Genomic DNA, 57369 nt, shown 5'->3' on the forward strand with positions numbered 1-57369 from the left:
CTGCCATGCCTGGAACCAGCTCGTCGATCAACCATGGCGCATCATGTCAATCGGACTGCGCAATTGGGCTCATAGGTTATAGCAATCAACGGTTGGTATGACATACCCATAAAGAATTATGATGAAATATTAAAAAAATACAGCGGCGACATACTGTCCTGATTTGCGATAATTTTTTTCATCATAATCGACAGGAACCGGTATGCAGCATACAGACTTGCGGAATTCCTCCCTTTTCAGGCAGGCGGGGTGGCGTATTATTCCACTCCTTATCGTCTGTTACATGTTTTCATATCTTGACCGTATCAATATCAGTTTTGCACGGTTGCAGATGGAAACGGATCTCGGGTTTTCGGATGCCACATTCGGCCTTGGGGCCGGTCTGTTCTTTGTTGGTTATATTGTATTTCAGGTTCCTGCATCCATTGTGCTGAAACGGCTGGGCGCGCGGCGCACCATTGCTGGCATCATGATCGCATGGGGCGTTATTTCGTTCATGTTTGCCTTCGTCAACCGGGCGGGAGTGTTCTGCGCGCTGCGTGTATTGCTCGGTATAGCGGAAGCAGGTTTTTTCCCTTCCGTTCTTTTTTATCTGGGCATCTGGTTTCCACAGCGGATGCTGGGGCGGGTGACCTCGTGGTTTCTGGTCGCCATCCCGTTTTCCGGGGCGATTGGCGGCCCCATATCCGCCCTGATACTGGAGCGGATGAGCCATTCCACCTATATGGCTGGCTGGAAGTGGATGTTTCTTATCGAAGCGCTTCCCCCCATTTTATTCGGCGTGATCGTGCTTGCGCGGCTTGATGATGGCCCGCAAACGGCCAGGTGGCTGACCCCCGCGCAGCGCGATGAGATCGTCTCGGCGCTGCGTCCGTCAAATACGGGCTCAATGCCTGCCGATAACGGGATTTTCTCGGTATTACGGCAACGTGTGGTCAGGATCATGATCGTGATCTGTTTCTGCCAGGCAGTCTGTAATTATGGGATTGTTTTCTGGATTCCGACACTTGTCGCCCAGGTTGTGCACACAACACCGGCAACAATCGGCTTTTACACGGCAATACCCTTTCTTGCATCCATTGCGGTCATGACCCTCAATGCGTGGAGTTCGGACCGGCATGCGGAGCGCAGGTGGCATCTGGCCATTCCCCTCGCTACGGTGGCGGCAAGCCTTGTGGCGGGTTTTTTCCTGCAGTCCTATGGCCTGGTGGCCCTGTGTCTGCTTTCGGTCGCGCTTGCGGCAACCCTATGCGTAACATCCATGATCTTTACGCTTCCCGGCCTGTTCCTGCGTGAAAGCGAACTGGGGAGTGGCCTTGCATGGATCAATTCACTGGGCGCGCTGGGCGGGCTGCTGGGGCCATACGGGATCGGATGGATGCGTGACCATCTGGCCAATCCCATGGCCGGGCTGCTGCTGGTCGCCGCCTGCGCGCTGATGGGGGCGGCGGTGACGCTGCTTCTGCCGGTTCATCGTAACTGAGGATGTATCCTTACATAACATCGTGCATCCGCGTTCCTGAAAGCTGGTGAACTGTCATGTCTTCATTGCCCCCAGCACCTCCCGTCGCTGCTCACTCCATGTCCCGTATCGCCCTGGCCAGCATGGTTGGCACGACGCTGGAGTGGTACGATTTCATGATCTACAATACCATGTCGGCGCTGGTGTTCAGCCAGCTGTTCTTTCCTGGTGCGCTGCCAATGGTCGGAACGCTGCTGGCATTTTCCACCTATGCGGTGGGCTATATATCGCGCCCGCTGGGTGGGGTGGTGTTCGGGCGGCTGGGCGACAGGCTGGGGCGGGGCAGGGTGCTTACGCTCACGGTAGTCTGCATGGGGGTCTGTACCGGGCTGATCGCCATTCTGCCCACCTATCATGCCGTGGGCATTGTCAGTCCGCTTATCCTTGTCATGCTGCGGCTGGTGCAGGGCATAGCCCTCGGCGGCGAATGGGCGGGGGCGGTGCTGCTCGGGGTGGAGCATGGCCATGCCAGTCGGCGCGGACTGCACGCGGCATGGGCCCAGATGGGGCCGGGGGCAGGCACGTTGATGTCTACCGCTGTCATTGCATGCATTGCGGGCATGGTCAGCAATGCGCAGTTCATGGCGTGGGGATGGCGCATTCCCTTTGCATTGAGCGGCCTGCTTGCCCTGGTCGGACTGTGGTTGCGACATGGCATAACCGAGCCCGGCAGTTTTGAAAAACTGCGCAGGACAGGGGGCATTGCCAGATCGCCTGTCATTCATCTGCTGCGTCATCATATGCGGGCGGTATGCATTGCCGCCAGCTCGCGTATCGGGCCGGATGTGCTGTATGCGCTGCTTGTCGTGTTCAGCCTGACCTACATAACCCAGGTCAGGGGGCTGCCGCGTTCGGTCATCCTGTGTGGCATGCTGTCCGGTTCTGCCCTGAGCCTGCCTGCAACCGTCGGTTTTGGTATGCTGGCGGACCGCGTGGGCGTAAAAAAGCTTTTCCTCGCGGCCATCTGCTGCGCCCTGCCGTTTGTATGCGTGTTCTTTCCCCTGATGAATACGGGCACGAGCACGATCATCATTGTAACCGTTACTGTTGGCCTGATCGTCCATGCGGCGATGTACGCGGTTCAGGGGGCTTTCATTACGGCATGCTTTCCGGCCGTGATCCGGTATAGCGGCTCGTCCGTTTCCTATACGTTTGGAAGCCTTGCGGGCGGAGGCGCCTTTGCGCCCCTTATCATGACCGCCCTGTTCCGGACATCGCACCCCATAGGCGCCATTGTTCTTTACGTTGTGGCAGCTTTTGCCGCTACGGCATGCGGGCTGCTGTTTTGCAATAATATTGATGGAATGGAGCATGAATGATGCAAATGGATATTGGTGAAGTCAGGGATGTGATCGTTGCAGGATGGGCCGGGCGCAACCCGGCCGATGTCCAGCATCATATCGCGGAGCTGGAAATGCTGGGCGTAGCCCCGCCTAGCACCGTGCCCCTGTTCTATCGCGTTTCAGCCGATATCCTGACACAGGCTGAGAATATTGTGGTTGTGGGTGAACAGACATCGGGTGAAGCCGAACCCGTGCTGCTGCGAACCGCTACGGGGCTGTATGTGGGCATTGGTTCCGATCATACCGACCGGTTCTGTGAGAATTTCAGCGTCGCGCTGTCCAAGCAGGTCTGTCCGAAGGTCGTTGGCACATGTTTCTGGCGTTATGAGGATGTGATCGGACACTGGGACGAACTGCGCCTGCGCTCCTACAGGCACGAAGGGGCGCAGCGGATCCTGGTTGGGGCCGGACTGGTAGTAATTGAAGTTGGCATCCACGTGTCGGCGCTTGCCGTTGACAAGCATCAGCGTCTGGTCGGCGCCAAGGTTGCGCAACTGCATGGTCTTGTTAAACCCGTTACTGCCCATGCCACCAAAGGGCGATGAGGTGACAGCGGCGGAAAGCTGTGACAGGGCAGCGAGAATATTGGTCTGCCCCGTTTCCTTCAGTTGCGAGGAATCATAACGGAAGACCTGCACAGTGCTGTGTTCGCGCGTGGAGGGGGAAAAGACGCTGTTTCCCGGCCGGGTCGCGCCTGTAACGTGAATGGCTTCAGGCGCTGCCGTAGCCGCAACCGTAGCGGCCTGCGGGTTATTTGCATTGTGTTTGGTGGGGAGCTTCTTTTTGGGGGTTGTGTCTGCCACGCCCGTGCGTGCAAACGAAATATCGGAAAGCGCGGTTGTAAACAGGGCAACAGCGCTGAGGGCAATGCAACATTGAATGTATTTCTGCCTGAACATAGCTTCTCCTTGTGGAACTAGAACCGACACTGAACCGGGGCGCCCGGAAGTTGTTCCGGGATAAAAAAACGGTTTGGGAAGAGAGGCGTAATAGTGTGGAGCGCCGTGTCTTCTTCCTCATTTGCGGGCTGACCGTAGCCTGCTTTGCCTTTATATGGAGGCTAGCTGAATCAATAACGAAATCGCAATGATAATTCAGTTATGACTTATGATAAAAAATATTTATATAAAATAGAAACTTGATATGATTGAAGATATTCAAGGAACATGCCGTCATGAGCAGGGTTCTGGCGGCAGGGGCGTCCCATGTCCCAAAAACGGTTTCTTTTTAGTAATGTGTTGAAACTGTTTGCTTTTGACCATTTTTTTCATGTAATTATGCAGCAGCCTGATGGCCGTGTGCCCTTGCCGTCAGGCTTATTAAAAATATTTATTCAAAAAAATAAAAACATAATATTTGACAGTTTAGAAAAATATTTTGAATGATGATTTTAGTTTATTTTTGAAAGGTCGCCTCGTGACTGAAGGAACATTACAGAATATCCTGAAAATATCAGATATATTCTTGTCGCAGACGCGGATAAATAAATATATAAATAGAACGCCTCTGCTTGAAAGCCCCGTTCTCAATAAAAAAGTGGGCGGCAGGGTCCTTATCAAGCCGGAAATGTTGCAGGTTACGGGGTCTTTCAAGTTCCGCGGGGCATGTAATCGCATATTGCAGCTTACGGAACAACAACGCCATGGCGGTGTTGTCGCCTGGTCATCGGGCAATCATGCGCTGGCCATTTCGGCCGTGTGCGCCATGCTCAAGGTGCCTGCCTATATCATCATGCCTGAAACCGCACCCAGAATGAAAATCGAGGGCGCGCGGGGTTATGGTGCAAAGGTAAGGCTGTATGACCGCGCGACCGAGAACCGCGAACAGATCGGCAAGACCATTGCCGAGGAAATCGGCGGCGTGATCGTGCCGCCCTATGATGACTGGCAGGTCATGGCCGGGCAGGGCACGGTCGGGCTGGAGATCATGGAACAGTGCCGTGAGCTCGGCATCGTGCCTGACAGCGTGCTGGCCAGCGCGAGCGGAGGTGGGCTGGTTGCGGGGATTGCAACGGCAGTGCGCACGCTTGCGCCGGATACGGATGTCTACTGCGTCGAGCCTGCCGGGTTTGATGATCTCTCGCGCTCGATGGTCGAGAAATCCCGTGTCACCAACCAGGGGAATGTTGCCACCCTGTGTGATTCCCTGATGGTGCCTACTCCCGGTGCCCTTACGTTCGAGGTAAACCGCAGGCTCCTCAAGGATGGTCTGGTCGTGGATGATGCAGAAGTGGGCTACGCCATGGCCCGCTGTTTCGAGTATTTCAAGCTTGTGGCTGAACCGGGCGGCGCGGCACCGCTTGCCGCCATCATGGCCGGCAGGATCGATGTCTGCGGCAAAACGGTGGTTGCCGTGCTCAGTGGCGGGAATGTTGACCCCGCCGTGTTTGCCCAGCAGATCGTACGATAGGAGGAATGGCCATGATTTCTTCTGGATCGAATCTGTATAATAAACTTTCAAACGTAATTGATGACTTCATGGTCCTTGATTACACCGGGGTGGGTAATATTGGCCCCATCTACGATGCCCTGCAGAAAAAACAGCAGGGGCCGATGTGCATGAAAGCAGCCGAAGCCGTGATTGCGCAGGTGGGCGAACGCGCCGGGCCTGTTGTGATCGTAACGGGCTTTCCCGAAGGTGGCGGCGTGCCCGAGACCGACGGCCCGGTCGGGGCGGCATTTATCGCGCGCGCGATTTTCCTCGGGCTGCAACGCGAGAGCGTTATCGTTGTGGATGAAGACTGGCGCGACATGATGTACGCCACGTGTCGCGGCGCGGGCCTGACGCCATTGCCCCTGCCTGAATCTGGCATCATTACGCCCATTCCTTACCTGCGCCCGGTCTATGTCGCGACCGTGCCCAAGGATGACGCAGGCTGCGCGAAAGTGTGCGATTTCCTGCTTGATACGGTGGACCCGTCGCTCCTGATCGCAATCGAGCGGCCCGGTTGCAATGATCGCGGGCTGTATCACGGGCTGGGTGGTCGCCCGCTTGATGGGCTGGTGGCCGATATGGACAGTTTCTTCCACAAGGGGCGGCGCAAGGGGCTGGTTTCCATTGGCATAGGCGATGGAGGCAATGAACTGGGCATGGGGATGATTGCCGATGAACTCAGGCAGCTTTTTCCCAAGGCGCGGGATACTGGCGTGCCGGCGCGGGGCGGGGTCGCGGCCCAGACGGCAACGGATATCCTGATTGTCGCCAATGTTTCCAACTGGGGCGCAACCGGGCTGGTGGCCGCCCTGTCCTGCCTGCTCGAAAACCAGGCCGTCTTCCACGAAGCCGAGCTTGAAGTACGGTGCATTGAGGCCTGTGTTGCCAATGGGGGCGTGGATGGCATGTTCATGGGGCCGGAACCCGCAACCGATGGGATCGCCGCGGAGGAATGGCGTGGCCTGCTCCATACCTTCCGCATGACCATCCAGCGCTGCCTTGGCTTTACGGTCGGCTGGCAGGGAACGATGGGTGACTGGAGGCAGAGCCGTGCATGATGTGATGCAGGCCATCAAGGCAGTCTCCCTGCCGCCGGTCAGTACCCCGCGTGGCAGTTACACACCCATTTTACGCAGTGGGGAATTCGTATTCGTTTCAGGGCAGGGGCCGCGATGGGGAGACGAACTGCGCTACAAGGGAAAGGTCGATTGTGACCTGACGGTGGAGCAGGGACAGGAGGCGGCACGGCTGTGTGCCCTGAACATCATCGCACAGCTCAACGGGTTTCTGAATCATGACCTGCGGCGCGTGCAGCAGGTGGTCCGGGTGGCGGGCGTCGTACGCTGCGCCGATATTTTTGAAAAACAGGCCCTGGTAATGAACGGTGCGTCTGATCTCTTTTTGGAGATATTTGGTGAGCGCGGGCGGCATGTAAGGATTGCAACGGGCACGTCGGCTCTCCCTTCGGGAATGGCCGTGGAGGTGGAAGCCATGTTTCGCGTTATCTGAATCCTGCGCGCTTTTCCGCTACGGCTCTGCATTGTTCATGCCGCCTGAGCGGGATTACGTCATGGCGCGGGCAATTTTCACGCGGTTTTTGATGTTACGGTCTGTATTGTAAGAGATGTTCCATGCGGCAGTAGAGCATGGTTACGCAGGCAGTAAAGTGCAGCAGGGAACCAGAACTTGAAAATAAGCATGGCAGGTACAGGCGGCTGGCTGCTCGATATGGCTGAAGGCGCCTTTGATGAATCCGTGCAGGCGCGGATATGGGCCATGGCCCGCGCGCTTGATGCAACCGGGTGGTGCATGCAGGCCGTGCCAGGCGTGAACAACCTGCTTGTCACCTTTGATCCACTTGTTACAGATGGGGAATGGGCCAGCCAGGCGCTGCGCGAGCAGTGGGCCGGCACGGTGGCCAACGAGGTTCCGCCTTCCGTTATTGATGTGCGTGTGGATTACGGGGGCACGTTTGGCGAGGATCTGTCCGAGATCGCCTCCTGGGCCGGACTGACGGAAGAAGACGTCATTGCCATCCATGCCGGTGGCACCTATCGCGTCGCCGCCATCGGGGCCATGCCCGGTTTTGTCTACTTGACCGGGCTGGACAGCCGCCTTGCCATCTCGCGCCGGAGTTCACCCCGGCTCCGGGTTGAAAAGGGGGCGGTCATCATTGGCGGGGGCCATGCGGGGGTCATGCCCTGTTCCGCGCCATCGGGGTGGCATATTCTGGGGCGTACGGAACTGGATATGTTTTCTCCGTGCAGGCAGGACCCGCTTCTGTTTCATCTGGGCGATATCGTTCGTTTTCATGACAGCCGCAAGGATTGCTCTGAATGATCGAGGTACTGACCAGTGCGCAGCTCAATACCATTCAGGATGCGGGCCGTACGCATGCCCTTACACTAGGGGTATCGATTGGCGGGGCCATGGATGGCCTGGCTCTGGCCGCAGGCAACATACTGGTGGGCAATGCACGCAATGCCGCGGGGATCGAGGTGGTGTTCTACCCCTTTCGAATCCGTTTTGAGGCAGATACGATCTGTGCCGTAACCGGCGCCGACTGTAGCGCGATGCTTGATGGCAGGGCCATTCCACCATGGTGGGCGGTGCGTGTCAGGGCCGGGCAGGTGCTGGCGCTGAGCGCGCCACGCAGCGGGTGCCGGGCCTATGTAAGCGTGGCAGGCGGACTGGATGTGCCGGACGTTCTGGGCGCGCGGGCAACCGATATGAAAGGTGGTTTTGGCGGCCTTGGCGGGCACGGGCTGCAGCGCGGTAACAGGATTGCGGTCTGTCCTGCGGCGCGGGCGGGCTGCGCGTTGCCCGATGATGGCATCGGGGTCAACCCGGAATGCGCGCTGCTGCCGCGGGAGGGCAATGTGACGGTCCGCTTCCTGCCCGCTGCGGAGTATGAGGAATTCCTGCCCCGGTCCCGTGAACGGTTCATGACCGAAAACTGGACCCTCTCCAGCAGCGCCAACCGCATGGGCTACCGGCTGGAGGGCGCTGAACTGGGCATGCGGCGGCCCCTGAGCCTGTTTTCACACGGTATCGTGCCGGGCACCATACAGGTGCCCCCCAGCGGCCAGCCGATCGTGCAGATGCTCGATGCCAATACCTGTGGCGGCTACCCCAAGATTGGCACGGTAATCGAGGCGGACCTGCACCTGCTGGCACAGCTCCCCATTCAGGGGCATGTCCGGTTTGAAGAGGTGCGGCGTGACACGGCAATTGCCGCCCTGCGGCGGCAGCATGCGATGCTGGACCGGCTGGAGCAAGAGGTCGCGGCTTTTTACGCATAAGGAAACCGGAATGAACAGGTTCATAGATATTAATGCGGACCTTGGCGAAAGCTGGGGCCATTACCGGATCGGGGATGACGATGCGATGCTTTCCATCGTATCCTCGGCCAATGTCGCCTGCGGCTTTCATGGCGGTGACTTCAATATCATGGCCTACACATTTGCCGAGGCCCGGCGCAAGGGCGTCACCATTGGCGCGCATCCCGGCTTTCCGGATCTATGGGGCTTCGGGCGGCGGGTCATACCGTTTTCCATGCATGAGATCGAACGGATCGTGGCCTATCAGGTCGGGGCCGCACGCAGCATGGCGGCCTATGCCGGGCACGAGCTGGCCTATGTCAAGGTGCATGGCGCCCTTGGCAACCTGACGGAAAAGGATCCCGCGGTTGCCCATGCCATTCTGAACGCGCTGAAGGCGGTCGCACCTGACCTGCCGGTCATGGCCATCGCGCTGAGCCATCTGGAAACCATAGGACGTGATCGGGGCATGACGGTTCTGTCCGAAATTTTTGCCGATCGTGCCTATACGGAGGACGGACACCTCGTTGCGCGCAAGGAAGAAGGCGCGGTCCTGCATGATGCCGACTTTGCGGCCATGCGTGCGGTCAGGATGATACAGGCTGGCGCGATCGAAACGGTTTCCGGCCATATGCTGCCGACCCGTATCGATAGCATCTGTGTGCATGGTGACAATGCGCAGTCAGTCGAAATCGCGCACAAGGTCCGCGTGCAACTGGAACAGGCCGGTTTTACGATCCGTCACGGCACGGGTGCGTAGGGATAGCCCTGGCACCATATGCAAGGATAGACATGTGAATACCGCATTGATTGAATCCCTGATGGCGCGCATGTGCGCTGAACGCGTGATTGAACTGGATTATAGCTGCAACGGCGCGCGTATCCGCCTGGTGCGCGAAAGCGGGCAGGATGATGCGCGGCACCGGGAAGCGGTGCCCGCCGTGGCCGCTCCCGTGGTGGTTCAGGACAGACCACCCGCTGATGATGACGCGGGCGCGCAGTCGCTGCCACAAATTATTGAGATTACGGCGCAGATGGCAGGGCAGTTCTATATCACGCCCGCCCCCGGAGAACCGCCTTTTGTAACCGCAGGCGATGAAGTCGCGGAGGGAGCGCCGCTGTACATCATGGAAGTGATGAAGATGCTGAACCGGATGGAGGCAGAATTCGCATGCCGGATTATTGCGGTCCTGTGCGAAAACGGGGCAGGTGTCGAGATCGGCACCCCCCTGTTCCGGGTGGAGCGGACGGACCATGCGTAAGGTTGAAACGGTCCTGATCGCCAATCGGGGCGAGATCGCCCTGCGCGTGCTGCGTGCCTGCCGCGAACTCGGGCTGCGGACGGTGGGCATATATTCTGAAGCCGATGCCAGTTTACGCCATCTGTCCTTATGTGATCGCACGATCTGTATTGGTCCGGCACCAGCGGCAAAAAGCTATCTGGATACGGAACTGGTGCTGCGGGCTGCCCGGCTTACACAGGCCGATGCCATCCATCCCGGTTATGGTTTCCTGTCGGAAAATCCGACCTTCGCCCGCGCGGTGGAAGAGGCGGGCCTGGTTCTGATCGGGCCATCCTCCACCATCATGCGGCGCATGGGCGACAAGATCGAGGCCAAGCGCATGATGCTGGCCGCGGGCATGCCCTGCCTGCCGGGCTCTGATGGCCCGCTGCCCGAGGATATGGATCAGGCCAGCGCACTGGGCGCGCGTATCGGCTATCCGCTTATTGTCAAGGCCGCGGGCGGCGGGGGCGGACGGGGCATGCGGATCGTGCACACGCCCGCTGACCTGCGGCAGGCGGTCCAGACCGCGCGGGAAGAAGCCATTCGCGCTTTTGGCAACGGCACGCTGTATGGTGAACGTTTTCTGACCCACCCACGCCATGTGGAAATACAGGTCATGGCCGACCAGCATGGTCATGCCGTCTGGCTGGGAGATCGTGACTGTTCCGTGCAGCGCCGCCACCAGAAGGTCATTGAGGAAGCGCCCGCCTATGGCATCGGGCGCGATGAAATTGCGCGTCTTGGCGCGCTCTGCGCGGCAACCTGCCTGAAGATCGGGTATGTCGGGGCAGGGACGTTCGAGTTCCTGTATGAAGACGGCGCGTTTTATTTCATTGAGATGAACACGCGTATTCAGGTCGAGCATCCAGTGACCGAAATGGTGACCGGCATCGACATCGTGCGTGAACAGATCCGCGTTGCGATGGGGGAGCCCCTGTCCCTTACGCAGGCTGACGTGCGGTGCGATGGTCATGCCATTGAATGTCGCATCAACGCGGAAAATCCTGATACGTTCATGCCTGGCCCCGGCAAGGTCACGCGCTGGCTCGCGCCGGGCGGTGAGGGCGTGCGCACCGATACCCATCTGTATGATGGCTATGTCGTGCCAACGCACTATGATTCCCTCGTTGCCAAGCTGATCGTGCGCGGGCGTTCGCGCAATGAGGCGATCAGCAAGATGCGTGCGGCCCTGGAGGAGACGGAAGTGGACGGTATTCCCACGACCATTCCCCTCCATCTCCACCTGATGGAAGACGAGCGTTTCCGGGCGGGGGATATATCGGTTCACTATCTGGAAGAACGCGACTTCAGCCGCAATAAAAAGGACAGCACTCATGGCGCGGGGTGAGGATATGCCCACGGATATCGTATGGGATATGGTCGCGTGCATGCGTCGCTATGGCATGCGCGAACTCGATGTGCATGACGGTGCAATGACATTGCGCCTGCTTCTTGAGGGCGCAGTGGCGCAGACCGGGGCGGAGGAGAGATTATCGGGCGATAACGGCGCGGCGACAGTCTCCACGCCATCTGCCGGCACGGTGGTTTACAGCCCCGTTATGGGGGGCGTGCTGCTGACCCACCCGTTGCGCCATGCCCCGGAGGTCGAGCCCGGGCAGGAGGTGGCGGAAGGGGATATCATCGCCTTCATCGCCGTCGATCATATCCTGCAGCCCGTTGTGGCCCCGTGTGCCGGGCATATAGACACGATTGAGGTCAAGCATGATGAGGTGGTGGGGTATCACCAGCCGCTTATGGTCATCCTGTGACCGATCCGGCCTGAACGGTCAGGCGCGGGGCACGGGAAATGCCGCCTCATCGTCAGTCGCAACAGGGGGGTGGTTGATGGCAGGGCCTGATTTCATCAGGGCTAGGTAACATAACCCTCCCGTCAGGCATCCGATGAACCATGCAAATTCCGACAGGGCCGATAACGCAGGTACGAACACGCTAGCGCTCCCTGCCACCACCGCAATCAGCAGGGCAAGGACGGCCGCCGGGTTGACCCCGTTGCGGTACCAGTAACGGCCCTGCGCACTGGTGGTATAAAGAGCAGCGACATCAACCTGCCTGCGGCGTACGATATAGTAGTCACATACAAGAATACCGAATAACGGGCCGATGAACGTCGCCAGCACATCGAGCGTCAGGTGCATGACCTGCGGGTTGCCATACAGTTTCCATGGCATGATGACGATGGAGCCGGCAGCCGCAATCATGCCGCCACCGCGCAGGCTGATATGCCGGGGCGAGAGGTTGGAAAAATCGAACGAGGCCGAGACAAAATTGGCCACGATATTGATGCCTGCCGTCGCAATGATGAATGTCAGCATGCCAAATATGACCGCTGTCAGGCTGTCAATATGCGCCACGGTTTCCACCGGATCGATCATGACATGGCCAAAAGCGGGCGCGGTCAGGGCAATGGTGCAGATTGTCAGTGCTGAAAACCCGATGAAATTGAACGGCAACCCCCAGAAATTGCCGCGTCTTATATCCGCTGCACTGCGCCCGTAGCGGGCAAAATCACCAAAATTGAGCATGGGGCCGGAAAAATAGGACACCACAAGCGCTACGGCATTCACGCTGGCCCACACAAGTGCGCCGCCATGCAACGGGGTGCTGGCACCGGTAATCTGCAAGGAAAAATGACGCCAACCCACATGCTGGAGCAGATACAGGTCCAGCGCGATCATGATGGCGTATACGGCAGGCCCCGCCAGTTCTATAAACCGGCGGACTGTCTCGATGCCCCGCCAGAAAATGGCGGCCTGCACCAGCCATAACAGGCCAAATGCGGCCCACCCCACGGCTGAAAGCCCCAGCATGCCATGCAGCCTGACCTCTGCCCATGGTGTCAGGCCAGGGGCAAGCCGCAGGGTCAGCACCACCAGCGCGTTCGATGCCAGCCATGTCTGTATGCCGTACCAGCATACGGCGATCACGCCGCGTATCAGCGCGGGAATATTGGCCCCCAGCACGCCAAAGGACATGCGGCATATAACCGGGAACGGCGTGCCCGTGCGCTGGCTGGGCACCGCCACAAGGTTGCACAGGGCGTTTACGATCAGTACGCCTGCCAGCAGGGCGGCAAAAACCAGTCCCGAAGGCAGGCCGAGTGTAAAGAGGTTGCCTGCCGTGACATAGCCGCCAACGCTATGCACATCCGACATCCAGAAAGACAGGTAGTCGTACCAGTTCCAGTCCTGCTTTTCCGCAGGGAGCAGATCGCGGTTGCGCAGCCTGTCATCCTGCGCGCCGTGCTGCGTGGCTGAAGAAGATGGAACCGTTTCCGGTCGTACCTGCATGTTCATACACAGCTCCCCCACGGGCCATTATGCCCGGCTGTGGCGGCGGTGTGAAGGTCATGCCCGCTCATGTATCCCATTGCATGATGCCCGTTCAGAAACCGGCCCGGAAAGTCACGACCGCCGAGAAACGCCCCAGCGTATTATAGGTGGGTGCGGTGCCCTGTATCTTGCCGATGGTGGTATTGGTCAGGCTGACGCTGTTGATGGCGGAGTAGGCATGGGTATCGATCATGTTGTTGACCCACAGCATGACTTCCGGGCTTTTGAGAAAGCTCAGCCCGCGCCCGACCAGGCTGTTGCGCGGCAGGCGCGCGCCTACTGTCGCATTCATGGTGTAAAGCGACGGAAGCGCTTCCTGGTTCATGAAGGTTGAATACTGTTTTGAGAAGTAATTCAGCCCATAATTCCAGAAGAAGATGCCGTTATCCCAATCCACCCCCAGCGAGGCCGCCCATGTGGGCGTATCGACGGCCATCTTGCCCTTGGTGGGCAGGCCCTGGATATTGTTGTCGATGGTTGAATGCAGATACTGCATGGACGCATAGGGGCGGAAATGGTGGATGGGGCGCGTGCCGATTTCCGCGTCAAACCCGTTGGTTGTCTGGTTGCCCGCATCGATGACCTGCCCGATGGCCTCGTTGCCGAGGAACATGGAGGTGGAAACCTGATGATGCGACAGGTTGTAATGGAAATATGTAAATGACCCGATGATGTATTTACCGGTGTAGCGCATGCCCACTTCTTCGGTAATATTATATTCATCATGGATATGGGTCTGGCCCTGATTGGCGATCTGCCCGGTATTGGGGTTGATGGTGGTGATCATGGCGCTGTCAGGCGGCGCCTTGGCGCCGGTCGAAACCCCGCCGAATATCTGCACATACTTGTTTAGCTGAAAGTGGCCGCCAAGCGTGGGCAGCGGCATGAACTCGTTGGCGCTGACCTTGCGCTGCAGGCCGGGAATGTTGTCGGTGCCGTCACGATGGATCATGGTCACGCGCATGCCGCCATCAAGCACCAGCCGCCCGTTGAGCAGCGTGACCGTATCGCCAGCATAAATGCCATTGACGGTAGAAATATCGCTGTAGTTCTGGGAATAGAAAACCTGCCCGTTGCCCAGCCGCAGTGAATCGCGCGCCCGCCCCCATGACGTGGCCGGGTTGCCCCCGCTGCTGACCCCGGTATAGCCGACAAGGTTGGTGGAATTGTCGTAATCGAACCAGTAACCCAGGTAGATATGGTGGTGGCCCACCTTGTAGCTCAGCTTGGCGTTCACGCCGCCGCGCATTTCGTTCAGGCTGCTGTACTGCTCGGCCACGCCATAGGACTGACCGGCCTGCTGGCCGGGAATGACAATGGATTGCGGGCTGCTGCCATAGCCATTGTACACCTGGTCGTTAAGCTCGAAGCCGGAGCCGTAAACCTTCTGGTTGGCGGCCACGTAGGGGGTGACATCCAGCCCGATCCGCCCGAAATTGAAGTGCGAGGGGGCGGCGATGTTGAAGGTCTTGGAATGAAGCCAGTTCAGCTTCCAGTAATCGGTGCCGCCAGCGGCATTATTGGGGTCGTAGGAACCGGCCAGTTCGTTCTTCAGCCCCTTCTGCTTCCAGCTGGCCATGGTCATGTCCCAGTAAGGCTCGTTACCGATCACGCCGCGCGTGAAGCCACCGACCAGCGACACGCGGTTGCCGTCTCCCCATTCCTTGAGGATCTTGAAGTCGATATGCTTGAAGTCTTCCTGGCCGGGACCATGATAGAACGTGTCATGCTGGTTGGAGAACGAGATGTAGGAACGGATGCCCGTCTTGCCCCATTCGCCCGTGTCCACGCGCAGGAACTGGCGGGTATAGTCGCGGTTGCCCACGCCGACATCCCCCAGGCCGCCGAATTTCTTTGAGGGGTCACGGGTCTTGAACTCGAACATGCCGCCCGAGCCGTTGATGGCGGGCGTATCGAGATTGGATGAGCCGGGCTGCACGGAAACGCTGCCGATATTCTCGCTATCCGTAACCCATGCCACGTCAAGGTTATAGCCGCCGATACTGCTCAGCGGCATGCCTTCCCATACATTGGCAATCTGGTCCTGTGTCAGGCCACGCATGCTCAGGGCGGATTTTTCGTGACCGGCAGGATCGGTATTGGCGACCACGATGCCCGGCAGCAGCTTGACGGCGTTATAGGCGTTCTGCGCGGGCGACTGCTTCATGATGTAATCGGGCGTGACGGTGCTGCGTGCCTTGGGCGCGGTCTGTTTCTGGATCAGGCCGCCACCGGGCGCGCGCCCGGTCACGCCATCGGCTGAATGGACAACGCTGGCCCCCACCCGGATCTGCTCGGCCCCGCCTGTCGCCTTTACACCCTGTGGCTGTACGGTTGCCGGATGGGCGTCATGAGCGTGCGTGTTATGGGCCGATACCGTGCGGGCCAGGGCCATGCCGCGTGGCGCACCGAGCACCAGCGCTGTTGTCAGCGCCAGAAAAAACCGATGACCAGGAGCCTGAACGGAAAAGCGGAGCAGCGGCACGGTCTGCCTGGAGGAATACGATCCGGTCGGGCTTTTTCCGTCAAGGTACATTGCCGGTGTCCTTATTCTTTATCCCGCTTGGCAGGCCGGGATCGCGACATGGAATGATACTTGAGAGAAATGTTCTCTCATTACGGATATAGGATAATATCGGTTTAAAATATGTGTCAACGCATATTGTTTACAAAAATGGATTTCAATCCTGGCAGGCGCGGACAGGCGCGCCAGATGCCAGATAACGGTGCAGTTCGGGGGAAAGGCCTATCGTTTCCATGCAGGCCCGAGGGCGCATGGGCGGTATGGGGCGCGCCAGCAGGTCAAGGACTTCGTGCAGGCTTTCGTGCAGGGAGCACATGACCGGGGCGGTTACATCCGGCGCAATCCGTGCGGCCAGACCCGCAAGGCCTGCGCCCCCCAGCACCACGCGGGCGGCGCCATCCTTATGCACCGCTTCATTGCAGGCGCGCGCAATCTCGCGGCAGGCGGCGGCCCCGCCCTGCGCCAGAACGTTACCCGCGGCGGGCAGGATGCGGATGGACGCCAGTCGCGCGCTCAATCCCATGGCCTGCACCAGATCCACAAGCATGGGTTTCCATTCCGGGCCGCCGGTCACGATGGAAAAGCGTCCCGGCAACCGTGCCGCCCGTATGAGGGAAGCCTGCGCCATGCCTGCAACCGGCACCGGGCAGAGACTGGCCAGCGCCTCGCGCCCCGGGTCGCCAAAGCAGGCCACCAGTACTGCGTCAAACGGTCCGTGCGCACAGGCCAGCGCATCGAGCACCGCATGGCCCGCAATCGTGACGGAAACGCGGTCGGTCAGGTAGCGTGCCCCGAACCGGGCGGTGACTGCCTCAATCGCCACGGCCCCGGCAAACCGGTCCTGCGCATAGGCCACCATGCGTTGCGTCATATCCGTATCGGTATTGGGATTGATAAGCAGCAGGCGCGACACGGGCAGGCATCCAATCATGATTAAGGTGGGCCATATCAGTGACCTCTGTCAGTCAGTATGATTTGGAAACGTATTTCGTCAACCATTATTGTTTACAATATCAAGGCCCTTGACGGAAGCGCCAGACTGTCCCAACAGAATGCGTTTCAGCAAAAGGGGAGGGGAGGCAAGAGCCATGGGATCATCTGCCAAGGAAGAAGCGCGCATTGCTGATGCCTTGTGCAAGGCGGTCCTGGAGCGCAAGCTGGCGCCGGGCAGCAAGCTGCCCGAGGAAGAGCTTGCCCAGATCTTTCGCTCCAACCGCGCCAAGATCCGCCGGGTGCTGCTGCTGCTGTCGCGCTCCCACATCGTCACGCTGGAGCCGGGGCGCGGGGCCTTTGTCAGCCGCCCCTCCCCGCAAGAAGCGCGTGACGTGCTGGCCAGCCGCCGTCTGATCGAAGTCAGCCTGCTCGCGCACCCCTACCGCAAGCTATCCGCGCAGGGTGCGGCGCGACTGCGCCAGATCATGTCGCACGAAGCCCAGGCGCATGCGGCGCATGACGCAATTGCCATGATCTACCTCTCGGGCCAGTTTCACCTGACGTTGATCGAGGAACTCGGCAATAAGGTGCTGAAAAGCATTACTGGAGAACTGATCCTGCGCATGTCGCTCATCATTACCATGTATGAGCGGCAGAACACGACCTGTTGTCTGTCTTCCGACCATCATGATCTGCTGGAGCTGCTGCTGGCGCATGATTATGCTGAAGCCTCCGCCCTTATGGCGCGGCATCTGGAAGGGATTGAAAGCTGCCTTGATTTCCAGCGTGAGCCGGCCACCACGACCATACTGAGCCAGATCCTCCAGCCCCTGAAGGACTGAGGGCTACAATCGCACAGCAATCAGGGACGCTGGCAGCCACGCCTTCCTGATCTCCTGACCCATGTCAGCCCTTATGTTGCAGATGGCATGAAACATCATGCAGTGGCGCGTTCAGGGGCGGGCAGAGGTGATGAAGTATATGCCCGGGCCGTTCCCTGCCGATGGTCCCGTCATGTCTGTTTTCAGGTCATGGATGTGTAAAGGGGGCGCGGCGCATGCGTGTTCACGACATGCCGTGTCGCGGCCATGGCCGTATGCAACTGCGCATGAATGTTTTCCGCCCCGATAACCGGTGTGATGCGATGGCGGTCCATGTCGGCGCGGAGATAGGGCGTGACCCGCCCGAATATGATCCTCACCCCCTGTTGTCTGAGGTCGGTAAACAGGTCGCGCAGATCACTTGCAGCGGAAAAGTCGATATCGGTGATCGCGCTGGCATCGATCACGATATAGTCAGGCTGCGCGCGTGCGGGGGCTACGAGGGAGCGGATGTCGCTGACAAAGCGCATCGAGTTGGCATAGAACAGATCCGCGCAGAACCGGTAGAGCACGACGCCGGGGGCCGTCTGCACCCCTGTCGAGACGGGCTGGGGCTCGAGCAGCCCGGACTGCATGTCGTAACACAGCAGCATGGTGTGCGGCTCGTAACTGTGCCGCACATGGCGGAACAGCGAGAGCGCAATGGCGAGGAATATGCCCTGTTCCACGCCGATGCTGACAACAGCGGCAGCCGTGGCGAGGGCCAGCCCGCACTCGCCCGGACTTTCACGGTAGATGGCCAGCATCGCGCGGATATTGATCATGCCAATGGCGACCGTAAAGACAATCGAGGCCAGAACGCAGCGCGGCAGGTACTGCAGCGGGCCGGTCAGGAACAGCAGCACGATCATGGTAACGCCAGCAAAGGTCAGTTGCGCCAGTTGCGTGCGCGCTCCGGCCTGCACGGCCATGGCGGTCTGGGTCGGGCTGCCATTGACGCTGAAGGTGCCACTCAGCCCGGCGGCGGCATTGGCTGCGGCAAGGCCAAGGATATCGGCATTGTCATTGACCGGGTCATGAAAGCGCTGGGCAAAGGCGCGGGACGTGGCGGCACTCTGCGCAATGATGACAAAGACGCACGATGTGGTGACCGGCAGCAGGGCCAGCATTTCATTCCATGAAACATCGGGCAGGCGCAGGCGTGGCAGGCCGCTTTCAATCGGGCCGATAATGGCAATGCCACGGCCCGCCAGATCGCACAGCATGCTGGCGATTATCGACCCCACCACCGTGACCAGTGGCAGCGGCAGGCGCGGCGCCAGCCGCTCGCCCACCATGATGACCGCCACGATGGCCGCCGACAGGAGCAGCGTCAGCCCGTTGAGTTGCGGCAGGCGTGTCACGGTCTGGAACAGTTGCAACAGGGTGTTATGGGCGGTGACGTCTATGCCCAGCATGTCGCGTGTCATGGCGAGTGCGACCTGCACGCCTACACCAGCCATGAACCCCACCAGCACGGTGCGGGAGAGAAAATCGGCCAGAAAGCCAAGGCGGAACAGCCGCGCGACCAGCAGGAACCCCGCGCTGAGCAGGGCAACCGTGCTGACCAGCGCCATGTAATGCGCGCTGCCCGGCACGGCCATGCGCCCGAGCGCGCTGGAGAAAATCGCCGCCGTGGCGGAATCCGCCGCCACCACCAGATGGCGTGAGGCCCCGAACCCCGCAAAGGCTATGAGGGGCAGCAGCACCGTGTACAGGCCGGTCACTGCGGGCATCTGGGCAATGCGGGTATAGCCCAGCACCTGCGGAATGTTCATTGATGCCAGCGACAGCCCGGCAATCACATCGCGCAGCCGCCCCCGCATGGTCCTGTCCGCTCCCGTCACTTCAGCGCCTCGTGGTGGAAGGGGCGTTTTTCATGTTCATTGGTTATGGTGCCTCCCTGCATTCCGGCCTGTGTTTATAATGAATGCTGTGGCGTATCCAGCCATGCGGCATGTGCGTGCCGCGGGTGTAGGTCGGCCCCTGAAGCCTGTGGAGACTGTAAGGTTTCAGGTTAAGGCATATGGCCCGAAGATGGCGCCTGCCTGACATTCTGGCAGATGAATGAATGACGTATCTGCCCCGGCAGGTTTCTGGACACGACAGTTTCGCCGTGTCGTGTCCATCGCGTGTGGACCCACCGGCATGCTGGCCGTGTATGCCGGCGGGATGGCAGTTACAGTTCGGCCCACTGGCGCAGCAGGTTATGGTAGGTGGCCGTCAGGCCCAGCACGGCGGGGTGGCTGTCGGGCAGGGAGCGGCGCGTTTCGATGATCGACTGGTCAAACTGGTAGAGCAGGGTGCGCTGCACATCATTGCGCACCATGGATTGTGACCAGAAAAACGACGCCCAGCGGCTCCCGCGCGTAACGGGGCTGACGCTGTGCAGGCTGGTGGCGGGGTAAAGCACCATGTCGCCGGCGGGGAAGCGTACCTTCTGCGTGCCATAGGTGTCCTGTATCACCAGTTCGCCGCCGTCATATTCATCAAGCTCGCTCAGGAACAGCGTGGAGGACACATCGGTGCGCAGCCGGTGGCCGGTGCCGGGCAGGGGGCGGATGGCGTTGTCGATATGGGTGTGAAAGCACATGCCCGCATCATACCGGTTGAACAGGGGCGGAAACACGCGCAGCGGCAGGGCCGCGCTATTGAAGGTGGCGTTGCACCCCAGGCGTTGCAGCACCAGATCGGCCAGGTCGCGGCCTTCGGTGCTGTCATGCGGGATCTGGAGGTTGAACTTGGCCTTGGCTGACTGCTCGCCCGCCGTAACGCGCCCGTCGACCCATTGCGAGCGGCCCAGCACCGTGCGGCAATGGACCACATCATTGCGGCTGAGCACGCCGGGAATATGGATCAGCATAAGGACTGCCCGGTGGGCTGGCTCATCGCGCTCAATGTCTGTGCTCCTCATGATCTCCATGACGGGGCAGGAGGCGCAGCAGGAGGTCGTTTGATTTCTGGCCGCAATCAGTTGCGATCTGTTCCAGCGTCTCGTCGGTGGCGTGGACCGTGCAGCCCTCATGGCTCAGGCGTTCGGCCAGCGCATCAGGCGCCGTGTGCAGCACGGGGGCCAGCGTGCTGAGTGGGGCATGTGTCAGGAGCGGAAAAAGCTGGCGCGCCGGGTTGCCGCCTGCATGCCCGGTGGTGATTACGAAGGCAATGGCCGCCACCAGCGACAGGCCGCAGGCCACCAGCATGGAAGGCGTGCGGAAATACAGCATGAACTGCGACCAGTTGCGCCACATATGCAGCACGAAAGGCAGCAGCAGAACCATGCTCAGCCAGACATGCATGGAATGGAACATGCCCGGCATCCAGTGAAAGAACAGGGCCGTGCCGGAAATGGCCGAGACCAGGAACAGGCCGGTAATAAGCGGCGTGGCGTATTTCTTTATCATCAGTTTCATCTGTCATGCGATCTTGTTATGGCTGAAAGCCGGTCGAGAAAATATTTGGCAGTTACGGGTTAAGGCCCGGAGCAGGGAGCGCCAGTTTTTCAAAAAAGGGTATGCTCCGGATCTTTTATTTCTTTAAAGTAATTAAATGTTTCGGGTCTTCTCTAAAGGGCGTTGCATGGGGGCATCATCCGTCTTGTGGCCTCACGCGCCAGAGGGCGCAGCCGGGGATCGGGCCGTGTGGCCAGAAGAGAGGCTATGGCCGCAAAGACATCCCCAAAGCCGTGATCCAGCGCCTTGCGCAGCCAGGGGATGGCCTGCGCCGTCTGGTTTGCTGCCAGATGCAGGCGTGCAAGATTGACGCAGCCCCAGCAGTCGCCTCCCGTGGCGGCTGCATGAAAGAACACGGGCGCACTGGCAGGCCTGGCAGCCGGCACCATGCGCTGTTCCGCCATGACGCCCAGCATGTTCAGGGCCTTGGCCACCCCCGCCCGGGCGGCGGCGACATACAGCACATGGGCACGGTAAGGATCGGCCGGCACGCCCTGGCCTGCCAGATACAGGTCAGCAAGGTTGAACAGCGCCCAGCCATACCCGTCATCCGCCGCGTGGGTGTAGTACAGCGCGGCGGTGGCCGGGTTACGCGCGGTGCCCCAGCCGCGCTCATGGGCGCGGCCGAGCATGTTCACCGCACGCGGGTCGCCACTGCGCGCGGCTGCCTCGAACATGAGGAAGGCTTCATCCATATGGCCCTGATCAAGATGGATCTGCCCCAGCATCAACTGCGTCTCCACCACACCTGGCCGGGGTGTGGAGAGGGGGCTGCTGTTGGGAGTGCCCTGTCCGCATTCATTCATTTCAGCACGGTATTCTCTTGTTCGGAGCAGTGTATGTCATCCATTCTGGAATACAGAAGTATCAAAATGATACGCCAATGCTGCCAAGGAAGTAACGACCCGGAGAAGGCACCGCCCGCGAACCGGAGAACGAGGAGGCGTAGTTGAGCCGGTTGGTGATGTTGTTGGCGTTAAACGAGACATGGTAGTGCCTGTAATCCCACGAAACCATGCCGTTGAGGTTGAAGGTATAGGGCATGCGTGCGGTATTGGTCGTGTCCGGTCCAGCCCAATAGCCCGATGAATACTGTGCGCCACCGCCAATCTTGAGGTCACCCCACTGCGGGCGCAGCAGCAGGCGCGAGAGGTCATACGAACTCCAGACCGACATGTTGTTGTGCGGCACCTGCGGCGCGGTCTTGCCGTTATCGCCGGTGTTGCTGTGGGTCACGCGCCCGTCCATGTAGGAATAGGAGGCGAAGACCTGCCAGTCGCGCGTGATCTTGCCATTGGCGCTCAGTTCCACGCCGCGGATGCGGCGGCCACTGCCGGAATCGGCAAAGCCGGTTTCCATATCGCCATTCACGTCATAATAGCGCGAATTGTTCTCGCTGATCTGGAAGAACGCGACCGTGGTGCCCAGCCGCTTGTGAAAAAAGTCGGACTTGTTGCCAAACTCGAACAGGTCGCTGCGCTGGGGGGCGAGGTTGACGCCTTTCTGCGCCACGTCGCCCGCCTGTGGCTTGACCGTGACCAGTGATGAGACATCCGTGCCCACAGGCTTGTACGAGCGCGCGAAGGTGAAGTAGAACGATGTATCCTTGAGCGGCGAATACATGATGCTGCCCGAGGGGCTCCAGCGGTCGGATTTCTGCTCGGCGCGGCCCTGGCTTGCGGTTGATGATTTGTAATACGTGCTGCTGAACGAATCCCACCGCGCCGTGCCGAACAGCGAAAGCTGTTTCGTCAGCTGTATGCGGTCGGCCAGGAACAGCCCGAGGTCACGCGCATTGGCATTGCCGTAGCCCGATGAAGGAAAACTGAGCGACGTGCCCGGATACGAATATTGCGGGTTGCGGATGGTCTGGTTGTTGGTGCGGTTGGTGAAGCTGCCCGGCCATCGTGAATCGCTGGCGTAATTGATGTCCACCCCCGCCTTGAGGTCATGATGGACAAAGCCGGTGTCAAAGCGCGCGCGCCCCATGATGACATTCTGCACCCCCCAGCCCTGCTGCCGGTAGGCCGCACCACCACCCGCGCCATAGGGCAGGGCATAATTGCCACCCGAGAGGATGGCGGCGGCACACGCCCCCGAGCACGCGGCAGGGGTGGTGGCGGTGTAATCACGCTCGTACAGGCTCAGCCGCGTATCATTGGTGAGCGTGAACCAGCGCGTAATGTCTGATTTGAGGGCTGAGGTGAGGGTATGGATGTTGGAGCGGTCAAAGTCGAAATTGCGGGTGTAGCTGGTGTTGCGGGCCACGCCATAATCGGTAATGGGGCGATAGATGCCACCCACGTTGATCATGCTCACGCCGTAATCGGGCTTGCTGTTACTGTTCAGCCACTGCCATGTCAGGTGCCACGAGGTTCTGCTGCGCAGGCCCACGCCAAAATCGACCGCAGCGCCGTAGCGGTTTGATGTCACGTTGTCGCGGTCAACCACATCCTGTTTGTTGAACATGCCATTGATGCGAATGGCCATGTCTTCATTGATCTGGTAGTTGATGTCGCCCACGCCACGAAAGAGCGGCCCGCTGCCAAAAGTCTGGTCATAGCTGTAGCTGTTGCCCGCATGGGCATGCTTCTGGCTCTGGTTGATGACACCGCCCACATTGCCCGCGCCGAAATATTCGCCCGACGGGCCTTTTATGACCTCGACACTCTCGGTGTTGAATGTATCACGCGTATAGGTGCCAAAATCACGCAGGCCGTCAGTATAGATATCCTGACGCGCCTGCAGCCCGCGAATGCGGAACTGGTCGCCATTCAGCCCGCCCGCGCCCTCGCCGGTGGAAAGGGTAATGCCCGGCACGTTGGCTAACGCCTGGTCGAGCGTGAAGGCGCGCTGCTGCTTTATCAGCTCCTGCGGCACGACGGTAATGGTCTGCGGCGTGTCGCGCACGCTGGCGGGCATGCGGGCGATATGCAGGGTCTCGCTATTGGTATTGCCCGATTCAATGCCGGCATCTTCCGTGTGGGCCTGCCCGCCCACGCGCACGGCAGAGAGTTTGATGGTGCTGTCGGCGGTATCAGTTGGTTCGGGCGGGGCTTCGGCATGGGCTTCATCCGCGCCCGCGCCAAGGCCGACCGACATGCCCAGCGCCACGGCAACGCGAAGCCCGTGCCCTTGTGGTCTGGTGGGGGACAGTTCTGGCTGGCTCAATTCACCACTCCTGCTGCACCCTGATGGCGGGTGCGTTGTTTGATTATCATGATGGAAACAGGGTGTTGATAATCGCTCGCAACACATAACGCAAATGATTATCATTATTATAACAAAGAACAAAACCGGGTGTTGCTTGGAGGCAACATGTGATTCTCAAGAATAAATATGAAAAAACATGAAATAATATGTAATCATATGGCTGCTCAGGCAGTGTGCAGCGCAAAGCGACCAGTCTTATCAATGGGGTGTGGCGAGCGTAGCTGCGGCGGGACGGAGGACGGGCCTCTGTTACACCATTTTGATAGTGATTATCACTTGCATAAATCGTTGAAATTTGCCATCTGCTGGTGCGGCATGCCCATGCGGGCACAGGTGCCGCATGCTGTCGTGTCGGGAATGATCATGACGCCTGAACAGCAAAAGCACATGCCGTTATTGTATTCACAGAGTAAAAATCCAGGATTCATTCATGCCACCAGTCCTTTCTTCGCCCATGTCATTCTCCGCGTGGGAGATGTTCGTGAATGCGGGTCCCGTGGTGCGCGGTGTCATGCTCGTACTGGTGGCGTGCAGTCTCGTGACATGGACCATCCTGATTGCCAAAACCATCGAACTTCTGCTGGCCCGCAGGCAGTTGCACGGTGCCGCCGCCACGCTGGAGGCATGTACATCGGTGATGGAGGCCGCCGATGGCGCGCCCGTATGCCGCATTGCCCGCACCCTGCTCATGGCCGTGCTGTCCGAGCGCGATCATTCGCACGATATCGCGGGGGATGCGGAAGGGGTGAAAGAACGCACCGTGCTGCATCTTGAACGGCTGGAGGCCGCCGAAGGGCGGCGGTTCATGCGCGGCACCGGCCTGTTGGCCACCATTGGCGCCACGGCCCCCTTTATCGGGCTGTTTGGCACGGTATGGGGCATCATGACCGCGTTTACCGGCATTGCGGCCAGCAGGGCCACGAGCCTTGCCGTGGTGGCCCCCGGCATTGCCGAGGCCCTGCTGGCAACCGCCCTTGGCCTGGTGGCCGCCATACCGGCAGTGGTGATCTATAACCACATCATGCGCCAGTCGGCGGGGTGCCGGGCGCAGGTGGCGGATCTTACCGCGCTGGTCATGCGCCTTGTCTCGCGCGATCTGGGGCGCGCGGCGCAGGGCGGGCGGGTACTGGGTGGCTACACCGTGCATGATGCCCGCGCGGCGGCGGAATAGGGGTACGGATGATGGCAATGCATCGTATCCGCCACGGTGATGAAAGCGCGAACGAAGCGCATGAAATCAATGTCACGCCTTTTATTGACGTAATGCTGGTGCTGCTCGTGATCTTCATGGTCACGGCGCCGCTTACCACCGTCAACGTGCCCGTTGATCTGCCGTCTTCCACTGAAAAGCCCTTGCCCCGCCCCGATGCTCCGGTGTTTCTCACCGTAAAGGCCGATCACGGGCTGGCGCTGGGCGAGGATGACGTAACAGCCGACAGCCTGCCCGCCGCCCTTGCCACCGCAACGCAGGGCAACCGTGACGAGCGTATTTTCCTGCGCGCGGATAAAACGGTAGATTACGGCACGCTGATGGGAGTGATGGACCGGCTGCGCACGGCGGGTTATCTGAAGGTCGCCCTGGTCAACCTGCAAAATGCGGCTGAGGGGAGCGTGGCGCCCTGATGCCCTCCGTTTTCTCACGCCATGCTGCGGTCAGTTCCTTTACGCTATGGCACGCCGCCAGCCTGCGGCGTGCTGACCGGCGCGATGGGCTGCTATGGGGCGCGTCATTGCTGGTGGTTGTGGGCGGGCTGGCGGGTGCGGCATGGTGGGTGATGCGCCAGCCGCCGCCGGTCATGCCCGTGCCGGAAGCCCCGCCCGCAGCCATTGCCATCGATCTGGCACCCGAACCGGTAGCCACCCCCGCGCCCCCGACTGATGCGCCACCCGGCCCCATGCAGGTACTCTCGCAGCCTGACCCCACGCCGCAGCCTCCCCCCGAAATCACCGCTCCGCCGTCGCCCGCGCCCAACCCGCCCGTTGCGGTGCCACGGGAGGAAGACCGCAAAACCCCGCCGAAAAAGAAGCGGCCCCTGCCGCCCGTCAAGGACGCGCCACCTGACCGCAAGCCCCCTGCCGCGGCAACAACGGCACCGCCAGGCCTTGTCGCACCCCCTGCCGCCACGCAGGCCGCCCCCATGCCGGAGGGTGATCCGGCTCACGCCACGCATGCCATGCCCAGCTGGCAGGCAGCACTGCTCGCACGGCTGGAACATTACAAGCGCTACCCCGCGCAGGCGCAGGCCGGGCGGCAGGAAGGCGTTGCGTTGCTGCATTTTGCAATGGACCGGCAGGGGCATGTCCTTTCGGCCCGCATCGGGCATAGCGCAGGCCATGCGCTGCTCGATGAGGAAACGCTTGCCCTGCTCAGGCGGGCGGACCCCCTGCCGGTTCCCCCGCCCGAGGTCAGGGGAGATCCGGTCGTGCTGAGCGTGCCGGTGGAATTCCATCTGGATGAGGAACGGCGCTAGACAGGGATGGGCCAGCCCGCCCGCATTGAAGCCGGGCAGGCCGCGCATGTCTGCCGCCAGCGCCCGGCCCGGTCCGTTGCGACAGGGTGGGAGGAGGAAGGTGTCGCCATCCGTCATTGTCGGGCCGCGCTGTTGTGTTATGTCTCTCTGGCCACGAAACTGAACCTTCCCATCAGGAGTAGCGCTGTTTGTGGCATGCAGCACCCGCGCCGCGGGGAAGGGGGGATAAACTGGCTTACTGCGCCATCTGTCAGGCACCGTTCGGGTGCGATCCGCACGGTGATTGCTGGTGCATGAAGCTCCCGGCAGTGCACCCCGTGCCCACGCAGGCCGGGGCGGCCTGCGTGTGTCCGTCCTGCCTGGAAAAACATGCGGGCGACCCGCCACAGTCCGTTCCGCGCCCTGATCCTGACTGACTGAAGGCTGTAGGCCCGCCATGTCTTGTGGCCCGCCTTGTGCACGGGCGGGATACCGCGCAGGGTGCGATGCGTTGAGGTGTTGCACAGGCACAAGGGGAGAGGTCTTCATGGCCCGATGGTCCTATCCACGTCCTTTGGCGGGCGAGATTACGCCGCACGGCCTCTGGCTGTCGCGGCGCAGGCTGCTGGCGGGCGCAACGCTGGGCATGGCGGTGGGGTCCGGGCCACGCGCCTTTGCTGCAGCGCTGCACACCCGGCCCGGCCCCTTTCAGGCGCCGGAAAAACCGACCCCGCTGCAAGATGTAACTCACTATAACAACTTCTATGAATTCGGGCTGGACAAGACCGATCCTTCCACCCGCTCCGGCCGGTTTCATGTGCGGCCGTGGACTGTGTCGGTCGAAGGGCTGGTGGCTCACCCGCGCGTGTGGGACATTGATGCGCTGATCGCCGCCATGCCTGTCGAGGAGCGGCTTTACCGCATGCGCTGTGTCGAGGCGTGGTCGATGGTCATCCCGTGGGATGGTTTTCCGCTGGCCAGCCTGCTCGCTTTGGCCGAGCCTTTGGGCAGCGCGCGCTACGTGGCGTTTGAATCGGTCGTGCGCCCCGCCGAGATGCCGGGCCAGACGGGTGGGCTCGACAGTCTGGCCTGGCCGTATGTTGAGGGGCTGCGGCTTGATGAAGCCATGCACCCGCTCACCCTGCTGGCCGTGGGCCTGTATGGCGAGACCCTGCCCAACCAGAACGGCGCGCCGGTCAGGCTGGTCGTGCCGTGGAAGTATGGCTTCAAGGGCATCAAGTCCATTACCCGCATCCGGCTGGTGGAAAAGATGCCACCTACGACATGGAACCAGATGAACCCCGCCGAGTATGGCTTCTTCGCCAACGTCAACCCCGATGTGGACCACCCGCGCTGGAGCCAGGCCTCGGAACGGGTGATCGGTGCGGGTGGTTTTTTTGGTGGCGGGCGTAAGAAAACCCTCATGTTCAATGGCTATGGCGAGCAGGTGGCCGGGCTGTATGGCAACATGAACCTGCGCCGTTTTTACTGAGCATGCCACGCCTGACCGGAGCGGGGCGCACCCGCACGCTGCTGCCGTGGCGCGGCGAGAGAATGGCGCTGATGGCGGTGGGGCTGCTGCCGGCGGCCCTCTATTTCTGGTATGGCGCGCAGGACAGGCTGGGGCCGGACCCGGTCAATGTGTTCGAGCGGTGGCTGGGGTTGTGGGCGGTGCGCTTCCTGCTTGCGGCCCTGCTCGTCACGCCGCTGCGGGTCGTGAGTGGCGTCAGCCTGCTGCGCTACCGCCGCGTGCTGGGGCTGCTGGCTTTCTGGTATGCCCTGATGCATGTGAGCGTTTATGTCGCGCTCGACCAGCAGGGCAATCTGGCTGTGCTGTGGCATGACATCACGCGCAGGCCCTTCCTCATGCTGGGGTTTGCTGCTTTCATGCTGCTGCTGCCCCTTGCCCTCACATCAAATGACTGGTCCATCCGCAGGCTGGGGCGGCGGTGGGGCAGGCTGCACCAACTGGTCTATGGTGTGGCCGTGCTGGTGGCTGTGCATTTCCTGCTGGCGTTCAAGACCTATAACGCCACCAGCGTCAGCTACGCGGCGGCTTTGATGGCCATGGTGCTGTGGCGGGCTGTATTCCTGGCCCGTGCCCGCATGAGGCGTGCTGTGCCATAACCACCATCTGAACATGCGGCGCGCGGTGCAACACCCTGCGCGAAAGCGGGCCACGGGCGGCGCCAAGTCCAGCGCGTGCGAGCACGCAGGCTGAAGGCCGGTCAGGGCCGCATGGCCGCCTGAGCGCCATCCAGGGCCCGCAGCTTGCGGTGCAGGGTCGAGCGGCTGATGCCCAGCATCCTTGCCGCCACCGCCACCTTGCCGCCCGCGCTGGCCAGCGCGGTGCGGATGGCCATGGCCTGGGCCTCACGCAGCGGGGAGCGGGGGGCGGTCTCCTCCATCAGGCACAGGCTTACGTCGCATGCAGGCGGCAGGCCCATCTGCGCGCGCGCGGCATGGGTGGCACCCACCACATGGCGCTCGCGGTTGAGCGCCATCATGGGCACGGAAGCCGATGCCCCCTGCGCCGGGCCCAGCAGCATGATGGTATGGCCACGATACAGATCCATGAAAAAAGCCTGCTCGATCTGGCGCGCGGCCTGCAGGAGGCTTGAGGCGATGAGCGCGCCAAGGCTGCCATCGGGCGAGGGGCGGTAGGAACTGGCATTGAGCGCGCCCGCCATGCGCCCCGTTGCATCATAGACCGGCGTTGCAATGCCGGTCAGCCCGTGCAGGAAGCTGCGCCAGTGTTCATTGCGATGCACGCTGATGCTGCGCTGCTCGGCAAGGCAGGTGCCAATGCCGTTGGTGCCCGCATGGCGCTCGTGCCACACGGCGCCGGGCCACAGGTTCCACCGGCGGCAGCCACGCTGCAACGCGCCCGCCACATTATGCGCCAGCACCACGCCTGCGGTATCGGCCAGCAGGGCGGTGTAGCCCACAGGTTCAAGCGCATGGTGCAGGCGCGTCATTTCCGGTCCGGCAAAATACAGCATGCGGCCCGCGTGCTGGCAGGCATGGCGCAGTTCCGTGCCTGACAGCACATCGGGCAGCGCAGGCGTGCTGGGGTCGAGCGCGTAGTCATGCCGGCAGCGCCGCCATGAGGCTTCAAGCCCCGTCTCGATCACGGAGGGGGCAGGCCGGGCAGGGAAGGCAGGCGGAAAACCGGAACCGTGCGGCATGCTGTGTCTTTGCAAGGTTGGGAGGGGTGGCGGCTAAACACGCGGCCACGTGGCGCGGTTTCGCGACACTTCGTACCACCGCCGTCACATGGGCGTGAAGCATTGGGGCCGTATGCTTGCACCCACGCAGGGCTTGCGTGTGTGCTGCCCACAGCCCGGTTGCGTGCCGCGTGGCATGCGTGACGGGACCAGGGAAGAAACAGGGAAAAGACCCATGCAAATAGCGCGTGAAACGCTGCTGCGCTCCTATCGGGCAATGCGCACCATCCGGATGTTTGAAGAGCGTCTGCATGTCGAATTTGCAACCGGTGAGATACCCGGCTTCGTGCATCTGTATTGCGGCGAGGAAGCCTCGGCCGTGGGCGTGTGCGCCAACCTGACCGATAACGACACCATTGCCAGCACCCATCGCGGCCACGGCCACTGCATTGCCAAGGGCGTGGAAGTCGCGGGCATGATGGCCGAGATCTATGGCCGCAGCACCGGCGTGTGCCGGGGCAAGGGCGGCTCGATGCACATTGCCGACCTGGCCTGCGGCATGCTGGGCGCAAACGGCATTGTTGGCGGCGGCCCGCCACTGATCTGTGGGGCCGCACTCTCGCACAAGACCCTGCGTGACGGGGGCGTGGCCGTGGCGTTCTATGGCGATGGCGCCTCGAATGAAGGCACCACGCTCGAGAGCCTCAATCTCGCCTCCGTCTGGCAGCTTCCCGCCGTGTTCGTGGTGGAAGACAACGGCTATGGCGAGGCCACGGGGGCATCCTTTGCCTGTGCCGGCACCCAGAAGGCGCGGGCGGCGGGTTTTGGCATGCCGTATATCGAATGTGATGGCTCGGATTACTTTGCCGTGCACGAGGCGGCGGGCGAGGCCATAGCCCATGCGCGCGCGGGCAAGGGGCCGGTCATGCTGCATGTGCACCTGCAGCGCTGGTATGGCCATTTTGAAGGCGATGCGATGACTTATCGCGCCCCCAACGAAGTGGCCGAGGCCCGGCGCGACCATGACTGTCTCAGGCTGTTCCGTGAGCGCGTGACGCAGGCGGGCCTGTTTGAGGACAGCGTGCTTGATGAGGTCGATGCCGCCGTAACCGACGAGATCGAGGCCGCCGTGCTGCAGGCCAAGGATGACCCGCTGCCCCAGTCGGCCGACCTGCTGGCCGATGTGTATGTGCGTTACTGACCCCGCCCCACGGCACAAAGGAGACAACCAATGAGCAAGAAAAGCTTCCGGCAGGCGATCAATGAGGCCCTGCGGCAGGAAATGCGCCGTGACCCCACCGTCATCCTGATGGGCGAGGACGTGGCGGGCGGCCGTGGTGGCTCGGCTGGCACGGCCGATGCCTGGGGCGGCGTGCTGGGTGTGACCAAGGGGCTGTACGAGGAGTTTGGCGAGACCCGCGTGCTCGACACGCCCATTACCGAGGCCTCCTATATCGGCGCTGCCGCAGGGGCCGCCGTAACCGGCCTGCGCCCGGTGGCGGAACTGATGTTTGTCGATTTCGTGGGCTGCTGCCTTGACCAGATCATGAACCAGGCGGCCAAGTTCCGCTACATGTTTGGTGGCAAGGCGCGTACGCCGCTGGTCATCCGGGCCATGTATGGTGCGGGCTTCAACGCCGCAGCCCAGCACAGCCAGGCGCTGTATCCGCTGTTCACCCATATTCCGGGGCTGAAGGTGGTTATTCCGTCATCCCCCTACGAGGCCAAGGGCCTGCTCATTTCGGCCATACGCGATGATGATCCGGTCATCTTCCTTGAAAACAAGGTGATGTATGACGTGGAGGAGGAAGTGCCCGATGAGCCCTACGCCATTCCGTTTGGCGAGGCCAACCTGACGCGTGAAGGCGATGACGTGACCATCGTGGCCTTTGGCCGCATGGTGGGCATGGCCAACGAGGCCGCCGACCGGCTGGCCAAAAAGGGCATAGGCTGCACGGTCATCGACCCGCGCACCACATCGCCGCTGGATGGCGAAACCATACTGGAATGCGTGGCCGACACCGGCAGGCTGGTTATTGTTGATGAATCAAGCCCGCGCTGCAACATGGCCACCGATATCGCGGCCCTGGTGGCGGAGGAGGCGTTTGATACCCTGCGCGCGCCCATCCGCCGGGTGGTGCCCCCGCACACGCCGGTGCCCTTCGCTACCGTGCTCGAAACGCTTTACATGCCCAGCGTTGAAAAGATCGAAGCCGCGGTCACCGCCACCATGAACCACCGCGTAACGGAGAAAGTGTGACATGACCCCTGACATCACTCCCATCACCATGCCCAAATTCGGCCTTGCCATGACGGAGGGCAAGATTGCGGGCTGGCTGGTCGAGCCAGGCACGCAGGTCACGACCGGCGAGGAACTTGTCGATATCGAGACCAGCAAGATTACCAACACTTTTGAAAGCCCGGTGGCCGGCCTGCTGCGCCGCCATGTCGCGGCCAATGGCGAGATGCTGCCCGTGGGCGCGCTGATCGGCATCGTGGCGGATGCGGCGGTGTCTGATGCGGATATCGATGCGTTCGTCACCCGCTTCCAGGCTGATTTTGCCGCCGCCTCCGATGCGCCTGAAGGGGCGGAGGCCGCCGATGAGCCGGTGATGATGCAGGTGGGCGATTACAGCCTGCGCGTGCATGACCGCGGCGTGGGCGACGGCACGCCGCTTGTGCTCATTCACGGTTTTGGCGGTGACCTCAAGAACTGGATGCTCAATCACGCCACCCTGGCGCACGGGCGGCGCGTCATCGCGTTCGACCTGCCGGGGCATGGCGGTTCGTCAAAGGATGTGGGGCCGGGCACGCTGGCGTTCTTTGCCGATGTCACGGCGCAGCTTCTGGCGCATCTTGATCTCGCGCGCGTGCATGTGATGGGCCATTCGCTCGGCGGTGGCATTGCGCTGACACTGGCGCGCACCCAGCCTGCGCGGGTGGCGTCGCTCACCCTCATTGCCCCCGCCGGGCTGGGGCCGCAGATCAACATGGATTTCATCAACGGCTTTATCGAGGCTGACCGGGTGCGCGGCGTGCAGGACGTGCTGAAATACCTCGTGCATGACAAATCGCTCATCGGGCGGCGCATGGCCGATGACGTGCTGCGCTACAAGCGGCTTGATGGAGCGGAAGCGGCACTCCGCAAGGTGGCCCAGGCGTGTTTCCCGGATGGAAAGCAGGGCGATGACCTGCGCCCCGTGCTCGCGGAAGCCGACATGCCCGTGACCCTGATATGGGGGCAGGCGGATGAAATCCTGCCGGTAGCGCAGGCTGAGGGCCTGCCGGGCACCGTAACCCGCCACATCCTGCCCGCCATCGGGCACATGCCGCAGCTTGAAAGTGCGCCTGCCGTCAATGAAGTTGTGGAAGCCTTCATCAGGCATGAGGTGGCGACCGCGTAAAGCCTGTATCGGCAACCCGAACGCCGCCTTTTGGGAAAAAAGGCGGCACCTGAAAACTTTTATTTTATCCATGAAGTGTTTGTGAAAAAGTTTTGGTGAAGCTTTTTTCAAAAGGCTTCGTAAAACATCCGTCCCAGCAGTTTCATTTCCAGTAGCGCTCTTTTTTATGTCCTGCCGCGTTCCGGTCACCATAAGGTGTCCATCCGGTGCTTGCCACAAGGCGGTTGGTATGTCTTGAGTATAGTCCTGAACAAGCAAAAAACAGCAATGCCGCGACTGCAATACCAGTTACGGCACGGGAATAACAATAATGTTTGTCGGACTGGATCTGGGTACATCATCCCTCAAGGCCGTGCTGGTCGATGACCGGCAGCAGGTTGTTGCAAGTCACGCCCACCCCCTGCGCGTGACATCCCCCCAGCCGGGCTGGAGCGAGCAGGCCCCGCAGGACTGGTGGGAGGCGCTGCTGCTCACCATGGATGCGCTGGTGGCGGCAAGGCCGCGCGAGATGGCGCAGGTTGTAGGCATTGGCCTGTCGGGCCAGCAGCATGGCGCGGTGCTGCTTGACGCCGATGGAGGCGTGCTGCGGCCGTGCATTTTGTGGAATGACCTGCGCAGTGTTGCGCAATGCGCTGAATTCGAGCGTCGCTTTCCCGACAGCCGGCAGGTATGCGGCAATATCGCCATGCCCGGCTTTACCGCGCCCAAGCTGATCTGGGTGGCGGAACACGAGCCGGAGGTGTTTGCCGCCACCCGGCATGTGCTGCTGCCCAAGGCCTGGCTACGCTACCGTATGACCGGCGAGATGATTGATGACATGTCGGATGCCGCCGGTTCGCTCTGGCTCGATGTAGGCGGGCGCTGCTGGTCGGATGCGGCGCTGGCGGCTACCGGCCTGGGGCGGGATGCCATGCCCGCAGTGGTTGAGGGCACGGCGCGGGCGGGTCTGCTCCATGCCGATCTGGCCCGCCGGTGGGGCATGAAGGGCCGCCCCGTGCTGGCAGGCGGCGCGGGTGACAATGCCGCCGGTGCCGTGGGGCTGGGGGCGGTGCAGGCGGGGTCATCCTTCCTGTCGCTGGGCACATCGGGCGTGCTTTGGGTCACGACTGACCGTTTTCGCCCGCATCCACAAGGGGGCATCCATGCCTTCTGCCATGCCGTACCCGATACGTGGCACCAGATGGGGGTGACACTCTCGGCCGCGTCATCCCTGGCGTGGTGGGCGCGCATCACGGGCATGACGGAAAACGCCCTGCTGGCCGAACTGCCGCCCGAAATTACGCGGCCTTCGCCCGTCATGTTCCTGCCCTATCTGTCGGGCGAGCGCACGCCCCATAATGACGGGCAGATCCGTGGAGGCTTTGCCGGGCTGTCAGATAGCACCACGCGGGCGGACATGACGCAGGCCGTGCTTGAAGGCGTTGCCTTCTCGTTTCGTGATGTGGTCGATGCGCTGGCCGATGCCGGGTCTGTCCTGAATGGCGCGGACGTGATCGGCGGTGGCTCGCACAGCCGCCTGTGGGTCTCGATTATCGCCAATGTCACGGGTCTTGCGCTGCACCGCCTGGCGCATGGAGCGCAGGGCGGGGCCTTTGGCGCGGCGCGACTTGCACGAATTGCTGTAACGGAGGAGGCGGTGGGGGCAGTGTGCCTGCCGCAACAGCGTGAGGAGACGCTTGTGCCCGATGCGGGTCTGGCCGCAGCCTACGCAGCACCACTGGCCCGCTACCGCGCGCTCTATCCCGCCCTGCGCGGGGCGATGGCGACCCTCCCGGCCTGAAGGCGCTGATGGGCCAGGGTGTGGAAAAATACGGTTATGGGCGTATGGCGATCATGTTACGCATGTCGGGCAAGAATAAGGAAATGGATATAATCTTATGAAAACACGCCTGTTCTCCCGCCTTTTCCATCATTATGCCTGCGGGGCGGCGCTGCTGGCCCTGCTTGCGCCGCTTGGCGCCCATGCGAGGGATAGCGTGGACCATGGCGCGGCGCCGAGCGGCAATGTAACCGTGGTTGCCCGTTTTGCCGACATGCAGCCCTCCGGCATCGCGGCCTTGCCCGATGGGCGGCTGGTCATCGCTTTTCCCCGGAGTGCCGCCGACCACAAGGGGCCGCGCCTTGGCCAACTGGTCAAGGGCAAGGCCATCCCGTTCCCTGATGAGGCGACGCAGGCGCGTTTCATTTCTCCCCTCGGCATGACAGTGGATACATCGGGCCATCTGTGGATCGTGGATGAAGGTACCGTGGCCGGGCAGGCGGCGCCCGCCACCCCGGCGCTGATCGGGCTGGATCCCGGGACCGGACAGATCATCGCCACCATTGCGCTCGGCCCTGATACGGGTGCCACGCGCGCGGACAGCCACGTCAATGACGTGCGTGTGGACTTGACGCATGGCGAGAAGGGCACCGCCTTTATCAGCGATACCTCGCAGATGGATCATCCGGCCATCATCGTGGTTGATATTGCGACCGGGCACGCCCGCCGCGTGCTTGAAAACGCGCCCTCCGTCCGTGCCGAGGCAGGCTTTGCCATGGAACTCGACGGCAAAATGCTGCGTTATGACATGGCGCATCCGGCCATGGGGCAGGGCGGTATTGATGGCGTGGCGCTAAGCACGGATTCCAGCACGCTGTACTGGCAGCCCCTGTCCAGCCGCAGGCTGTACAGCGCGCCGACCGCATTGCTGGCCAACCCCGCGACCAGGCCCGCGCAGCTTGAACATGCCGTGCGCGATGAAGGAGAGGACGCCGTGGTGGACGGCATGGCCACGGGGCCGGACAATTCCCTTTACCTGACCGATATCGAACGCCACGCCGTACTGCGCCGCCAGCCTGATGGGCAACTGTCTGTCGTGGCGCATGATCCGCGCCTGATCGCGCCCGATGGGCTGGCCATCAAGAATGATGCCCTGTGGCTGACCGTGGGCCAGTGGGGGCGGCTGCCCGTGTTCCATGATGGACACGACATGGAAGAACGCCCCTGGCTGGTGGTGAAGATACCGCTGAAATAACCCCGGGCGGCGGGCGCCCCGTCCTGCCCCGGCAAAGCTGAAAGAACGCATAATAATGGCGCAACACAGTCAAACGGTTACCGGCTCCGGCATTGTCAACCTGATCGCAGGCGTGGCCGCGACCGGCGGCCTTCTGTTCGGGTATGACACGGGCATCATTTCAGCCGCCCTGCTGCAGATCACCCCGGACTTTTCACTGGGCACGCTGGGGCAGCAGGTGGTGACCTCGGCCATCGTGGCCGGGGCGCTGGCGGGGTGCCTGATGGCGGCCCCGCTGTCGGACCGGCTGGGGCGGCGCTACATGATCATGTTTGCGGCCCTTGTCTTTATCGTGGGCACGCTGGTGGCGTCGTTTGCGCCGGGGGTGGAGGTGCTGGTCGCGGCGCGTTTCATCCTGGGGCTGGCCGTGGGCATGTGCTCGCAGATCGTGCCGGTCTATATCGCGGAAATTGCCCCGCGTGAAAAACGTGGCCAGATGGTGGTGCTGTTCCAGCTGGCTGTTGTTACCGGCATTCTTGTCTCCTTCATCGTGGGGTATCTGTGCCGCGCGCAGTCGTGGCGGCTCATGTTCGGACTGGGGATCATTCCGGCGGTCATCCTGTTTGGCGGCATGTCTCTCCTGCCGCGCAGCCCGCGCTGGCTGGCGATGAAGGGCAAGCTTGAAAGCGCGTTTGACGTATTGCAGCGCCTGCGGCGCGACCCGGTGGCCGCGCGCGCGGAACTCGATGCCATCGTGGCCATGCATGACGAGCAGGCCCCGTGGTCGGCCCTGCTGCAACCCTGGGTGCGGCCTGCGGTGGTGGCATCGGTGGGGGTGGCGCTGTTCTGCCAGATTACCGGCATCAATGCGGTGCTGTATTATGCGCCCACCATTTTCGCAGGCGTGGGGTTTGGCGAGGGTTCGGCGTTGCTGACCTCGATCGCCATTGGCGTGGCCATGGTCATCTCCACCGCTTTTGGCAGCTGGGCGGTTGATGCGTGGGGGCGGCGCAGGCTGCTGCTGCGGCTGGTGCCGGGGGCTGCGGTATCGCTCATGGTGCTGGCGGCAATGTTTGCCCAGGGGGCGACGCATGGCATCAATACATGGATCACGGCGGCGGCGGTGGTCTGTTACGCCATATTCAACGTGGGCAGCCTGTCGGTGGCGATCTGGCTGGTTGGTGCCGAGGTCTATCCGCTCTCGTGCCGCAGCAAGGGCATGAGCCTTGTGGCCGCGACCCACTGGACGGCGGATCTGCTGATCTCGCTCACCACGCTCTCGCTGGTGCAGGCGCTCGGGGCGGCGGGCACGTTCTGCATGTATGCGGGGCTGAACGTGCTGGCGTTCGTGTTCATATGGCGTTACGTGCCCGAAACCTGGGGGCGCTCGCTGGAGGAAATCGAGACCGCCCTCAAGGCAGGTACCTTCGACCGGTTGCGCTGAACCGGCGGCTTTCAGTTTGAAAATGGATCATTGATAAAAAATCAGGAAAGTTTCCGGGCGTCGCCTTTCTGAAAGAAAGGCGACGTTTTTCGAAGCTTTTATGATTTCAGGGTTTCGGCGCATCTGCCTTCTGGGAAAAAGGCGGCGTTTGAAAGATGTGTGTTTTTAAAGATGCACATGCCCGCGCGCGAGGTCAAACGGGCGTGCTGGCACGGGCGAGGAACGGACGCGGGCCGCAGGTGGCAGGATATGCTCCAGTATCCTTTCCCCAATGGCGTTCTGCCATAACCACAGGCTGTTGACCTGCCCACGGAAGCTGGCTTCCCCCCCCATGGCCCCCGATGGCCTGAAGCCCGAGGCCAGGCCAATGCCGAACAGGCCCGGAATTTCGTGCCCCGCCTGATCGAGAATGCCACAATGCGCTCCCGTCAGGGCGCCCTGCGGCTGGTCTGCCGCCAGGGCAATGGGCTGGCCGTTGGTGGCCTGCACGCGCACGCGCCGGGGGCTATAGCCCAGGCAGGCGATGATGGCATCGGAGTGATCCAGCAGGTCCTGTATCCGCGCTGTATTATCCGGTGTCATGCGCAGCGCGTGCAGGCGCGGCTCGGGTGGGGCGCCTGCAATGCCGAGCAGGCGCATGGCCAGGTTGCGCGAGTCATAACGCAGGCCGCCAAAGCGATGCACGAACTGGCTGACCGGGCAGATGTCGTTTGCGCTGAAATCGGCATACCCGTCCGCCTGCGCTTCCTCCGCAGTGCGGTAGAACAGTTTGAGCCGGGACTGGTGCAGAAGCGTCAGGTGCCCTGGCGCGATCTGCTCGCCCATATCGCGCAGGATGACATTGGCTGATGACAGGGCGCTGCTCGCGCCGCCAATAATGGTGATCCTTGGGTTTTCGCACCCCGCCAGCATGGCGCGCAGTGTGTGCACCCCCTCGGGGGCCAGCAGCGCATCGGATTGCACGATGCGCCCCTCGTAGCGCGGCAGCAGGGGGCGACTGGCCACGTTCTCGGTATAAAGGCGCGCCTGGGGCTGGCAGGCGCCAAGGGCCAGCACCACCTTGCCCGCAACGACCTGCTGCCGGTGCGCCCCGCGGGTTGCGGCAAGATCGGCCAGCCAGTGGCCATCGGCCTGCTGGCGCAGGGTTTCAAGGCGCCAGCCGGTGAGCAGGCGCGAGGCGGGATGGGCGGCGATGATCTCGGTCAGCACTTGGCCCACCACATCAAGAAAATCCGCCACGATGCGCAGCGGCAGGGGCTGTCTGCCATGGCTGCGGATCATTTCCACCAACGGGTGGTGGGTCAGGCGGGCAAGCTCCGGCACGGGGTTGGCTGTAATGGCATCGACAAAGGTTTCGGCCGCGCTGTCGGAATTGATGACATAGCGCCCCAGCATGCCAGAGCCGATCGTGCCGCCCTGTTCAACCAGGGTTACCCCTGCATCAAGAAGTTGGGGCAACTGGCCGATGCGGGAGGCGGCGAGCAGGATGGCGATGCCCGCGGGGCCACCGCCAGCAATGAGGATGGGCGTTGTCACGTGGGTGGACATGGGGCATGGGTCCGTTTTCCGTGGTTGGGGGAACGACGGGGGCTCAGGCTGTCTGGGCATGGCAGGCAGCCCTGAATTCACGGCACACGTAATGCACCATTTCAGGGGTCATTTCATGCCATAGCGGCAGCGACACGATGGATGAGGCGAGGGCTTCCGTCGCACTCAGGTCGCCCGCCACGCTATTGGCGGCGAAATAACTCTGTTCATGCAGATGAGGCGAGAAATAGGTGGAGGTGCCAATGCGCTTTTGCTTCATGCGTTCCAGTATCGCGCGGCGGTGCGGCGCGTAGCGCGCGGGCAGGCGCACGGGCAGGAACTGATAGGCCGTGCGCGTGCCGTGCTGGCGCTGGAACGTGAATTCGGGCAGCAGGTCGTAATACAGTCGTTCTATGCTGCATTTTTTCTCGACCACGGCATCAAGCTTATCCAGCCCCGACAGGGCCAGCAGCGCCCCGATTTCAGGCAGCTTGGAATTGAGGCCCGGCATGGTGGCATGGCGCACCTGGCCAAAACCGAAATTGCCCATGGCCCGCAGGGCTTCGATCATCTCGGGGTTGTTGGCGTAAATGAAACCGCCTTCGCCAATCCCCATTGTTTTTGTTGCGTGCAGTGAACAGATAATGGCATGCCGCGAACCCTGACCAAAGCCGTTGCCCTGTCCATCGCGCGCGCCAAGTGAGGCTGCGGCATCAACCACCACGGGAATGCCGGTGCGCTGTTCAAGGTCCGTATAATAGGCCATGTCGGCTGCATTGCCGAAGGTGGCGTAGGGAAAGATTGCCGCAACCTGATTTTTGTACTGTTGTAATAGTGCCTGTTCCGCATCATGCGATGCCATCCAGTCCTGTGGGTCGATATCGCACAGCAGCGGTATGAATCCGGCCCAAAGCACGGCATGCGCCGCCGCGGCAAATGTAAAGGACGGCATGATGATATAGCGCTGTCGCTCGGGGTTGGTATGGCGCGTGACATATTTGAGCGCCATCATGAGGCCAATGGTGGCGTTGCACACCGTCACGCACTGGCCTTCGCCGCCAAACATCTGCTCAACGAGGCGTTTTTCAAACTTCTGGTTGATCGGGCCGTAATTGGTATAGATGCCCGAGTTTTCCATTGCGATGACGCTCTCGGATAACTGGCTGATCTTCGGAATGTTGGAACGGATGAACGATATTTCCGGGAGCGACATTTCTGTCATTTTTCACATTCCGATTCACTGAATTCGGTGAGTGGTACAAGTCAAGTATAGTTCTGATTGCAGCGCTTTATGCATCTGCCGTCGGGGTGTCTGGAAAATTACATACCATGTACATTTTTAACGCGCACAGTGGCATATCGTTTACCACACGTTTAAGTGATCGCATGTATGGGGTAAGTATACGATAAATGAAAAAGAAAATAAAAATTCATGCATCGAAAAAAAATGGTCCGTGTTTTATTTTATAGGACATATTCATAAAAAACGGGAAAACCGAAATATCCTCCGGTTAATTTAGGTCATAATGCAAATGAATCAGGGAACGTGACTGACATGAATGCTGCACGAACATGCGCTATTGTACTGAAAACCTATGCGTGGGACAGTTTCGTGCAGCGCCAGCTGCAGCGCCTGCAGGCTACTTTCCCTGATACGGATATTTTCATTTCCATTGATGAGACAGGCGGCTTTGCGGGCAATATTCCGCACCCCAACGTGCTGCGCACCTGCAATGCCGATATGGTGGAGGCAGGGTTTGCCAATCGTTTTGAAAAGGGCAGCCTGCTGTGGTGGAATGCCGATTACACCCATTATCAGGTGCAGGCCTGTATTCCCGATTATGCGTATTATCTGTTTGTTGAATATGACGCCTGCATTGGTGGCAACGGCACGCGCCTGCTCGCTGACATGATCGCCGATGGGGCCGATTTCGTGGCTCATCCCATTGTGGCTGACCTGTCATGGTACTGGACGGCGTTTCATGCCGGGATCTATCCCGATGAGCAGTTACGGGCGTCCCTTAACTGCATTTCCTTTTTTTCCAGCAGGGCGCTCCTGCATCTTGCAGCGCAGCGGCGCGCCATGTCGGCGCCGGGGGCGGGAATCAAGTTCTGGCCGCTTGGTGAGGCCTTCGTGGCATCGGAGATAGAAAAGGCCGGATTTAATTTCGTGCCGCTTGGCCGGTATGGGGATGTCACGCGTTATACGTGGTTTCCACCCATCCTTGAGGCTGATCTGGTGCTGCCTGCGGGCGGGCATACATTCGTGCATCCGGTTCTGGACCAGAAGCGCTATATTGCCAGTCTGCTGCGGCAGACGCATTTCGTGCGGCATTATTTCATGCCCGGCAGCCATCTGCGGCGCGAACTCAGGCGCTTTCCCGGTGCGGTATCACGCGGGCGGCTTTACCGCGCGGCCCTTGCGCGCGCGGCCCAAAGGCTGCACCTGGCCCGCGGTGGGCTATAGCATCGGCTCAAGGGACAAGACGTTTCCGGGTGTCACCTTCTTGCCTGAAAAAAGGCGACACCCGGAAACGTTTACCCCTGTTGTTCCTGTTTCATGATTTCGCCCACAACCCGCTCCACCTCGGGCGTCCAGGGGCCGGGGGCACAGCCAAAGACCTGTTTGAGGCGCGTGCAGTCCAGCCGGGCATCGGGCGGCCTGCGGGCGGGTGTGGGCCAGTCCGCCGTGGTGATCGGCTCGATCTCGGGCAACGGGTTGCCCAGCCTTGCAGCGGCGGCGATGGCGGTGCGGGCCAGTTCGTACCAGCTTGTCGCCCCTTCGCCCACGGCGTGGAAAATGCCGGCATATTCCGCTTTCCAGCCGTTTTCCTCAATGCGGGCGATGATCCTGAAAATGACATCAGCCAACTGGTCGGCACTGGTGGGGTTGCCGATCTGGTCGCTTACCACGCGCAAGAGCGGGCGCTGTGCGGCAGCATTGACCATGGTGCGCACAAAATTGCGGTTATAGGGCGAATAGACCCACGCCGTGCGCAGGATGATGCTGTCAGGATGGGCCGCGAGTACGGCCTGCTCACCTTCCGCCTTGGTGCGGCCATAGACCGAGCGCGGATCGACCGGGTCGGTCTCGACATAGGGGCTGCCCTTGTCGCCGCTGAACACATAATCGGTGGAGATGTGGATGAAGGGGATGCCCCGTTCATGGCACAGGGCGGCCAGATGGGCGGGGCCGGTATTATTGGCGCGCTCGGCTTCCGCTTCATGGGTTTCAGCGGCGTCAACGGCGGTCCACGCGGCGGCATTGACGACAATGGAGGGCACTGCCGCGCGGAAAGCGGCGTCAATCGTGTCAGGCCGTTCAAAATCAAAACCGGGGCGGCCAGCCCGTTTAACATTGCCTTGGGCGGCAAGGGCGCTGGCAAGCTGGCCGCTACCACCGGTGACCAGGATCGATTTCTGCATCGTGAGCGTTTTCTCTTAACGAAAAAGGGAAGGGCAGGGAGCGGGCGTTCTAGATGTGAAACCAGTCATTGACGTTGGAGAACGCTTCCGCCGCCGCATCCTTGGCAGACAGGATGGCGGCACCTGGCGCCACCGGCCATTCAATGTTGAGCAGGGGGTCATCCCAGCGCACGGAGCGTTCGCATTCACGGTTCCACAGATCGGTGCATTTGTACTGTACTTCGGCGTTTTCGCTCAGCGTACAGAACCCGTGCAGGAAGCCGGGCGGAATCCAGAGCTGTGAACCATTTTCCTCCGACAGGGTCACACCGACCCACTGGCCAAAGGTGGGCGAGCCGGTGCGGATATCCACCCCCACATCCCATATGCTGCCACGCGTGCAGCGCACCAGCTTGCCCTGTGCGTGTGGCGGAAGCTGGCAGTGCAGCCCGCGCACCACGCCGCGCTGGCGCGACAGGCTGTGATTGTCCTGCACGAAGGCGTCGGTAATGCCGGCCTCCTTCATGCGCGCGGCATTGAATGTTTCAGAAAAATAACCGCGTTCGTCGCCAAAGCGTGGCGGGGTAATCAGCATCATGCCCGCTATGTTGAAGGTTTTTATGTTCATGTCAGACGGCTCCAGAAATCCCGTTTATGTCGTCATGCGTCAAATGGTCAGTGCGTGCCGCCTGCAAGAAAGGGCCTGATGGCCGTCATCTGCGGGCGGTCGGCCCCATGGTCGGGCTCAAGGGTAAACATATAGTTGCCCCACAGCGGGCCAGCCGCCCAATATGTCCATCCGGCCCATACATCGGCGTTGTCGCGCAGGTGCGACAGGACGGGATCAAGCAGCTTCACGCATTCAGGCTGGCGGCTGACCCCGAACTCCCCCAGAAAGCCGCGGGCATGGTTGGCGTGCAGCCAGTCCGTAAATCCACGCAGGCGGTCAACCGCCCTGTCAGGGGCGATGCAGTCCGGTTTCGTGCCCGAGGCATCGGTATCAAAATACTCATGCACTTCATAAAGCAGCTTGTTATCGGGGTCATGGAGCTGGCTCAGGGCCGGGCCGTTGAGTTTGGTAAAGCTGTGTGCGCCATCCCAGCCGATGCCGGGTACCAGAATCAGGTTGTGGCCACCTGCCTTGCGTATGGCGTCAATCGCGGCCTGCACGGCGTTTTTCCAGGCATCGGCCGCATGCTGCTGCGGCTCGTTCATCAGGCCGAACAGCACATGCGTGTTGTTGCCAAAAGCCTGCGCCAGCCGTGCCCACAGATCGGCGAAGGCGGCATCAGGTACGTCGGACGAGCCCACTTCCTGCCCCCGGTAACGCCCGTAATTATGGATGTCGAGCACGGTTGAGGCATTGTGCGCCTGCGCGTAGGCAATGAACTGGCTCACGCGCTGGAGTTCCTTTTCATCAAGCGGGCCGTTGAGCGTGGGTTGCAGCCGCTCCCACAGCACCGACAGGCGGAAGGTGTTCATGCCTGCCTGCGTGAAGTAATCCACCTCCGCCGGTTTGGGGTAGAGATAGTCGTAACCGTAGCGCCCCGGCAGCTTGTTGGAGGAATAGGCCGCCCCTGCAAGGTTCACGCCCCGATAGGTCTGGGCGGCAGCCATGGTCGGGGCGGCCAGTGCCAGCCCGGCCCCCGCGATGCAGCCCGTTACCCATGCAGGCCAGCGGAAGGAGAAGGGGAAAGCTGTCATGTTACATGCTCCGCTGAAGGGGAGAAGCGGTTGAAGCGAAAGGATTTCAGGCGTTCGGGCATCTGGCGCACGGTCTCGGCCACCGGGGCCACGCTGTTGGTCGTGCCATACAGGAACCACAGCAGCGCTGCCGTCTTGATGGTGAAAACCGAGGCCCCGATGCACAGTGAGGTCGAGAAATAGAGCGAGATCATCGCTTTCATCGACACGGCGGCTTCGGTGCGGGCAGGGTGCATGGTGAACAGCGCCAGCAGGAACAGCGTCAGCGGCAGGCCAAGGTTGTTGACGATGTAGGCATAGCCCGTATCCGCCGTATAGACCTGCGAGGGAGCGAGCGCGAACCATTGCGGCAGGTTCCAGTAATCAAGCAGCCGGCCTGAAAACAGCAGGCGGCCCGAGAAGTTGTCGCCGATGATGGAGGGCAGGATGCCCGGCATCTCGTGGTTGGCGCCCTGGATCATCAGGCCAAGCATTACCGCCACCGGCATGGCGAACACCACGAAGCGCGAGCGGTAAAGGGGTGTCAGCCGCAGCAGCACCATCGCCACCGTGCAGCCCGAGGCGAAGCGCGAATCCGCCAGCACGAAGCACAGCGCCGAAAGGAAGAACAGGCACGCATGGCGCAGCCGCGAGCCGAGATGGGTGCTCAGGCACCACGCGAACCCGATGGCCGAGAAATTGCCCAGTGAATCCGGCTCAAGGAAGATGGAGGACACGCGGTGCGAGCCGAATATGGACTGGAAGAACGTGCGCGATGCCGCCGCCCCGCGATTACCGCTGATGAACAGGTTGGTGTTGCTGTAATTGACCGTAGTGCTGGCGATGACGCCCTTGTTCACGTAATAGGTCCAGACATCGAACACCATGCCGAACAGGTTGGTGAACATCAGCTCGAAAAACCCGATGAACAGGATGATCGCCATCATCACCCAGATCGTCCGCTCGCCCGCGCGCAGGGTGGAGCGCGTGCCAAGCTGATAGAAGACATAGGCGATGGCCAGATCGTGCAGGATCTTCATGTCCAGCGCAGGATTGATGAGTTTCGCCCCGACCTCGAAACACACCATCACCCCGGTTATGCGCACCACGGCAGGCGAGATGGTGTTGCGGACTTCAAGGAAGGCGAGAAAAATGATGAACAGTTCGCACAGCACGATTTCCGAATTATGGACGGTAATGACATGCCGGGTGTTGATGAAGCACAGCACCAGGTTGAACACTGCTCCCGCCACCACCAGCCACGATATGCCATCGGCCCGCGACAGGGCGGGCGCAAGTGCACTGACCTGGGGTTGGGGTGCGGCCCGGAATGAAGGCGCGCTTGCAGGCAGGAAGGAGAATGTATCAGATCCGTGAGGCATGGGTATCCGCATCCTGCGTGGGGGAGAGGGGGCGGGGGGGCGCCACATCGAGAATGGTCCGGCCCAGCCTGCGCCCGATATTGTGCAGCGGCAGTTCAAGCACGCGGTAGGTCAGCCCCGCCAGCGCCGTGGTCAGCACCGCCGTCACTACGCCAAGCGTAAACTGTGTCATTGAAGGATGGGCCAGCAGCGTGGCCGTGCCCATGCGGTGGCCCGCAATGGTGAACACGATCAGCATGATGGGCAGGTGCATGAGGTAGATGCCATAGGACAGTTCCCCCACCATAATGACCGGCCTGCTGAGCAGGATGCGGTATTGCCGCCCCGATGCATACAGGTCGCGGATCACGACAAAGGCGGCCACGGTTTCGATCATGTCGGCAATGCGCTCGGGCAGATGCAGGCCCGCCAGCGCATAACGGTCATATAGCAGCACGACGAGTGCAAGCAGCGCGTACAGTCCATGATACCTGCCCAGCGTGCCCGGCAGCAGCGGAATCAGCGCGCCAAGGCCAAAGGAGAGGGCAAACACCGTGCCTACCTCATGTGGCACCGGCAGCAGGGCGATGACCGCGAGTGCGAGCAGCGTCACCACCCGCGCCGCGCGCCCGCGCATCAGCACGAACAGCAGCGGAAACACGACCGAGTACATAAGCTCGACCCGCAGCGACCACATCGGGCCGTTATAGCGGGTGAACACGCCCGCAAGCGAGGCGATGGTGTTGCGGATCGAGACCGGCGTGTGCAGGTTGCGTGACAGCCAGCCCACGAACACCCCGTCAGGCACCAGCCCGCGCGCCACCACCATGCTCAGCACGGCAAGCCCGATGGAAAACCACAGCAGCGGATAGATGCGGAAAATGCGTTTGATGTAAAAGCTGCCCACGATGCGCGCATTCATATGCGCGTATTTGCGCAGGGACAGCGAGAGCACGCACCCGCTGAGCACGAAAAACAGCACCACCGCCGCCTCTGCATTGAAGGCGTAGGTGATGAGATCATGCACGCCCCCCTGCACGGGCGTGCGCTGCGGGTTGTGGTACCGGAAAACCTGTATGGCATGGCCAAACAGCACCACAAGGCACGCAACACCACGCAGGGAGGTGAGCTGGTGCAGGTAATGTCGTTCCGTTCCCGATGTTTCTGTCACAGACGACATTGTCGGCTCCCCCGGTGCATGCGCGGTATGGTGTCATCAAGGCAATACAGTGATTCTGCTATGGCGGGCACAGCGTATCAGACTATAAATGTAGAAAACACAATAAATATCCCTACACAATTCTTTGTCCATACGCCTTTTTCAGAGCACGATCATGTCATGATCCTGCCGCAATATGCAGGTGGATTTGGCGCCTGCGTGACAGGAGCCGCCGGTGCTCTCGCATATGTTCACGCAACCGGAATGAACCGGCGGATGCGCCTGTCGTTGCGCGTGCAGGAGCATGAAGAATGGTTGCAAGGCAGGAGTACACCCTTCCATGACACGGTCGCTGTTCATTTCCGTTCATGATTTTCGTAGTCTGCGTAAGGCAAGTATTCATTTCATCGCAGCGGAAATGGCGCGTCGCGGGCCAACGGCCTTCCTGTCCATCGGGTTGAGCGACCTGTCGCTGCGGCGCGGTGATACGCGCGCCAACCTCGCCGCCCGCGCCAACAGGGTGGAAACGGTCGATGGTGTGGAATGCTACCTGTGGCGCATGAAATGGCACCCCTTCAACATGCGCAGAAAGGCGCTCGCACCCCTTGAGCGCGGTCTGTTCTGGCTTTACCGGCAGATGCTGCCCGCCATTGCGCGCAGATGGATACGCCGCGCCGATACGGTCTTTATTGAATCGGGCATGGCGCCAATATTTATCCGCGATGTCAGGAAACTTAATCCCACCGCGCGCATTATCTACCTGATGTCCGATGACCTTGAGGTCGTGGGCTGTGCGGATACCATCAAGAATGATTTCGTGCGTAATTTTGATATGATCGACACCGTGCGCATGCCCTCGCGCTATCTGCTCGAGCGCCTGCCCCATGCGCGCACGGCGGTGTTTGCACCGCATGGCATTGATCGCAGCATTGCCGATAAAACCTATCCCGATCCTTATACGCCCGGCCGCATAAGCTGCGTTTCGATTGGCTCGATGCTGTTCGACAAGACATTTTTCCAGATTGCGGCCAGGCTGCGGCCCGATATCGATTTTCACATCATCGGCGCAGGGCGCGCGACCGAAGGGCTCGATGCGCCTAACATCATCATTCACCCCGAGATGGCGTTCGAGCGCACGCTATCCTATCTGCAGCACGCGAATTTTGGCATAGCGCCCTACCGTGACGCCAACACGCCGCGCTACCTTCTCGATACATCGCTCAAGCTGCGGCAGTTCGCGCTGTTTGGCATCCCTGCCGTATGCCCCGATTTCGCGCTTAATGACACGCCCGGCCGGTATGGCTACCGACCGGGCGATTCACATTCGATCGGCCAGGCCATCGCCGATGCCCTCCGCTCATCGGATGTGATCGAACTCGAGGCCCATGGCTGGCCCGAGATCGTGCAGCGCATCCTTACACCCGAAGCATATCCCGACACACATGTCTGAGCGCAGGCTGAGCCCTGCAAAAGCACAGGAAAGAGCGAGAACATGAGTGAGGCAGGTGATCCCGGTCCCCGTATTTCCATTGTCATGGCCACCTATAATGGTGCGACCCATATCCGCGAACAGCTCGACAGCCTGGCAGCGCAGACCTGCCTGCCTGCCGAACTGATCGTGACCGATGATGGCTCAACCGATGCGACGCTCGACATCGTGGCCGATTTTGCCCGTAACGCGCCGTTTCCCGTGCAGGTGCACCGCAATGCCACGCGGCTGGGCTACAAGGGCAATTTCATGCACGCGGTCACCCTGAGCACGGGCGACCTGATCTCGTTCTGCGATCAGGATGATTACTGGAAGCCCGACAACCTCGCGCGCGTGCGCGAGGTTTTTCTCAACGACCCCGATGTGATGATGGTCTATCACAACGCGCGGCTCGTTGATGAAAACCGCAGGTCCATCTCCACCTTCTATGCCACACCCCCCATGCCGCCCGTGGCCCGGCCGCTGACCCTGCAGCCATGGAGCTTTTCCTACGGGTACATGCAGACCTTCCGCGCCGAACTCAAGCCTGCGGGCGCCCTGTGGCCGCGCATGCGAGATCATTACAACCCCGGAAAGGAAATGGGCCATGACCTGTTCTACTTCCTCGTGGCGTCCGGCGTTGGCTCGATTGCCTATATTGACGAGGAACTGACCGAATACCGCCTGCACGGCGGTAATACGGTCGGCTCGGGCAAGCGCACGCGGCCCACTTTTTTCGACCGCTGGCGCTACCGGCTGGAAGACCGGGCCGATACCTACCGCTACCTTGCACGCATGACAGTGCAGGACAGCAACCTGTTCGCCGATCTGGCCCTGACCCCTTCATGGCCCGAGGCCCTGCGCGCGCGTGCGCGGGCAGCGGCAAAGGCGTGGGGGGCGCTTGAGCCGCTTTACGCCACGCGCGCCGAAGTGTGTTCCGCCAGCCTGCCGCGTCGCATTGCCGCCTTCGTGCGGCTGGTGCGCTCGGGCGGCTATAGCGAGCGCTCGTTCTGGACCTTCGGCCCGCGGGCCATGCAGAAGGATGCGGTGCTCGGCGTGCTGCTCGCCCCGCTCGTGCGTCGTTTTGGCCATGAATCCTCCCGCACGGACCGCGCCTGCCATCGCGGCCAGGCCTGTCCCGCCCCCGGCGAGGCCGTGGCGGCATGACCGGCACGCCCCAGCCTGCTGCGGGGTCGGTTATGGCGGATGCAACCGCGCCTACGGTTGCGATCTACCGCACCCAGATCCTGCCCCTGTCCGAGACATTCGTGCGCGATCAGGCGCGTGGCCTGCGGCGCTGGCGGCCCGTGCTGCTTGGCGAGCGCACCATAGGCCAGTTGCCGCTTGATGGCATGGACGTGCGCGCGCTGCATGACGGGCCGCCTACGTTTTTGCAGCGCCTGACCGGCATGGCGGCGCGCATGCTCGAGCGCCCGGTGCCGGGCATGCTCAACCTGGCGCGCGGCTTCGCGCCCCGGCTGGTGCATGCCCATTTCGGCTTTGACGGGGTGGAGGCCTGGCCTCTGGCGCATGCGCTGGGCGTGCCGTTGCTGGTCACCCTGCACGGCTCTGACATTACAACGCGCATGGAATGGTTTGCGGCAGGTGGCGGCGGGCAGCGCTGGCGGGCCTATCCGCGCAGGCTCAGGCACCTGGCCGGTATTCCGCAGGTCAATTACGTTGCGGTGTCGCACAGCATCCGCGAAGCGGCAATCCGCGCGGGCCTGCCGGAGCAGCGCATCCATGTCTGCCCCATAGGCATTGACCTTACGCGCTTTCATCCCGCCGGGCCGCCTGTGGCCGGGCGCCCGCCAGTGATCCTGTTCGCTGGCCGGCTGGTGGAGAAAAAGGGCTGCCGCTATCTCATCGAGGCCTTTCGCAGCGTGCGCGCGCAGGTGCCCGATGCCCGCCTGCTCATTGCAGGCGACGGGCCGGAGCGCGACATGCTGGCAGGTCTTGCGGCTGATATCGGGGGCATTACGTTCAATGGCCGCTATTCCGCCGCCCAGATGCAGCCGCTGCTGGAGCAGGCGCGGGTGTTCTGCCTGCCCAGCGTCACGGCGGCCAATGGTGATGCCGAGGGCATGGGCCTTGTCCTGCTCGAGGCCCAGGCCTGTGGCGTGCCGGTGGTGACATCCGCCCGTGGGGGAGCCACCGAGGGCATAGAGCATGGCAAGACCGGCTTCGCCTTTGCCGAGGGTGATGTGGCGGCGCTGAGCGCCTATCTGATCCGGCTGCTGCGTGATGATGCGCTGGCAGCCCGCATGTCAGAAGCTGGCCCCGTTTTCGTGGCGAAGCATCATGACCTGTCCTACTGGGCAGGCATGCTTGAGAAGATTTACGATAGCATGACAGGACGCACCTCATGACCGCTCCCATGTCCGTCACCCTGATCATTACGGCGTATAACGCGCAGGATTTCATCATGCGGGCCGTCAGTTCGGCGCTGGAGCAGACGCACAAGCCGCTTGAAATCGTGGTGGTGGATGACTGCTCCACCGATAACACGCCCGACCTGCTGCGCCGGGTGGCGCGCGCGCATGGCTCCATCCGTGTCGTGTCCACCGTTGCCAATGGCGGGCCATCGCTTGCGCGCAATACCGGCCTGGCCGTGGCGAGAGGGGACTGGGTCGCCTTTCTTGATGGTGATGACGCCTTTGCGCCCAACCGGCTTGAAGTGCTCATGGCGCGCGCGGCGCATGATGACTGCGACGCCGTGGCCGATGATCTGGGCTATTACGACGCCATGGCAGGCCAGGTGACGGGGCGGGCGATGGGGGCAGGGCAGGTGCCGCTCCAGCCCGTAAGCCTGCATGATTACGTGCGCCATAACCGTTCAGGCGGCAGTGGTTTTGACTGGGGCCTGCTCAAGCCGATGTTCCGGCGCTCATTCCTTGCCGCCCATGCCCTGCAGTATGATCCGCTGGTGCGGCATGGGGAGGATTTCCTGCTGGTGGTCTCGTTCCTGCTGGCGGGGGGGCGGCTGTGCCTGATTGACCAGCCCACCTATCTCTACACCCAGCGCCAGGGCAGCGTGAGTGGCCGGGCCTCTGGCATGTCGCGCACCGTCATCGCCTATCGCGACATGCGTGACATGGCGCTGGCGCTGGCGCGTGACCCGCGCATCAGCAACGACCCCGTGCTGGTCGATCTGCTGCACCAGCGGGCGGAAGGGCTGCAGCGGCTGGATGATTCCCACTTCGTATCGGTTTCCCTGCGCGCTGGCGCTGTGGGGGCGATCATACGGCGCGCCATGGACCGCCCGGCCTTCCTGCCCGCCATGATCCGCCAGGTTGGTGCGGCCCTGCGGCGTCGCCTCTGCCATTCCTGAAACAATAAGGAAGATTCTGGCGAAGCTTCTGTCTTTTACCTGATCCGGGCCATGCAGGATGATGCATGGCCCGGAGTGCGTTCAGGCGTCAGGCGGTGTGCACCATGTCCGGCCGGCCAAGCGAGATGTAATCGAAGCCCGCTTCCTTCAGGCTTTCGGGGTTCCAGATGTTGCGCAGGTCAGCAATCTTGCGGCCTGTCATGCGGGCCTGGAGTTTCTCGGGGGCAAGCGAGCGGAATTCATTCCACTCTGTCAGCACCACGAGAATATCCGCCCCCGTGGCGGCATCAAGGGCGTCCTTGCAGTAGGTCACGCCTTCGGGCAGCACGGGGCGCGCGGTTTCCATGCCTGCGGGGTCGAACGCGCGGATCTTGGCGCCCGCCCTGTCGAGCTGGTCAAGCACGACAATCGAGGCCGCCTCGCGCATGTCATCGGTCTCGGGCTTGAAGGTCAGGCCGAGCACGCCAATCGTCAGGCCCTTCACATCGCCGCCCGCCAGCGCGATCACGCGCTCGCCCATGGCTTTCATGCGCTGTTCGTTGACGGCAACCGTCGTCTCGATCAGTCGCATGGGGGAGCCCGCGTTGCGCCCGATGGCGGTCAGCGCGCGCGTATCCTTGGGGAAGCACGAACCACCAAAGCCGGGGCTTGGGTGGAGGAACTTCCGGCCGATGCGCCCGTCAAGCCCGATGGAGCGGGCGACATCATTCACATCCGCGCCGACCTTCTCGCACAGGTCGGAAATCTCGTTGATGAAGGTGATCTTCATGGCCAGAAAGGAGTTGGCGGCGTATTTGATCAGCTCCGCCGTTTCCAGGCCAGTAAAGACAATGGGGCGCTCAAGCAGGTAGAGCGGGCGGTAGAGCTTGCGCAGGATATCCTGTGCGCGCTGCGTGCCACCCGGTTTTGACTGGTCGGTGCCGACGATGACCCGGTCGGGCTTCATGAAATCGACAATGGCGTTGCCTTCGCGCAGGAACTCGGGATTCGATGCAACATCGAAATCAAGGTCCGGCCGCGTCGCGCGCACGATCTTGGCAATCTCGCGCCCGGTGCCCACCGGCACGGTGGATTTGGTCACGATCAGTATATAACCCTCGGCCACGCGCGCCGCCTGCTCGACCGCGGCATAGACGTAACTCGTATCGGCCTGTCCGTCGCCGCGGCGCGAGGGTGTGCCCACGGCCACGAACACGGCATCGGCACCCTTTACGGCAGCGGCGATGTCATCGCCAAACGTCAGGCGCCCCGCCTCCACGTTTTCCGCCACCAGGCGGTCGAGGCCGGGTTCGTAAATCGGGATCCGCCCTTCACGCAAGGCGGCCAGACGGTCGGGGTTGGTTTCAACAATGGCAACATCCGTGCCGAACTCCGCAAAACATGTACCGGAGACCAACCCCACGTAGCCTCCACCGATCATAGCAATTCGCACCTGGACCTCCCTGGTCTGTCTGTGAGCCTGCTTTCATTCGCAGGCCTGCGCGTAGCATTTTTTCAAATCGACTTGAAACAATGAAAAAGTAATAAGGCATGTCGGTTCCGTTGCACCGAATATTTCATGCTGGTGACACACAAAGGCATGAACACGACAAAAATATGTTTGCCCACCACATTCTTGACAAAAAAATTCTGGCTTAGTGCGTTCACCACATGAATGTCCGCGCCTTGCCGCTGCCACCCGCCACCGGGGGCAGCGTGCAGACGTGACATGAAACCCGCAGGACGGAGACACGATCCATGACGTTTATGACAGCGACGGATGTAACCGTACCCAAGCCTGAAACCGCCTTGCCTCCGATTACGCCCATCGTGCTCTCCGGTGGCACGGGCACACGGCTGTGGCCTGTCTCGCGCGCCAGCCACCCCAAGCAGTTCTGGGCGCTGGCCTCGAATCAGACCATGATAGGCGAAACCCTGCAGCGCGCCACGGGCGAGGCCTTTGCGCCCCCCATCGTAGTGTGCAACCAGGCGCATCGCTTTCTCGTGGCCGAACAGCTGCGCGAGAACGGGTGCGAGAACGGCCGCATCATCCTTGAGCCTGCCGTGCGCAACACGGCCGCCGCCATTGCCGCCGCCGCCCTCGTGGCAGCGCAGGACAACCCCGAAACCCTGTTGTGGATCATGGCTGCCGATGCGGCCTTCCGCTACCCCGAGCGCCTGCCTGCCGTGCTGGAAAAGGCGGCGAAAGTGGCGCGTGAAGGCTATATCGTCACCTTTGGCATGAAGCCCGATGTGGCCGAGACGGGCTATGGTTACATCCGCACGGGCGCGCCGCTGCACCCCGACCAGCCCGATGAGGGCGTGTACCGCGTGACGCGGTTTATTGAAAAGCCGGACCATCTGCGCGCGACCGAAATGCTGCGCGAAGGGGGGTATCTGTGGAATTCGGGCATGTTCGTGGCGCCGGCCTCGGTCATGCTGGCCGAACTGGCCCGGCATGAACCCGAGGTGCTTGAAAATGTGCGCACCGCCCTGGCCAACAGCCAGCATGACCTGACCTTCCGCCGGCTTGATGCGGAGTCCTTCCTGCGCTGCCCGAGCGTGAGCATCGATTACGCCGTGATGGAACGCACCGACCGCGCACTGGTCATTCCCGCCGATCTTGGCTGGTCGGATGTCGGTAACTGGAATGCGCTGTGGGAACTGGGCGACAAGGATGCGGGCGGCAACGTGGTCGTGGGCGACGTGGTGCTCGAGCAGTCCCATAACTGTTACGTGCGCAGCGAGGGCATGCTGACGGCGGTGGCGGGGCTGACCGATATCGTACTGGTTGTTACGACGGATGCGGTGCTCGCCATCCACCGTGATTACGCGCAGGATGTCTCGGCCCTTGTGGCGCAGCTGAAAAAGGCCAGCCGGACGGAAGCCGAAATTCACAATCGCTGCTACCGGCCCTGGGGTTTTTACGAGGGGCTGATTCAGGGCGAGCGGTTTCAGGTCAAGCGCATCGTGGTCTATCCGGGGCAGAAACTCTCGCTGCAGAAGCATTTCCACCGCGCCGAGCACTGGGTTGTGGTCAGCGGCACGGCCCTGGTCACGCGTGATGAGGAAAATCTGCTGCTGCAGGAAAACGAAAGTGTTTATCTGCCGTTAGGCTGTATGCACCGCCTGGAAAATCCCGGTCGCATTCCGCTGACCCTCATTGAAGTGCAGTCCGGGCCATATCTTGGGGAAGACGACATCGTCCGCTTCGAGGATACATACGGACGGCAGTAACATGCAGTCACGGGAGGTATTCAGGGGCATCCGCCCGTGAATGCCCCCACGAAAAAAAGGGCCGGGGTCGGGATGCAGGATATTTGTTTCGGTATAATAACGGTTCCATCGAAATGTTAATTTTTTAATAAATAAGATGTGACGGGCAAATCATGTTTCCATATTGCGGCAATGACATATTTTGGCCCTAAAATACCCAGAATAATGCCGCTACGGGAACTGATGTTCTGAAAGTCGTAAAAACAATAAAAAAATAAAGAGTGTTTGGTGCCCGTGTTGCGTAATGCGGGGGAATGACAAGGGAAGCTGTATCCGGTGGCAGGCTGCGGCCCGCGTTGACAGGAGATGTTTCAAAATGAGCGAGGCACTCAGGCATTTGGAAAATGGTGAACCCGACCTGTCGCCATCAACTGGGGTCGATGACATCTCTTCGCGGTGGCGCCTGATGCACCGGGCAGGTGAAAGCAGCTTTTCCTATCGTCATCCCGTCGTGTCGCAGGTGGTCGTGCTGTCGGATGCGATGTGCGTGTGCCTTGCCGTCGTGGCCTGCATCGCCTGGCAGCGCATTTATGACACGCCCGAACTCTCCGGCGCTCTCCTGCTGGCCAATGTCATGGCAGGCGGAGCGTTCTTCCTGTTCCCCAAAAATGTGCCCCTGCTCGACATTCCCGATATCACCAGGCTTTCTTTCCAGCTCCGTTATCTCGCCCCCCCCGTTGTGTTTGGCCTGGTCGTGTTCTGCGCCATTCTGGTCATGCTGTCCTGGCCGGTGGGTGTTGCGGTGCGGATGGGCGGCGAATGGCTGGTCTTTGTTGTTGTGGCGCTGGCGGCTGAACGGATCATCGGTACTTATATACTGCAAACGGAGGCGATGGCCCATCGCCTGACGCGCAAGGTGGCGATTATCGGTTCAGGCGCGGAAGCAACCCAGATGGCCGCACGCATCAACACCCGCATGCAGCGCATGTTCCGCCTTGTTGGCATATTTGATGATCAGGGCAGCAATGTTGACGGCACGATTGATGAGCTCGTGCTGCGCGGGCGCGAGGATGGCATTGATGCCGTCATCATGAGTTTTCCGCCTGCCGAGGGCGGCCAGCAACATGTGATGGATGTGCTGTGGCGGCTGCGCGGCGTGCTGGCCGATGTTTATGTCGTGCCCACGCTGATGACGGAGGACTGCCACTTCTGGCCGGTCGAGCGCTTCGGGCCATTTTCGCTCACGGTATTGCAGCGCCGCCCCTTAAGCGAGTGGGACATGCTGGAAAAACGCGCGTTCGACCTGAGCGCCAGCGTGCTGATCCTGATTGCGATTTCCCCCATCCTTGCCCTCGTGGCGCTGGCCATCAAGCTGGATTCCCGCGGGCCGGTGCTGTTCTGCCAGCCACGCCAGGGCTTCAACAACCGCTATTTCAACGTGTTCAAGTTCCGCTCCATGTATACCGACATGGCCGATAGCGGCGCTGCCCGCCAGACCTCGCGCACCGACCCCCGCGTAACGCGCGTGGGGCGGGTGATCCGGCGGCTGAGCATTGATGAACTGCCCCAGCTTTTCAATGTGCTGCGTGGCGAGATGTCGCTTGTTGGCCCCCGCCCGCATGCGCCCCAGACACGCGCGGGCGGCCAGCTCCTGCACGAGGCGATGGAAGAATACGTGGCCCGCCACCGCGTGCAGCCCGGCATTACCGGCTGGGCGCAGATCAACGGCTCGCGTGGCGAACTCGTGACGCGTGAGGACCTGCGCCGCCGCGTGGTGCTGGACCTGGAATACATACGCGCCTGGTCGATCTGGCTGGATATGAAGATCATCTTCCTGACCATCAAGCGCGAAATTTTCTCACGGAATGCGTTCTGAATTCCTGAACTGCAATAATGATGAACGGTGTATTCAAAATGAACGCGAATACGGACATAAAACTGGATGATGCGATTGTCGATGTCATGGGCCTGCCCCTGCATGACATCACGCGCGCGGAAATCGTCACGCGCGTGATTGATGCCGTAAAGGGCGGGCGGAAAATGGCCATCGTCAACGCCAATGCCCATATGGCCGTCGAATCACAAAAACATCCGTGGCTGCGCGGCCTGTTCCGCCGGGCGGATATCGCGTTCTGCGATGGCGCGGGCGTGCAGCTTGCCGCTCGCGTGCTGACCGGCCGTTCGCTGCCCCGCACCACGCCGCCGGAATGGATCGGCCCGGTGCTCGAGCGCCTTGGCCCCGAGGCTTCGGTGTTCTGGATCGGGGGGAAGCCGGGCGTGGTCGATGCGGCGGCGCAGACTTTCTCCGCACGCTATGGCGTGCGGACGGTGGGCACGCAGCATGGTTTTTTTGATCTCACACCCGGCTCGCGTGAGTCCACGCAGCTACTCGAGCGCCTGCTGGTGACAAAGCCCGACATCATCCTGCTGACCATGGGCATGCCCCGGCAGGAAATCTGGCTGCGTGACAATATCGACCACCTGCCCTCCGGCGTGTTCATTACGGCGGGCGCGCTGGTTGACCATGCGGCGGGCCGGGTGCGCCGGCC

At 61.4% G+C, this 57369-nt stretch carries 52 protein-coding genes (1 of these 52 only partly in view); 35 read left to right on the top strand and 17 right to left on the bottom strand.

Translation table 11 applies throughout. The features are described from left to right. Nucleotides 1–202: 202 nt before the first annotated feature. From CDI09_RS04035 to CDI09_RS04090, 13 genes are all read left to right on the top strand, one after another. The gene (locus CDI09_RS04035) at nucleotides 203–1483 is read left to right on the top strand and encodes an MFS transporter (protein ID WP_078526933.1); all 1281 of its coding nucleotides are present in this window, start codon (nucleotides 203–205) and stop codon (nucleotides 1481–1483) included. A gap of 98 nt (nucleotides 1484–1581) precedes the next feature. Beyond that, on the top strand, nucleotides 1582–2841 hold the full coding sequence (locus CDI09_RS04040; RefSeq protein WP_167370227.1) for an MFS transporter: 1260 nt from the start codon (nucleotides 1582–1584) through the stop codon (nucleotides 2839–2841). Further along, the gene (locus CDI09_RS18520) at nucleotides 2838–3410 is read left to right on the top strand and encodes a DUF2848 family protein (RefSeq protein WP_306415910.1); all 573 of its coding nucleotides are present in this window, start codon (nucleotides 2838–2840) and stop codon (nucleotides 3408–3410) included. Before CDI09_RS04040 ends, CDI09_RS18520 begins: the two co-directional genes overlap by 4 nt. A gap of 660 nt (nucleotides 3411–4070) precedes the next feature. Then, nucleotides 4071–4250, top strand: a complete 180-nt coding sequence (locus CDI09_RS17525; protein WP_146220802.1) for a hypothetical protein — start codon at nucleotides 4071–4073, stop codon at nucleotides 4248–4250. 31 nt (nucleotides 4251–4281) lie between these two features. After that, a complete protein-coding gene (locus CDI09_RS04050) occupies nucleotides 4282–5274 on the top strand; it encodes a threonine/serine dehydratase (protein ID WP_236944504.1) in 993 nt (330 codons plus the stop codon). Between the two features lie 68 nt (nucleotides 5275–5342). Beyond that, nucleotides 5343–6356: a glutamate cyclase domain-containing protein gene (locus tag CDI09_RS04055; protein ID WP_078528112.1), complete on the top strand. Its 1014-nt coding sequence runs from the start codon at nucleotides 5343–5345 to the stop codon at nucleotides 6354–6356. Beyond that, nucleotides 6331–6807, top strand: a complete 477-nt coding sequence (locus CDI09_RS04060) for a RidA family protein (RefSeq protein ID WP_205836610.1) — start codon at nucleotides 6331–6333, stop codon at nucleotides 6805–6807. Before CDI09_RS04055 ends, CDI09_RS04060 begins: the two co-directional genes overlap by 26 nt. 189 nt (nucleotides 6808–6996) lie before the next feature. Next, nucleotides 6997–7638, top strand: coding sequence for a 5-oxoprolinase subunit PxpB (gene pxpB, locus CDI09_RS04065; protein WP_078526937.1), 642 nt, complete (start codon nucleotides 6997–6999; stop codon nucleotides 7636–7638). Then, on the top strand, nucleotides 7635–8600 hold the full coding sequence (locus CDI09_RS04070; RefSeq protein ID WP_078526938.1) for a 5-oxoprolinase subunit C family protein: 966 nt from the start codon (nucleotides 7635–7637) through the stop codon (nucleotides 8598–8600). Before pxpB ends, CDI09_RS04070 begins: the two co-directional genes overlap by 4 nt. Before the next feature lie 10 nt (nucleotides 8601–8610). Then, nucleotides 8611–9378, top strand: coding sequence for a LamB/YcsF family protein (locus CDI09_RS04075; RefSeq protein ID WP_078526939.1), 768 nt, complete (start codon nucleotides 8611–8613; stop codon nucleotides 9376–9378). Nucleotides 9379–9412: 34 nt separating this feature from the next. After that, on the top strand, nucleotides 9413–9880 hold the full coding sequence (locus CDI09_RS04080) for an acetyl-CoA carboxylase biotin carboxyl carrier protein (protein ID WP_236944505.1): 468 nt from the start codon (nucleotides 9413–9415) through the stop codon (nucleotides 9878–9880). After that, nucleotides 9873–11252 (top strand): acetyl-CoA carboxylase biotin carboxylase subunit, encoded by a 1380-nt coding sequence (gene accC, locus CDI09_RS04085; protein ID WP_078526940.1) that lies wholly within the window; start codon nucleotides 9873–9875, stop codon nucleotides 11250–11252. The genes CDI09_RS04080 and accC overlap by 8 nt, the downstream gene beginning before the upstream one ends. Next, complete coding sequence (locus CDI09_RS04090) at nucleotides 11239–11673, top strand: acetyl-CoA carboxylase biotin carboxyl carrier protein (RefSeq protein ID WP_078526941.1); 435 nt, start codon at nucleotides 11239–11241, stop codon at nucleotides 11671–11673. The genes accC and CDI09_RS04090 overlap by 14 nt, the downstream gene beginning before the upstream one ends. A gap of 18 nt (nucleotides 11674–11691) precedes the next feature. On the opposite strand, the gene CDI09_RS04095 is transcribed toward CDI09_RS04090, so the two are convergent. The 3 genes from CDI09_RS04095 to CDI09_RS04105 form a co-directional block, all read right to left on the bottom strand. Continuing rightward, entirely contained in the window at nucleotides 11692–13218 is a 1527-nt protein-coding gene (locus tag CDI09_RS04095) for an NCS1 family nucleobase:cation symporter-1 (RefSeq protein ID WP_236944506.1), read from the bottom strand. A gap of 88 nt (nucleotides 13219–13306) precedes the next feature. Next, nucleotides 13307–15790, bottom strand: coding sequence for a TonB-dependent receptor (locus CDI09_RS04100; protein WP_078526942.1), 2484 nt, complete (start codon nucleotides 15788–15790; stop codon nucleotides 13307–13309). Nucleotides 15791–15935: 145 nt separating this feature from the next. Beyond that, a complete protein-coding gene (locus CDI09_RS04105) occupies nucleotides 15936–16709 on the bottom strand; it encodes an aspartate/glutamate racemase family protein (protein ID WP_078526944.1) in 774 nt (257 codons plus the stop codon). A gap of 157 nt (nucleotides 16710–16866) precedes the next feature. On the opposite strand from CDI09_RS04105, the gene CDI09_RS04110 reads away from it, so the two are divergent. Then, nucleotides 16867–17553 (top strand): GntR family transcriptional regulator, encoded by a 687-nt coding sequence (locus tag CDI09_RS04110; protein WP_078526946.1) that lies wholly within the window; start codon nucleotides 16867–16869, stop codon nucleotides 17551–17553. 182 nt (nucleotides 17554–17735) lie between these two features. Here CDI09_RS04110 and CDI09_RS04115 read toward each other — a convergent pair whose 3' ends face one another. The 5 genes from CDI09_RS04115 to CDI09_RS04135 all read right to left on the bottom strand — a co-directional run bounded on the left by CDI09_RS04115 (nucleotide 17736) and on the right by CDI09_RS04135 (nucleotide 24191). Then, nucleotides 17736–19397: a SulP family inorganic anion transporter gene (locus CDI09_RS04115; protein ID WP_078526947.1), complete on the bottom strand. Its 1662-nt coding sequence runs from the start codon at nucleotides 19395–19397 to the stop codon at nucleotides 17736–17738. Nucleotides 19398–19750: 353 nt separating this feature from the next. Continuing rightward, nucleotides 19751–20434, bottom strand: a complete 684-nt coding sequence (locus CDI09_RS04120; RefSeq protein WP_078526949.1) for a Fe2+-dependent dioxygenase — start codon at nucleotides 20432–20434, stop codon at nucleotides 19751–19753. 31 nt (nucleotides 20435–20465) lie between these two features. Further along, on the bottom strand, nucleotides 20466–20981 hold the full coding sequence (locus CDI09_RS04125; RefSeq protein WP_078526951.1) for a hypothetical protein: 516 nt from the start codon (nucleotides 20979–20981) through the stop codon (nucleotides 20466–20468). 152 nt (nucleotides 20982–21133) lie between these two features. Next, complete coding sequence (locus tag CDI09_RS04130) at nucleotides 21134–21826, bottom strand: tetratricopeptide repeat protein (protein WP_078526952.1); 693 nt, start codon at nucleotides 21824–21826, stop codon at nucleotides 21134–21136. Between the two features lie 61 nt (nucleotides 21827–21887). Beyond that, nucleotides 21888–24191, bottom strand: coding sequence for a TonB-dependent receptor (locus tag CDI09_RS04135; protein ID WP_078526954.1), 2304 nt, complete (start codon nucleotides 24189–24191; stop codon nucleotides 21888–21890). Between the two features lie 472 nt (nucleotides 24192–24663). On the opposite strand from CDI09_RS04135, the gene exbB reads away from it, so the two are divergent. From exbB to msrQ, 6 genes are all read left to right on the top strand, one after another. Then, the gene (exbB, locus tag CDI09_RS04140) at nucleotides 24664–25404 is read left to right on the top strand and encodes a tonB-system energizer ExbB (protein ID WP_078526956.1); all 741 of its coding nucleotides are present in this window, start codon (nucleotides 24664–24666) and stop codon (nucleotides 25402–25404) included. A gap of 17 nt (nucleotides 25405–25421) precedes the next feature. After that, nucleotides 25422–25856, top strand: coding sequence for a TonB system transport protein ExbD (gene exbD, locus CDI09_RS04145; RefSeq protein ID WP_078528118.1), 435 nt, complete (start codon nucleotides 25422–25424; stop codon nucleotides 25854–25856). Continuing rightward, complete coding sequence (locus tag CDI09_RS04150; RefSeq protein WP_078526958.1) at nucleotides 25856–26704, top strand: energy transducer TonB; 849 nt, start codon at nucleotides 25856–25858, stop codon at nucleotides 26702–26704. Before exbD ends, CDI09_RS04150 begins: the two co-directional genes overlap by 1 nt. Before the next feature lie 293 nt (nucleotides 26705–26997). Beyond that, entirely contained in the window at nucleotides 26998–27120 is a 123-nt protein-coding gene (locus tag CDI09_RS18770) for a hypothetical protein (RefSeq protein ID WP_257788367.1), read from the top strand. A 110-nt stretch (nucleotides 27121–27230) separates the two neighbouring features. Then, on the top strand, nucleotides 27231–28175 hold the full coding sequence (gene msrP, locus CDI09_RS04160) for a protein-methionine-sulfoxide reductase catalytic subunit MsrP (protein ID WP_078526959.1): 945 nt from the start codon (nucleotides 27231–27233) through the stop codon (nucleotides 28173–28175). A 2-nt stretch (nucleotides 28176–28177) separates the two neighbouring features. Then, complete coding sequence (gene msrQ, locus CDI09_RS04165; RefSeq protein WP_078526960.1) at nucleotides 28178–28810, top strand: protein-methionine-sulfoxide reductase heme-binding subunit MsrQ; 633 nt, start codon at nucleotides 28178–28180, stop codon at nucleotides 28808–28810. A gap of 101 nt (nucleotides 28811–28911) precedes the next feature. Here msrQ and CDI09_RS04170 read toward each other — a convergent pair whose 3' ends face one another. Continuing rightward, complete coding sequence (locus CDI09_RS04170; RefSeq protein ID WP_078526961.1) at nucleotides 28912–29871, bottom strand: helix-turn-helix domain-containing protein; 960 nt, start codon at nucleotides 29869–29871, stop codon at nucleotides 28912–28914. Nucleotides 29872–30085: 214 nt separating this feature from the next. Here CDI09_RS04170 and CDI09_RS04175 point away from each other — a divergent pair, with 214 nt between their 5' ends. The 6 genes from CDI09_RS04175 to CDI09_RS04200 all read left to right on the top strand — a co-directional run bounded on the left by CDI09_RS04175 (nucleotide 30086) and on the right by CDI09_RS04200 (nucleotide 37691). After that, entirely contained in the window at nucleotides 30086–31051 is a 966-nt protein-coding gene (locus CDI09_RS04175) for a thiamine pyrophosphate-dependent dehydrogenase E1 component subunit alpha (protein WP_078526962.1), read from the top strand. A 30-nt stretch (nucleotides 31052–31081) separates the two neighbouring features. Then, entirely contained in the window at nucleotides 31082–32110 is a 1029-nt protein-coding gene (locus CDI09_RS04180) for an alpha-ketoacid dehydrogenase subunit beta (protein WP_078526963.1), read from the top strand. A 1-nt stretch (nucleotide 32111) separates the two neighbouring features. Beyond that, complete coding sequence (locus tag CDI09_RS04185; RefSeq protein ID WP_078526964.1) at nucleotides 32112–33254, top strand: acetoin dehydrogenase dihydrolipoyllysine-residue acetyltransferase subunit; 1143 nt, start codon at nucleotides 32112–32114, stop codon at nucleotides 33252–33254. A gap of 310 nt (nucleotides 33255–33564) precedes the next feature. Further along, entirely contained in the window at nucleotides 33565–35034 is a 1470-nt protein-coding gene (gene xylB, locus CDI09_RS04190; protein WP_078526965.1) for a xylulokinase, read from the top strand. Nucleotides 35035–35131: 97 nt separating this feature from the next. Further along, nucleotides 35132–36268 (top strand): L-dopachrome tautomerase-related protein, encoded by a 1137-nt coding sequence (locus CDI09_RS04195; protein ID WP_078526966.1) that lies wholly within the window; start codon nucleotides 35132–35134, stop codon nucleotides 36266–36268. Between the two features lie 55 nt (nucleotides 36269–36323). Beyond that, complete coding sequence (locus CDI09_RS04200) at nucleotides 36324–37691, top strand: sugar porter family MFS transporter (RefSeq protein ID WP_078526967.1); 1368 nt, start codon at nucleotides 36324–36326, stop codon at nucleotides 37689–37691. A 165-nt stretch (nucleotides 37692–37856) separates the two neighbouring features. Here CDI09_RS04200 and CDI09_RS04205 read toward each other — a convergent pair whose 3' ends face one another. Both CDI09_RS04205 and CDI09_RS04210 read right to left on the bottom strand, forming a co-directional pair. Then, nucleotides 37857–39239: an FAD-dependent monooxygenase gene (locus CDI09_RS04205; RefSeq protein ID WP_078526968.1), complete on the bottom strand. Its 1383-nt coding sequence runs from the start codon at nucleotides 39237–39239 to the stop codon at nucleotides 37857–37859. 43 nt (nucleotides 39240–39282) lie between these two features. Beyond that, nucleotides 39283–40440 (bottom strand): DegT/DnrJ/EryC1/StrS family aminotransferase, encoded by a 1158-nt coding sequence (locus CDI09_RS04210; protein ID WP_249033993.1) that lies wholly within the window; start codon nucleotides 40438–40440, stop codon nucleotides 39283–39285. A gap of 333 nt (nucleotides 40441–40773) precedes the next feature. On the opposite strand from CDI09_RS04210, the gene CDI09_RS04215 reads away from it, so the two are divergent. Next, the gene (locus tag CDI09_RS04215; RefSeq protein ID WP_249033994.1) at nucleotides 40774–41685 is read left to right on the top strand and encodes a hypothetical protein; all 912 of its coding nucleotides are present in this window, start codon (nucleotides 40774–40776) and stop codon (nucleotides 41683–41685) included. A gap of 71 nt (nucleotides 41686–41756) precedes the next feature. On the opposite strand, the gene rfbD is transcribed toward CDI09_RS04215, so the two are convergent. Genes rfbD through CDI09_RS04240 form a run of 5 tightly spaced genes read right to left on the bottom strand, consistent with a single transcriptional unit; the run spans nucleotide 41757 to nucleotide 46847 of the window. Next, nucleotides 41757–42644: a dTDP-4-dehydrorhamnose reductase gene (gene rfbD / locus CDI09_RS04220; protein WP_078526970.1), complete on the bottom strand. Its 888-nt coding sequence runs from the start codon at nucleotides 42642–42644 to the stop codon at nucleotides 41757–41759. Nucleotides 42645–42693: 49 nt separating this feature from the next. Then, nucleotides 42694–43251, bottom strand: coding sequence for a dTDP-4-dehydrorhamnose 3,5-epimerase (gene rfbC / locus CDI09_RS04225; RefSeq protein WP_078526971.1), 558 nt, complete (start codon nucleotides 43249–43251; stop codon nucleotides 42694–42696). A 47-nt stretch (nucleotides 43252–43298) separates the two neighbouring features. Next, nucleotides 43299–44327 (bottom strand): glycoside hydrolase family 5 protein, encoded by a 1029-nt coding sequence (locus tag CDI09_RS04230; protein WP_078526972.1) that lies wholly within the window; start codon nucleotides 44325–44327, stop codon nucleotides 43299–43301. Beyond that, the gene (locus tag CDI09_RS04235) at nucleotides 44324–45688 is read right to left on the bottom strand and encodes a polysaccharide polymerase (RefSeq protein WP_078526973.1); all 1365 of its coding nucleotides are present in this window, start codon (nucleotides 45686–45688) and stop codon (nucleotides 44324–44326) included. The genes CDI09_RS04230 and CDI09_RS04235 overlap by 4 nt, the downstream gene beginning before the upstream one ends. Beyond that, a complete protein-coding gene (locus tag CDI09_RS04240) occupies nucleotides 45672–46847 on the bottom strand; it encodes an acyltransferase family protein (protein ID WP_078526974.1) in 1176 nt (391 codons plus the stop codon). The genes CDI09_RS04235 and CDI09_RS04240 overlap by 17 nt, the downstream gene beginning before the upstream one ends. Nucleotides 46848–46865: 18 nt before the next feature. On the opposite strand from CDI09_RS04240, the gene CDI09_RS17530 reads away from it, so the two are divergent. The 5 genes from CDI09_RS17530 to CDI09_RS04260 are packed head-to-tail and all read left to right on the top strand — an operon-like array spanning nucleotide 46866 to nucleotide 51625. Further along, nucleotides 46866–47198, top strand: coding sequence for a hypothetical protein (locus CDI09_RS17530; RefSeq protein ID WP_151892037.1), 333 nt, complete (start codon nucleotides 46866–46868; stop codon nucleotides 47196–47198). After that, nucleotides 47167–48276: a GumK N-terminal domain-containing glycosyltransferase gene (locus tag CDI09_RS04245; RefSeq protein ID WP_078526975.1), complete on the top strand. Its 1110-nt coding sequence runs from the start codon at nucleotides 47167–47169 to the stop codon at nucleotides 48274–48276. The genes CDI09_RS17530 and CDI09_RS04245 overlap by 32 nt, the downstream gene beginning before the upstream one ends. A gap of 42 nt (nucleotides 48277–48318) precedes the next feature. Continuing rightward, a complete protein-coding gene (locus CDI09_RS04250; protein ID WP_078526976.1) occupies nucleotides 48319–49461 on the top strand; it encodes a glycosyltransferase in 1143 nt (380 codons plus the stop codon). After that, a complete protein-coding gene (locus tag CDI09_RS04255) occupies nucleotides 49458–50663 on the top strand; it encodes a glycosyltransferase (protein WP_078526977.1) in 1206 nt (401 codons plus the stop codon). Before CDI09_RS04250 ends, CDI09_RS04255 begins: the two co-directional genes overlap by 4 nt. Then, on the top strand, nucleotides 50660–51625 hold the full coding sequence (locus tag CDI09_RS04260) for a glycosyltransferase family 2 protein (protein ID WP_078526978.1): 966 nt from the start codon (nucleotides 50660–50662) through the stop codon (nucleotides 51623–51625). Before CDI09_RS04255 ends, CDI09_RS04260 begins: the two co-directional genes overlap by 4 nt. Nucleotides 51626–51713: 88 nt before the next feature. Here CDI09_RS04260 and CDI09_RS04265 read toward each other — a convergent pair whose 3' ends face one another. Further along, nucleotides 51714–53045, bottom strand: a complete 1332-nt coding sequence (locus CDI09_RS04265; RefSeq protein WP_078526979.1) for a UDP-glucose dehydrogenase family protein — start codon at nucleotides 53043–53045, stop codon at nucleotides 51714–51716. A 317-nt stretch (nucleotides 53046–53362) separates the two neighbouring features. On the opposite strand from CDI09_RS04265, the gene CDI09_RS04270 reads away from it, so the two are divergent. The 3 genes from CDI09_RS04270 to CDI09_RS04280 form a co-directional block, all read left to right on the top strand. After that, nucleotides 53363–54841, top strand: coding sequence for a mannose-1-phosphate guanylyltransferase/mannose-6-phosphate isomerase (locus CDI09_RS04270; RefSeq protein WP_078526980.1), 1479 nt, complete (start codon nucleotides 53363–53365; stop codon nucleotides 54839–54841). A gap of 355 nt (nucleotides 54842–55196) precedes the next feature. Continuing rightward, a complete protein-coding gene (locus CDI09_RS04275; RefSeq protein ID WP_236944508.1) occupies nucleotides 55197–56696 on the top strand; it encodes an exopolysaccharide biosynthesis polyprenyl glycosylphosphotransferase in 1500 nt (499 codons plus the stop codon). 38 nt (nucleotides 56697–56734) lie between these two features. After that, nucleotides 56735–57369: the 5' portion of a WecB/TagA/CpsF family glycosyltransferase gene (locus CDI09_RS04280; protein ID WP_205836613.1), read on the top strand. 181 nt of this gene lie beyond the right edge of the window; the window shows 635 of its 816 coding nt (coding positions 1–635); the start codon lies at nucleotides 56735–56737; its stop codon lies off the right edge, out of view.

It is taken from the genome of Komagataeibacter nataicola (genome assembly GCF_003207795.1).
Classification (GTDB): domain Bacteria; phylum Pseudomonadota; class Alphaproteobacteria; order Acetobacterales; family Acetobacteraceae; genus Komagataeibacter; species Komagataeibacter nataicola.

Coding starts and splice junctions, on each gene's coding strand:
- CDI09_RS04035 (WP_078526933.1), top strand. CDS start 203: ATGCAGCATACAGACTTGCGGAATTCCTCCCTTTTCAGGCAGGCGGGG.
- CDI09_RS04040 (WP_167370227.1), top strand. CDS start 1,582: ATGTCCCGTATCGCCCTGGCCAGCATGGTTGGCACGACGCTGGAGTGG.
- CDI09_RS18520 (WP_306415910.1), top strand. CDS start 2,838: ATGATGCAAATGGATATTGGTGAAGTCAGGGATGTGATCGTTGCAGGA.
- CDI09_RS17525 (WP_146220802.1), top strand. CDS start 4,071: ATGTCCCAAAAACGGTTTCTTTTTAGTAATGTGTTGAAACTGTTTGCT.
- CDI09_RS04055 (WP_078528112.1), top strand. CDS start 5,343: ATGGTCCTTGATTACACCGGGGTGGGTAATATTGGCCCCATCTACGAT.
- pxpB (WP_078526937.1), top strand. CDS start 6,997: ATGGCAGGTACAGGCGGCTGGCTGCTCGATATGGCTGAAGGCGCCTTT.
- CDI09_RS04070 (WP_078526938.1), top strand. CDS start 7,635: ATGATCGAGGTACTGACCAGTGCGCAGCTCAATACCATTCAGGATGCG.
- CDI09_RS04075 (WP_078526939.1), top strand. CDS start 8,611: ATGAACAGGTTCATAGATATTAATGCGGACCTTGGCGAAAGCTGGGGC.
- accC (WP_078526940.1), top strand. CDS start 9,873: ATGCGTAAGGTTGAAACGGTCCTGATCGCCAATCGGGGCGAGATCGCC.
- CDI09_RS04090 (WP_078526941.1), top strand. CDS start 11,239: ATGGCGCGGGGTGAGGATATGCCCACGGATATCGTATGGGATATGGTC.
- CDI09_RS04095 (WP_236944506.1), bottom strand. CDS start 13,218: ATGAACATGCAGGTACGACCGGAAACGGTTCCATCTTCTTCAGCCACG.
- CDI09_RS04100 (WP_078526942.1), bottom strand. CDS start 15,790: ATGTACCTTGACGGAAAAAGCCCGACCGGATCGTATTCCTCCAGGCAG.
- CDI09_RS04105 (WP_078526944.1), bottom strand. CDS start 16,709: ATGATTGGATGCCTGCCCGTGTCGCGCCTGCTGCTTATCAATCCCAAT.
- CDI09_RS04110 (WP_078526946.1), top strand. CDS start 16,867: ATGGGATCATCTGCCAAGGAAGAAGCGCGCATTGCTGATGCCTTGTGC.
- CDI09_RS04115 (WP_078526947.1), bottom strand. CDS start 19,397: ATGCGGGGGCGGCTGCGCGATGTGATTGCCGGGCTGTCGCTGGCATCA.
- CDI09_RS04120 (WP_078526949.1), bottom strand. CDS start 20,434: ATGCTGATCCATATTCCCGGCGTGCTCAGCCGCAATGATGTGGTCCAT.
- CDI09_RS04125 (WP_078526951.1), bottom strand. CDS start 20,981: ATGAAACTGATGATAAAGAAATACGCCACGCCGCTTATTACCGGCCTG.
- CDI09_RS04130 (WP_078526952.1), bottom strand. CDS start 21,826: ATGAATGAATGCGGACAGGGCACTCCCAACAGCAGCCCCCTCTCCACA.
- exbB (WP_078526956.1), top strand. CDS start 24,664: ATGCCACCAGTCCTTTCTTCGCCCATGTCATTCTCCGCGTGGGAGATG.
- exbD (WP_078528118.1), top strand. CDS start 25,422: ATGCATCGTATCCGCCACGGTGATGAAAGCGCGAACGAAGCGCATGAA.
- CDI09_RS04150 (WP_078526958.1), top strand. CDS start 25,856: ATGCCCTCCGTTTTCTCACGCCATGCTGCGGTCAGTTCCTTTACGCTA.
- CDI09_RS18770 (WP_257788367.1), top strand. CDS start 26,998: ATGAAGCTCCCGGCAGTGCACCCCGTGCCCACGCAGGCCGGGGCGGCC.
- msrP (WP_078526959.1), top strand. CDS start 27,231: ATGGCCCGATGGTCCTATCCACGTCCTTTGGCGGGCGAGATTACGCCG.
- msrQ (WP_078526960.1), top strand. CDS start 28,178: ATGCCACGCCTGACCGGAGCGGGGCGCACCCGCACGCTGCTGCCGTGG.
- CDI09_RS04170 (WP_078526961.1), bottom strand. CDS start 29,871: ATGCCGCACGGTTCCGGTTTTCCGCCTGCCTTCCCTGCCCGGCCTGCC.
- CDI09_RS04175 (WP_078526962.1), top strand. CDS start 30,086: ATGCAAATAGCGCGTGAAACGCTGCTGCGCTCCTATCGGGCAATGCGC.
- CDI09_RS04180 (WP_078526963.1), top strand. CDS start 31,082: ATGAGCAAGAAAAGCTTCCGGCAGGCGATCAATGAGGCCCTGCGGCAG.
- CDI09_RS04185 (WP_078526964.1), top strand. CDS start 32,112: ATGACCCCTGACATCACTCCCATCACCATGCCCAAATTCGGCCTTGCC.
- xylB (WP_078526965.1), top strand. CDS start 33,565: ATGTTTGTCGGACTGGATCTGGGTACATCATCCCTCAAGGCCGTGCTG.
- CDI09_RS04195 (WP_078526966.1), top strand. CDS start 35,132: ATGAAAACACGCCTGTTCTCCCGCCTTTTCCATCATTATGCCTGCGGG.
- CDI09_RS04200 (WP_078526967.1), top strand. CDS start 36,324: ATGGCGCAACACAGTCAAACGGTTACCGGCTCCGGCATTGTCAACCTG.
- CDI09_RS04205 (WP_078526968.1), bottom strand. CDS start 39,239: ATGTCCACCCACGTGACAACGCCCATCCTCATTGCTGGCGGTGGCCCC.
- CDI09_RS04210 (WP_249033993.1), bottom strand. CDS start 40,440: ATGACAGAAATGTCGCTCCCGGAAATATCGTTCATCCGTTCCAACATT.
- CDI09_RS04215 (WP_249033994.1), top strand. CDS start 40,774: ATGAATGCTGCACGAACATGCGCTATTGTACTGAAAACCTATGCGTGG.
- rfbD (WP_078526970.1), bottom strand. CDS start 42,644: ATGCAGAAATCGATCCTGGTCACCGGTGGTAGCGGCCAGCTTGCCAGC.
- rfbC (WP_078526971.1), bottom strand. CDS start 43,251: ATGAACATAAAAACCTTCAACATAGCGGGCATGATGCTGATTACCCCG.
- CDI09_RS04230 (WP_078526972.1), bottom strand. CDS start 44,327: ATGACAGCTTTCCCCTTCTCCTTCCGCTGGCCTGCATGGGTAACGGGC.
- CDI09_RS04235 (WP_078526973.1), bottom strand. CDS start 45,688: ATGCCTCACGGATCTGATACATTCTCCTTCCTGCCTGCAAGCGCGCCT.
- CDI09_RS04240 (WP_078526974.1), bottom strand. CDS start 46,847: ATGTCGTCTGTGACAGAAACATCGGGAACGGAACGACATTACCTGCAC.
- CDI09_RS17530 (WP_151892037.1), top strand. CDS start 46,866: ATGCGCGGTATGGTGTCATCAAGGCAATACAGTGATTCTGCTATGGCG.
- CDI09_RS04245 (WP_078526975.1), top strand. CDS start 47,167: ATGACACGGTCGCTGTTCATTTCCGTTCATGATTTTCGTAGTCTGCGT.
- CDI09_RS04250 (WP_078526976.1), top strand. CDS start 48,319: ATGAGTGAGGCAGGTGATCCCGGTCCCCGTATTTCCATTGTCATGGCC.
- CDI09_RS04255 (WP_078526977.1), top strand. CDS start 49,458: ATGACCGGCACGCCCCAGCCTGCTGCGGGGTCGGTTATGGCGGATGCA.
- CDI09_RS04260 (WP_078526978.1), top strand. CDS start 50,660: ATGACCGCTCCCATGTCCGTCACCCTGATCATTACGGCGTATAACGCG.
- CDI09_RS04265 (WP_078526979.1), bottom strand. CDS start 53,045: ATGATCGGTGGAGGCTACGTGGGGTTGGTCTCCGGTACATGTTTTGCG.
- CDI09_RS04270 (WP_078526980.1), top strand. CDS start 53,363: ATGACGTTTATGACAGCGACGGATGTAACCGTACCCAAGCCTGAAACC.
- CDI09_RS04275 (WP_236944508.1), top strand. CDS start 55,197: ATGAGCGAGGCACTCAGGCATTTGGAAAATGGTGAACCCGACCTGTCG.